Origin of the sequence: Enterobacter cloacae complex sp. P47BA (assembly GCF_014930485.1) — a bacterium.
Classification (GTDB): domain Bacteria; phylum Pseudomonadota; class Gammaproteobacteria; order Enterobacterales; family Enterobacteriaceae; genus Enterobacter; species Enterobacter bugandensis.
This window is the reverse complement of the sequence record NZ_JADBRF010000011.1, coordinates 57,672-114,742: the sequence shown is the minus strand read 5'-3', so window position 1 is coordinate 114,742 and position 57,071 is coordinate 57,672. Positions and strand designations below refer to the sequence as shown.

Genomic DNA, 57,071 nt, shown 5'->3' with positions numbered 1-57,071 from the left:
GCGCACGCGCAGTGGGCCAAACATCACGTTTTCCAGCGCCGTCAGGTGCGGGAACAGGTAGAACTGCTGGAACACCATGCCCGCTTCCTGACGAATCAGACGCTCGTCCACTTTCGGGTCGTTTACCTTCAGACCGTCAACGATCAGATCGCCGCTGGTGATCTCTTCCAGCTTGTTGATGCAGCGCAGCAGGGTCGATTTACCGGAACCGGAAGGCCCGATAATCACCACCACTTCACCCTGCTTGATATTCAGATCGATATTGTGCAGCACCTGGGTTGGGCCAAAGTGCTTGGAGACGTTTTTAAATTCAATCACAGGATTTTCATCCTTCTTTCAAGACGGCGCAGAACGAAGCTCAGTACCAGCGTAATGATCAGATAAACAACGGCGACCGCACTCCAGATTTCCAGCGCGCGGAAGTTGCCTGCAATAATTTCCTGGCCCTGACGGGTCAGTTCGGCTACGCCGATAACGATGAACAGCGATGTATCTTTAATGCTGATGATCCACTGGTTACCCAGCGGCGGCAGCATGCGGCGCAGCGCCAGCGGGAGAATAACGTGACGGATCGTTTCGCGACGAGAAAGACCTAATGCCAGACCGGCTTCGCTGAAACCTTTATGAATCGACAGCACCGCCCCGCGGGTGATTTCCGCGATGTAGGCGCCCGAGTTGATCATAATGGTCACGACGGCCGCGCTGAACGGATCGATGCGCAGGTCGGTAAAGGCCATTGGCAGGGCGAAGTAGATAAACATGACCTGCACGACAATCGGGGTGCCGCGGATCACTTCGATGAAAACCAGTGCGATGTGGTTTGCAATCCAGCCACCGTAGGTGCGGGCGAAACCGGCGACAAGACCGATAATCAACCCACCTACCAGACCCAGGACCGAAATCCACAGGGTCATTTTAGCGCCTTCAAGCAAGAGTGGAATGGCAGGCCAGATGGCGCTCCAGTCAAACTGCATGATGTATTCCTGTATACCGTGGTGAAAAACGAAAAATGTAGGCCCGGCAAGCATGAGCGCCGCCGGGCGCTATAAACCTGAATTCAGGTAAAATTATTTAGGCTCAGTACCGAACCATTTTTTATAGATCTCGTTGTAGGTGCCGTTCTCTTTCAGCGTTTTCAGTGCGCCGTTAACTTTCGTGCGCAGATCGTCGCTGCCTTTCGGGAACGCGATACCGTACTGCTGAGCTTCCAGAGAGTCGCCCACGGCTTTGAACTTGCCGTTACCAGCCGTTTTAATGAAGTACAGGATGTTCGGCGTGTCGTGCAGAACAGCGTCAGCACGGTTGGTGCCGAGTTCCATATACGCGTTGTCAATGTTCGGGAACTGGCGCAGGTCTTTGGTTTTGATGTTCGCTTTCGCGTAATCCACGGAACCGGTGCCGCTTTTCACTGCCACCACTTTACCGTCGAGGTCTTTCACGCTTTTTACGTCGTTATTATCCGCTTTGACCATCACCAGCAGGCCGCTTTTGTAGTAGCCGTCAGAGAAGTCGATCGCTTTTTTACGTTCTTCGGTAATGGTGATGCCCGCCAGCGCCAGATCGACGTTTTTGGTTTGCAGCGCCGGGATGATGCCGCTGAAGTCCATCGGCTTCAGGGTGTAGTCCAGTTTGAGTTCTTTGGCGATAGCGGCCCACAGATCAACATCAAAACCAACGTATTTGTCACCCTGTTTGAATTCAAACGGAACGAACGCCGTGTCGGTCGCCACAACCAGTTTGTCGGCAGCCTGAGAGGACACCGCAAAAGCCAGGGTAAGTGCAGCCAGTGAAACTTTTAATACAGACTTCATAGCATTTCCTTTTATATCCACGGGGCGATCCCCTGCGAGAACGACTGGCACAATGAAAAAATCGTGCCAACTTTACAAGCTGTTGTTTTACAAAGGGGATGAAATCATACATTGCACAAAAAGCGTGGCAATGATGTCGTGTTGCACCAGCATGGAGCACCATTTTGGTGCGCTTCGTTTGGGTCAACTGACGGGGAGATATTAAGCGTAAATTCTGACGAAAAAACAATCTCCCATTAACGGTTGTGTGAGGTGATTATTACAATTTATTCACTTTTGCACCGTCTCAGGCAAAAACTGTGCACCATAAATGTGCAAAACCCTCACCAGAGGCGAGGGTTTGACAGGAAAGTCTTATGGATTACTCGATGTTAGATTCGATAAACCACAGGAACTGATCCAGGTCGCGGGATGCGGCGGTGAAGATGTCTGCGGTATCTTCATCCTTGGCTTCGCTAATCGCTTTGCGCACGTCATTGGCCACAATCGCGTAGCGGTCCGCCAGCTCTTTCAGGTGATCCTGAACGGTGTGGATATCCAGCGGGTAGCTTTTCAGCGGCGTTTTGCTGTTGATCACCTGCGTGGTCCCAAGCGCGACACCACCCAGCTGAACGGCACGTTCAGCCATCGTATCGAGGTGTGTCACCAGTGCTGTGCGGAAGCCATCCAGCATTTCATGGACGGCAATAAAGTTTGCACCGCGCATATTCCAGTGGGCCTGTTTGGTGATCAGCGAAAGATCGATGAACTGGATCACCTGGCGATTCAGCAACTCAATGGTCGCTTTTTTGTCGCTATCCGATACATCGTTACGGGTATAAAGCAGATTAGACGCTTTCGTTTTCACCAGTTTAGCGGTACTCATAATCTCATATCCTCTTGATGTTTATGTCCCAGGTAATTACGGAACTAAGTATAGCACCGGATTTTTTCTCTGCGGTCTGGCTGTGCCTATCGGTTTAATAGCAAGAAGGAGGTTGATAATTTAATTCATTGAAATTAATAGATAATTCTAAAATTGATACAGATCAATCTTAATTCTCCTGGAGGGGAATGGGTGGGGAAGGATATTTCGGTTATATGACAAACTATGTAAGAAATTATAACGGATGGCATTCTGGCCTTTATTCTGCATGGCCGTGAAGCCATGCAGAATATATGGCATTAGCCGATGTCGATTTTCTCAATTTTAGGTTCAGGGCGCATGGTGAGCGTTGACCCCATTGACGCCGCGATAATTGAGCAGAGCGCCAGCGTTTGGGTAAACGTCAGCGTTTCGCCCAGTAACACCATCCCGGAGATCGCCGCAAGGGCGGGCTCCATGCTCATCAGAGTGCCAAATATGCGCGTCGGCAGACGCGTCAGGGCAATCATCTCCAGAGAATAGGGGAGAGCCGTTGAAAGAATAGCGACCGCCAGCCCGATGGGCATGACTGACCATTGCCAGATAGACTCCGTGGCCTGCGCCATACCGATCGGCACAAAAACGATAGCCGCAATCACGGAACCCAGGGCGACCGTTGCCGGGCCATGCTCTTCACCCGCTCGCTGCCCGGTGAGTATATAGACAGCCCAGCAGGCTCCTGCTCCCAGCGCCAGCGCTGCGCCCGTGAGATCTATCTCAGAGACATTCTGGCCGAGCGGCAGCAGGAACCATAAGCCCAGAACGGCCAGCACGACCCAGATAAAATCCACCGGACGACGTGACGAGAAAAGCGCGACCGCCAGCGGGCCGGTAAACTCCAGCGCGACGGCAATCCCCAGCGGGATGGTCTGGATGGAGAGGTAGAACATATAGTTCATTGCCCCGAGGGACAGACCATAAAAAAGCAGGGGGAGACGTTGCTCTTTTTTGAAGCGCAGACGCCAGGGTTTGAAGATGACGACCAGTATCGCCGTTCCCAGCACGATACGCAGGGCTGTTACCCCGGGCGCACCCACCAGTGGAAAAAGCGATTTTGCCAGCGAAGCACCGCTTTGGATGGACAACATGGCAATAAGTATGACGGCTACCGGCAACCAGACCGACGACGTGCGGGATAACCCAGGCATCCTTTCTCCTGTCAGCTAATGTCAAGTGGAGTAAAGGTTGCAGTGTAAAGGAAATATACAGCTACGGTTGAGACTAGGTTGAAAAAAAAGACCCGTGAAATCCGTAAAATGGTTAAGCGCTGGTGGATTTATCACCTGAAAGATTAGGAATAATCTGGATGAATGTAACGGCGCAGACGCGCAATATGGGCGTTTAGTAGGAAAAATCGCATGTGATTTGAAAGAGTTAGCTGAGGTTGGAAACGTTCTGTTACAGGAAAGGCCTCATTAGACATCACGAATCACAAAGAGTTTCGCAAATTTTTTTGATATATTTAAAACTTACGGACTTACTTGAAGCACATTTGAGGTGGTTATGAAAAAAATTGCATGTCTTTCAGCACTGGCCGCTGTACTGGCTGTTTCCGCAGGTACCGCTGTAGCTGCTACTTCTACTGTAACTGGTGGTTACGCTCAGAGCGATATGCAGGGCGTGATGAACAAAACCAACGGTTTCAACCTGAAGTATCGTTACGAGCAGGATAACAACCCGCTGGGCGTGATCGGTTCTTTCACCTACACCGAGAAAGATCGTACTGAAAACGGCGCATACAACAAAGGCCAGTACTACGGTATCACTGCTGGTCCAGCTTACCGTCTGAACGACTGGGCGAGCATCTACGGTGTTGTAGGTGTTGGCTACGGTAAATTCCAGCAGACCGAAAACCAGGGTCTGAACCGCACTGCAAGCAACAGCGACTACGGCTTCTCCTATGGCGCAGGCCTGCAGTTCAACCCAATCCAGGACGTGGCTCTGGACTTCTCCTATGAGCAGAGCCGTATCCGCAACGTTGACGTTGGCACCTGGATCGCGGGCGTAGGTTACCGCTTCTAATCACTTCGGTGAGCTAATAAAAAATCCGCCCAATGTGGCGGATTTTTTTTAGCTTTTTCCCTCTCCTTGTGGGAGAGGGTCAGGGTGAGGGCATCAGACCGCACGAGATCGCACAGCTTACTTACTCTTAATATCAAAAATATCGGTACCCAGATGGTTATAGTCAACTTTCTGTAACTTGAAGTTGGTAACGTACACTGGGGGCGCTTTCTTGTTGGAGATAAACGGGTAATCATTTTTTATCTCTTTGGCCTTAATCCCCGTCCACTGCGAGAAGAACTGCAGGAAATCATTCGCCGAGCGCCGCGCTTTGATAACGCGATGCGTTTTATCATCACTCGACAGCACCATAAATGGCACCTGGAAATTTTGCTGGAACTGGTCGTCGTGCGCCAGATACTGCACTTCTTTGCCACGCTCTTTAAACGCCAGCCCGTGATCAGAGAAATAGACCACAGAGAAGCTTTCGCCCGTATTGCGCAGCTGATCGTAAAGCTTGCTGAGCAGCTCGTCGGTTTGCGTCATGGTATAGAGATAGCAAGAGGTCTCTTTCGACTGCACAAACTCCGCGTATTTACCGCCAGTGCGATCGCAGGCCTGCGGGTGCGATCCCATCAGGTGCAGAACAATCAGCTGCGGCTGGGTGCGCGGGGTAGCAAAGACCTGCGCCGTCATCTTCAGCAGCGCCTCGTCTTTGGTGTTTTTGTCGGCTTCAAAATCGCCGCTCTTCAGGAACTGCACTTCGTCAGCACGCTTAGCAATACTGGCGATGGCGGTGTCGTATTCGCCAATTTGCCCCTGATTGGAGAACCACCAGGTCTGAAAACCGGCGCGGTTGGCCAGCGTGACGAAATTATCCTGAAACTGAGGTTTGCCATCCACCACGCGGTTCAGCGTCAGGCCGAGCGATTTCTGCGTCGAGCCGCTGGCCGCCACATAATCGGTAAACAGGGTGCCGTTGACAGAGCTGGCAAACGGTGTGTTATTCCAGTGCCCGCCGAATGCGCCCAGCGCGTCGCGACGTGCGCTCTCGCCAATCACCACCACATAGGTATGGTATTTCGGCTTAACCGCCAGCACGTTCCAGGTGTCTTTCATATTGGAAAGTTCAGCCATGCGCGCCTGCTCGTCGAGAACCTCTTTATTGTTCACGACGACGTCTTTAACGAAACGGAACACCGGATAGCCCGTATCTTTCAGCTTGAACACGCCGCCCCAGGCCAGGTTTTGCACCGGCGCAACGAAAAACGTCCCCACGCTAAACGCCAGGCACAGAGACTCCATTTTTCCCCATGATCTCTTCGCGTCTGCTTTGCGACGAACCGCGATGACGCCAAGCGCAAAGATAAAGAGGCCGACGACGTAGCTGTACCAGGGGAAGATCGTCAGGATCTCCGTCGACTCTTCCATATTGGTGGAGTGCAGCGCCAGCAGGGTGTTGAAGTTTGGCGCGCCGTAGGCCTGGCCAAACGGGAAATACATCGCAGCAATCAGCGAACAGACCCCTACCAACGCTTTCTGCACGCGCGGGGCCGCTCGCCACAGCACATGCAGGATGCAGGTGAAAGCCACTGCATAAAGCAGGCTGAAGGGATAGCCGAGCGCAAAGTTAATCAGCAGCGACTGCAAAAAGTAAAATCCCGTCCACGGGCTTAAGGCCCGGCTGCGGGTAACGATGGTATCTATCAGGGTTACATTCATAGGTCACTATCACAAAAACGCCATGTGCTCACCCTGGCGCCAAGGGTCAAAGCCTGCCGGACAGTGCGTGGAAAGGGAATGAGAGGTCCGCTTCAGCGAGCCGCAAATTGTGCAGGGCTGCAAGAAGATAGTGCGAGCGTGAATTAAGGTCAACAGTTGCTAAACAGATGTTTTGCGAAGGGGGCTGCAAATCCGCAAAAATTATCGGGAATTGGTCAGTTTACAGCGGAAGTGTGACAGAAAAATGAAGCGGCGTACCGCAACGCCGCTTAGTGGGAAGGTTTGTCGTCCTGATGCGGTTTGTTGTTAAACATATCGCACAGCATGTTCAACAGCATTAAGCGCACTTTAAAAGGAGAGTGGGTAAACACGGTCATGCACCTCTTGAATTCGTTCATGAGACCTCCTGATGTTTGATCCCTTCGATCCGTGAAGGGTGACTGCATTACATACAGATATAGCACAGGCTATATTGTATAGCTATGGCTATTTCGTTAATTTTTTGTGCTTGTGGAGGGATGGTTTACAATGTGCGCTCTCGATACCGGGCGCTGGAAGCGTCACCCCAATGAGGAAGTACAATGAACCGTCGCGCAGGTAAGCCAGCCATTAAAAAAACGACGCAACTGGTGAATGTTGAAGAACATGTCGAAGGTTTTCGCCAGGTACGTGAAGCGCACCGGCGTGAACTGATTGATGATTATGTTGAACTGATTTCCGATCTGATCCGCGAGGTTGGGGAAGCGCGTCAGGTCGATATGGCCGCCAGGCTCGGGGTTTCGCAGCCAACGGTCGCTAAAATGTTAAAACGTCTGGCCTCGGTAGGCCTGATCGAAATGATCCCCTGGCGCGGCGTGTTTCTGACGCCGGAAGGGGAGAAGCTTGCGCAGGAGAGCCGCGAGCGCCATCAGCTTGTCGAGAACTTTTTGCTGGTGCTGGGCGTCAGCCCGGAAATTGCCCGACGGGATGCGGAAGGAATGGAGCACCACGTTAGCGAAGAGACGCTGGTGAAGTTTCGCGAATTTACCCTTAAATATGGTCCCTCCGCTGAATGAAAATCCCTGGACTGCAGGCCCTGTCACGCGATCGTTTCTTCCATCTCTTATTAATCATTGGCGCCGGGTTAAGCCTGTTTGTGCCGTTTGCGCCACAGGCCTGGTCTGCGGCGATTGACTGGCGCACCATCATCACCCTGAGTGGGTTAATGATGCTGACCAAAGGGGTCGAGCTGAGCGGCTATTTTGACGTCCTGGGGCGTAAAATGGTGCGCCATTTTGCCACCGAGCGCAGGCTGGCCCTGTTTATGGTGTTCTCCGCCGCGGTGCTGTCGACGTTTCTGACCAACGATGTGGCGCTGTTTATCATCGTGCCCCTCACGCTCACCCTGCGTAAGCTTTGCGAGATCCCGGTCAGCAGACTGATCATCTTTGAAGCGCTCGCCGTTAACGCCGGTTCTCTGTTGACGCCCATCGGCAACCCGCAAAATATTCTTCTCTGGGGACGTTCCGGTCTGTCATTCGCCGCCTTTACCTGGCAGATGGCGCCTCTGGCGCTGGTGATGATGTTGTCGCTGCTGGCGGTCTGCTGGTTCGCGTTTCCGGATAAAAAGCTGCAATACCATAGCGGGACCACGGGCCCGCAGTGGCAGCCGCGGCTGGTCTGGAGCTGCCTCGGGCTGTATATCGTCTTTCTGTTCGCCCTGGAGCTGAAGTATGAGCTGGCGGGCGTCCTGCTCGTCGCCGCGGGCTTTGTCGTGCTGGCGCGGCGCGTGCTGGTGAGCGTGGACTGGACGCTGTTGCTGGTCTTTATGGCGATGTTCATCGACGTGCATCTGCTTATTCAGCTTCCGGTGCTACAAAACGTTCTGCACAGCGTCAGCACGCTGTCGCAGCCGGGACTGTGGCTGACGGCGATTGGCCTGTCGCAGTTTATCAGCAACGTGCCTGCCACCATTCTACTGCTCAACTACGTTCCGCCGGACACGCTGCTGGCCTGGGCGGTGAACATCGGTGGGTTTGGGCTGCTGCCCGGCTCCCTGGCAAACCTGATCGCCCTGCGCATGGCCAACGACCGTCGCATCTGGTGGCGCTTCCATCTCTGGTCGATCCCGATGCTGCTCTGGGCTGCGGCGATCGGTTTCGGACTATTCCTTCTCATATAGTGCGCAATTTGTCAGTTTTTCCTGGCAAATGTATAGCAACGTCCTAGCTTTAGTGAACGGCATAGTGTGATGCCGCTCACTGACAGGACCGTTGCTGAATTATGGCAGAAGAACAAAATCCACCTGCTGACGAGCAGGATAAAAACAATAACGAGCGTAAACGCCCGGGCAAAAAACCGTTAATTATCCTTGGCATCGTGGTCATCGTGATGGTGATCGTGGCGCTGGTCTGGTGGTTTTTAACCCGCAACGAAGAGACCACCGACGACGCCTTTACCGACGGCGACGTGGTGACCATTGCCCCCAAAACGGCGGGCTACGTTACCGAGCTTCGCGTGCGGGATAACCAGCGCGTGAAGAAAGGGGACGTGCTGGTGGTGATCGATCCTCGCGATACCACCGCCCAGCGCGATCAGGCTCAGGCTCAGCTTGGGCTGGCTATCGCGCAGCTGCATCAGGCCCAGGCGCAGCTGGCGCTCTCAAAAGTGCAGTATCCCGCCCAGCGTGACGAAGCCAAAGCGCAGGTGTTGAAAGCGCAGGCCGATCTGGCGAACGCGCAGGCGGAATACCGGCGCCAGCGCGGCGTTGACCCGCGCGCGACCACCCAGCAAAGTATTGATTCTGCGAACGCTCAGCTGCGCAGCGCCCAGGCTGGCCTTGCCAGCGCACAGGCGCAGCTGGAAGTGGCGGAGCAGGTACAGCTGCAAATCCGCCAGCAGGAGACCAACGTCGAAGCCCGCGAGCGTCAGGTCGAACAGGCCAAAGCGCAGCTGGAAACCGCGAACCTGAACCTCTCTTACACCGAAGTCCGCGCCCCGTTCGACGGCTTTGTCACCAAACGCAACGTGCAGCCCGGCACGCTGGTTCAGGCGGGCACCGCGCTGTTCTCGCTGGTCTCCCCGAACGTATGGGTGGTGGCGAACTTTAAAGAGTCCCAGCTTGAGCGCATGAAGCCCGGCGATAAGGTTAGCGTCTCCGTGGATGCCTGGCCGGATATGGAGCTTGAAGGCCATATCGACAGCATCCAGCAGGGCAGCGGCTCGCGCTTCTCCGCCTTCCCGTCGGAAAACGCCACCGGTAACTTCGTGAAGATTGTTCAGCGCGTACCGGTAAAAATCGTCATTGATAAAGGTCTGGATCCGAACAAGCCGCTGCCGCTGGGGCTGTCGGTTGAACCGAAGGTCACCGTGGAATGACGGATCATAGCCACGATAACTGGAAGCCCGCCAGTAACCCGTGGGCGGTGGCGATTGTCGTCACCCTGGCGGTGTTCATGGAAATTCTGGACACTACCATCGTCAACGTCGCGCTGCCGCACGTGGCGGGGTCGCTCTCGGCCAGCTACGACGAATCCACCTGGGTACTGACAAGCTACCTGGTGGCGAACGGCATCGTGCTGCCCATCTCGGCGTTCCTGAGCCGGCTGTTTGGCCGCAAGCAGTTCTTCCTCATTTGCATCGTGATGTTCACCATCTGCTCGTTCCTGTGCGGCATCGCCACCGAGCTGTGGCAAATCATCCTGTTCCGCGTGATGCAGGGCTTCTTTGGCGGCGGGTTGCAGCCCACCCAGCAGTCGGTGCTGCTTGACTACTTCAAGCCGGAGGACAGGGGCAAAGCGTTTGGGCTTTCCTCCATTGCGATTATCGTCGCGCCGGTGCTCGGCCCGACGCTGGGGGGCTGGATCACCGACAACTACTCCTGGCGCTGGGTGTTCTTTATCAACATCCCGGTAGGGATTGTGACGGTGCTGGCGATCTACCAGCTGCTGGAAGATCCGCCGTGGGAGAGCAAATCAAAAGAGAAGCTGACCATCGACTGGACGGGGATCGGCCTGATCGCCCTCGGTCTGGGTTGTTTGCAGGTCATGCTTGACCGGGGAGAGGATGACGACTGGTTCTACTCGAACTTTATCCGCACCTTCGCGGTGCTGACGCTGGTCGGCATTATCGGCGCAATCTACTGGCTGATGTATGCCAAAAAGCCGGTGGTGGATCTGCACTGCATGAAGGACCGCAACTTCGCGATCTCCAGCCTGCTGATGGCGGGGATGGCGATGATCCTCTACGGCAGCTCGGTGGTGATCCCGCAGCTGGCGCAGCAGGATCTGGGCTATACCGCGACCTGGTCCGGGCTGGTGCTCTCGCCCGGCGCGGTGCTGATCGTGCTGACCATCCCGCTGGTGCTGAAGCTGATGCCGGTGGTGCAGACGCGCTGGATCATCGCCTTTGGCTTTACCTGCCTGGCGGTGTCGTTCTTCTGGTCGCGCACGCTGACGCCGGATATTGACTTCGAAACCCTGGTGCTGTTCCGCAGCGCCCAGTCGATTGGTCTGGGGTTCCTGTTTGTGCCGCTCACCACCATCGCCTTCATCTCGATACCGAGACGGCTCAACGCCGATGCGGCGGCGCTGTTTACCATGTTCCGCAACGTGGCGGGATCCATCGGGATTTCGCTCTCGACGGCGGCCATCACCGAGCGCGCGCAGGCGCACAGCGCGCACCTTGCCTACCACGCCTCGCCGTTTAACGAGCAGTTCCAGCTGGCGATTCGCGAAAGCGCCCAGGCGATCCAGAACTTCACCACCCAGGTGGGCGATCCGACCGGGATTGCCACCGGGCGGATGTACCAGACGATGATCGAGCAGTCCCGCTTTTTGGCCTACATCGACGTCTTCACCATTCTGAGCGCCGTGGCCTTGCTATTGATTCCGTTTTGTTTGTTGCTCTCGCCGGTTAAGAGCGAGGGGAGTGCAGGAGCACACTGATGATACACAGACGTTTACACCCCCTGATGATAATGATGCTGCTGGTGGGCTGCGCCGTCGGGCCGGACTACCAGCAGCCTGCGCCACCCGCCGTTACGCACTGGAACGATAAGGGCGACAGCGCGGTAAAATCGCAAACCACCTCCGCCGCGACCAATCCGCGCTGGTGGAAAACCTTCGGCTCGCCGCAGCTCGACAGTCTGGTTGAACGCGCCATCGCCGGAAACCTGACGCTGCAGCAAACGGTACTGCGCATTGCCGGGGCGCGTGAGCAGATTAACCAGGCGGGCGGGGCATTTTTCCCGTCGGTTAACGGCAATCTGCAGGCGACGCGCCAGCAGCTCGGGCTGGAAGGGGAGCTAAAATCCCACGGCGTGTACGACCAGCTGGATAATGGCGACCCTGAACTCAGAGGCGCGCTGGGACCGCTGACGCAGCCGATTAACCTTTATCAGGGCAGCTTCGACGCCCAGTGGGAAATCGACCTCTGGGGCAAGGTGCGCCGTCAGGTGGAAGCCGCCGAGGCGCAGCAGAAGGCCGCCATCGAACAGCGTAACGATGCGCTGGTGTCGCTGGAAGCGGAAGTGGCGCGCGCGTGGCTCCAGCTGCGCGGGGCACAGAGCATTATCGCTACCCTGAACACCCAGATTAAAAGCGCGCAGCAGACGCTGGACCTGACCGAAAGCCGCCAGCGCGGCGGGCTGTCGCCGCAGATGGACGTGGAAAACGCCCGGGCGCAGCTGGGTAATCTTGAAGCCCAGCTGCCGCAGTATCAGGCCCAGGAACGCCAGGCGATGAACGGGCTGGCTATTCTGCTCGGCAAGCCGCCGGGGGCGCTGGATAGCGAGCTGCAATCCGCACAGCCAATGCCCGCGCTGCCGGATATCGTGCAGACTGGTATACCGTCCACGCTGGCGCGCCGCCGTCCGGACGTGCGCGAAGCGGAGGCCAACCTTCATGCCGCCACGGCGCAGATTGGCGTCTCGGTGGCCCAGCTGTTCCCGAGCTTTACCCTCTCCGGACAGTTTGGCCTGCGCAACAGCGAATCCGGCTGGCTGACCGACTGGAGCAGCCACTTCTACAGCTTCGGCCCGCAGATTTCCATTCCGATTTTCCAGGGGGGTCGACTGGTCTCCAGCGTCAAGGTGGCGCGCGCGCAGCAGGGCGCTGCGGTACTGGACTATCGCCAGACGGTGCTCACCGCGCTCGGCGATGTCGAAAATGCCCTGGTGAGCTATCGCACCGACCAGCAGCGTGAGGCGGGTCTCGCGAAAACCATCGACGCCCTGCAAAACGCCTTTGATCTTGCCAGCGACAGCTACCGGCAGGGGATCGCCAGCTTTATCGACGTGCTGGACGCCCAGCGTCAGCTGGCGCAGGCCGAGCAGCAGCGCGCGCAGGCGCAGGTACAAAGCGCTCTCGATCTGGTGGCGCTCTACAAGGCGCTCGGCGGCGGCTGGGAGCCGTATCAGCAGGTGCAGCTCCCGGACTACAGCATCTTTGGCGACGCCCCGCGCGGATAAATATTCAGAGGATTGGGCAAGAAACGGACAGGAACGCCACATTCGCGATGGCTGAGGGGCGGGTATAACTATCGGGTACCCAATCGACATGCGAGGATTATCTTATGCGTTATCAAAAACTGGGCAACACCGGTCTGTTCGTTTCTGAACTGTGCCTCGGCACCATGACCTTCGGCGGAGAAGGCGGCATGTGGGGCAAGATTGGTCAGCTCCAGCAGAGCGAAGCAGAACAGCTGGTGGGCCGCGCGCTGGACGCGGGTATCAACTTTATCGATACCGCCGACGTCTATTCGGAAGGGCGCTCGGAGGCGATCCTCGGCCAGGCACTGAAAAACCTCAACGTCCCGCGCGAGAATGTGGTGGTTGCCACCAAGGTGTTCGGCGAAACGGGCACCGCCGGGGTGAACTCGCGCGGCAGCTCGCGCTATCACATCATCAGCAGCGTGAAGGAGAGCCTGCGCCGCCTGCAGCTCGATCATATCGATCTCTATCAGCTTCACGGTTTCGATCCGGCCACGCCGATTGAGGAGACGCTGTATGCGCTGGATAACCTGGTGCAGCACGGCCACGTGCGCTACATCGGCGTCTCGAACTGGGCGGCGTGGCAGATAGCCAAAGCGCTGGGCATTTCCGAGCGACTCGGGCTGGCGCGTTTCGCATCCCTCCAGGCGTATTACACCATCGCCGGGCGCGATCTTGAGCGCGAGCTGGTGCCGATGATGCAGAGCGAAGGCGTCGGGCTGATGGTCTGGAGCCCACTGGCGGGCGGCCTGCTGAGTGGAAAATATGGTCGCGACGGGCAGAGCGAAGCCGGTAGCCGCCGTCTGGCGTTCGACTTCCCGCCGGTGGACAAAGATCGCGCCTTTGACTGCGTGGACGTGATGCGCGTGATTGCCGAAAGTAAGGGCGTCTCCGTCGCACAAATCGCGCTGGCGTGGCTGCTGCATCAGAAAGCGGTGACCAGCGTCATCATTGGCGCGAAACGCGTTGAACAGCTGGACGACAACATTGCCGCCACCGGGATCCGTCTCAGCGAAGACGAGCTTCAGCAGCTTGATGCGGTGAGCGCGCTGCCGCGGGAATATCCTGGCTGGATGCTGGAGCGGCAGGGGGAGTATCGCCGCAATCAGCTCGCGCAGCAGTAACCTTTCTTGCCCCGGTCGCGCATCGCTTACCGGGGCTTTTTTCCCCGCATTCCTCACAAAAAACGATCCTCCCCTTTGATCGAAATTTCATCTTCGCCTATATGACTAGTCATGAGATTTTAAATGACTAGTCATATAGGGAGAGAGCATGAACAATTCACTGCCGGCCAACTTTTTATGGGGCAACTCGGTGTCCAGCATGCAGACGGAAGGGGCCTGGAACGAGGGTGGGAAGGGGATGTCGGTGTACGACATTCGTGAAGCCGGAGAAAACGTCTCCGACTGGAAGGTGGCAACCGACTCCTACCATCGCTACCGGGAAGATTTCGACCTGATGCAGGATCTGGGCATGAACTGCTACCGCTTCCAGATCTCCTGGAGCCGCGTCTGCCCGCAGGGCGACGGCGCGTTCAACGACGAGGGCATCGCCTTTTACGACCGCTTTATTGACGATCTCATCGCCCGCGGCATCGAGCCGATGGTCTGCCTCTACCACTTCGACATGCCGCTGGCGCTGGCGCAGGAGTACAACGGCTTCAACGATCGCCGCGTGGTGGAGGCTTTTATCCGCTACGGCAAAAAGATGATCGACTGCTTCGGCGACCGGGTAAAGTACTGGCTGACCTTTAACGAGCAGAACATCTTCCATATGCCGGAAGCGTTCCGCATTTCCGGCTATATGAAAGGCGAGAAAACCCTGCGCGAGCTGTATGAGCTTCAGCACCATGCGATGGTGGCGCACATGTCGCTGACCGAATACCTGCACCAGACTAAGCCAGGCCAGCTAATGGGCGGCATGCTGGCGCACCAGCTGATCTATCCGGCCACCTGCAAGCCGCGCGATATCTTCTGCGCCCAGCAGTATGACGAATTCCTCAACCAGAACCTGCTGCGCGTTTTTGCCGGCCAGGGCTACAGCCCGGCGGTGATGGCGGTGGTGGAGCAGGAGGGCTTTGGTGATATCTATCGCGCCGACGATCTCGCTCTGTTTGCCCGCACGAAAAACGACTTTATGGCCTTCAGCTACTACGCCAGCAAAACGCTGGATAGCGATGCGATCCCGGAAGGCACGCCGGTCAACTATTACCTGCTGCACGGTGAGAAAAATAACCCCTACCTGAAAGCCACCGAGTGGAACTGGCAGATCGACCCGCTCGGTTTTCGCACCATCATCACTCGCTATGCCAACGACTGGCGGATGCCGGTCTTCCCGATAGAAAACGGCATTGGCGTGATTGAGTCCTGGGACGGGGTCAACCCGATTGAGGACACCTACCGCATCGACTACCACCGGGCGCATATCGAGGCCATGAAGGAAGCCATATTCGAGGATGGCGCAGAGGTCATTGGCTATCTCGGCTGGGGGTTAATTGACATTCTCAGCTCGCAGGGGGACATGCGTAAGCGCTACGGTGTGGTCTACGTCAACCGCGAGAATCACGACCTGAAAGACCTTAAGCGCGTGCCGAAGAAGAGCTACGCGTGGTTAAAACAGGTTATCCATACCAACGGACGCGAGATGTAAGCCGTACGCTGCCGGGCCGTTTTTGTGACTGATTGATGGGAACACTCCGCTATGTCTGAAACAAAAATCACACCGCACATGCAGTCCTTTGTCGATAAATTTGTCGAGTTCTCGGCGCGCCTGGCAAACCAGGTGCACCTGCGATCCCTGCGCGACGCCTTCGCCACGGTGATGCCGATTTTCATCCTCGCCGGTCTGGCGGTGCTGGTGAACAACGTGGTGTTCCCGTGGATTTTTGAGGGCGACACGCTCACACAGTTTAAGGTGTGGGGCGAGGCGATTATTAACGGCACGCTGAACATCGCCGCGCTGCTGCTGGCGCCGATGATTGCCTGGTCGCTGGCGCGCAACAAAGATTTCGACAATCCGGTCTCGGCAGTGGTTATCGCCGTCAGCAGCTTTATCATCATGATGCCGATGCGCTTACAGGTTACGCCCGTTGGCAGCGACGCTGCGGTCAGCGTGACGCAGGTGCTGACGTTCGCCAATATCGGCTCCACCGGGATTTTCGCCGGGGTGCTGATTGGGCTGCTCTCCACCGAGCTGTTCATCGCCATTTCGCGGCTGAAGGCGCTGCACATTTCGCTGGGGGAAAACGTGCCCCCGGCGGTGAGCAAATCGTTTACCGCGCTGATCCCGACGATCCTCACGCTCTCCCTGTTCGCCGTGCTGGCGGCGATCCTGGCAAACGTGCTGCATACGGATCTGATCCACCTCATTACGACCTTTATCCAGCAGCCGCTGCGGCTGATCAACACCAGCCTGCCGGGGACGATTTTCATCTACAGTTTCGGCAACTTTCTGTTCACGCTCGGCATTCATCAGTCGGTGGTCAACAGCGTGGTGCTGGAGCCATTCCTGCTGATTAATACCAACGAGAACATGCTGGCCTTCGCCAACGGACAGCCGATCCCGCACATCATCAACAACATCTTTGTGCCGACGTTTGGCATGGTGGGCGGCACGGGCAGCACGATCTCGCTGCTGATCGCCATCTTTATCTTCTCGCGGCAACAATCGGCGAAGCAGGTGGCGCGTCTGTCGCTGGCGCCGGGCCTGTTCAACATCAACGAGCCGGTGATTTTCGGCCTGCCGATCGTCTTTAACCTGCCGCTGATGATCCCGTTTGTGCTGCTGCCCGCCATCGGCATTTACTTCGCCTGGCTCTGCACCACGCTGGGGTTAATGTCCCGCTGCGTGGTGATGATCCCGTGGACCACGCCGCCGATCCTCAGCGCCTGGCTGGCGACGGCGGGGGACTGGCGCGCCGTGGTGGTCCAGTTGGCAATCATCGTATTTGGTGTATTCTTCTACCTGCCTTTCCTCAAAATTGCCGAGCGAGTGGCCTTGAAAAACAGCGGGATAGAAAACTAACAGAAAGGAAGGACGATGGCGGCGAAGTACATCACCATAGCGCGGGAAATTAAGAAACGCATTATCAGCCAGCAGTACGCCGCCAACGAACCCCTGCCGGACCAGTTTGCACTGGCGGCGGAGTTCAGCACCAGCCGGATGACTATTCAGCAGGCGATGCGCCAGCTGATCGTCGAAGGGCTGGTCTACACCCGTCAGGGTCAGGGGACGTTCATCCGCAAAAACTTCCTCCAGCTCTCGCAGTGGGATCTCTCCGGCAGCGACTACTTTGGCGCGACCAAAACCTGGGCGCATCTGGGTACGGTCACGAGCCAGGTGGTGCATTTCGAACTGCGCTTCCCGAACGAAAAAGAGCAGGCGTCGCTGATGATTAACACCGATGCGCCGATCTACGACTTCATTCGCCTGCGTTTACTGAACGGCGAACCGATGTCGCTGGATTCCACGGTGATGCCGATGAATCTGGTGCCGGGCCTGACGAAAAACCACCTTGAAGGGTCAGTGTTTCAGTACGTTCAGGAAACCCTGGGGCTGAAAATTATGGGGTCATACCGGGTCGTGCGGGCGCTAAAGCCCAGCGCGCTGGACAGAGAGCATCTGGTCTGTGAGGAAACCGATCCGGTGCTGGAGGTGGAGCAGGTCATTTATCTGGAAGATGGCACGCCGCTGGAGTATGCCCACTGCCACTATCGCTACGACCACGGCGGGATTGTTATCGTGAATAACGGATAAAAAAAAGCGGGCCTCGAGGCCCGCTTTTTTGATGCGCGTGATTAGTTCAGACGCACCGGCATACCGGAACGGTTCTGAATCGCCTGGTCGACGATGGTGGTTTCCACGTCTGGCTGAGAGGTCACGGACTGCACCGCGCTGTTCAGCGTAATCGGCACGATCTCGTTGTTGTTGATCTGGTCTTCGCTGGTGGAGAGCGGGTTGTGCACTTCGATGTAGCGGCTGCCGTCTGGCTCAGACGTCGCTTTCACCGGTTCGTTGATGAACTGCACGCGCGTACCAACCGGCACGTTCTCGAACAGGAACTTGATGTCGTCGTTACGCAGGCGCACGCAGCCGTGGCTCACGCGCAGGCCGATACCGAAGTTGGCGTTGGTGCCGTGGATGGCGTACAGACGACCAATGTACAGCGCGTACAGGCCCATCGGGTTATCCGGGCCGGCCGGCACAACGGCGGGCAGCGGTTCGCCCGCAGCGATGTATTCCGCGTGCATTTTAGCCGTCGGCGTCCAGGTTGGGCCCGCTTTCTTACGCTCTACTTTGGTGGTCCAGTTCAGCGGGGTGTCTTTGCCCAACTGGCCGATACCGATTGGCAGCACGATAACGGTGTTGGTGCCTTTCGGGTAGTAATACAGACGCATTTCGGCGCTGTTAATCACGATGCCTTCATGAACGGTATCCGGCAGGATCAGCTGCTGAGGAATATTCAGCACGGTACCTGCTTTTGGCAGATACGGGTCAACGCCCGGGTTCGCTTCCAGCATGTTGGACAGGCCCAGCTGGTACTGCGCGGCGAAATACTCCAGCGGCTGAGAGTTACCCTCAGGCACCGTCACCACCTGGTTTTGACCCACCAGACGGCTTCCGTCTGTCGGCAGGGGATACGTCACCGCAGACGCGGTCTTACAAAAACCTACTACGGCTAACGCCGCCGCAAAAAGCGTTGTTAATTTCATGTTCATGTTGTGCGAGGTATCTAAGCCATTCAGGCGATGAGTTGATAAGTCTGAATCTGTGATGGGAGCGCATTATATGTGCATTCCCGCTAACAGGGAATTCAGATGTGTACGAAATCACATTTTTTTCGATTTTGTTAAAGTTTAGTGGATTGCCGCAACACGGGATCTCAATTCGGAATTGTGGCATAATGCCGTGTTTATCACACTTTTCGCAGGAATCTCTCCGTGTTAGTTACCAGCAACGTCACTATGCAGTTTGGCAGTAAGCCGCTGTTCGAAAACATTTCCGTCAAATTTGGCGGCGGCAACCGTTACGGCCTGATTGGTGCCAACGGTAGCGGAAAATCCACCTTTATGAAGATCCTCGGCGGCGATTTAGAGCCGACGCTGGGCAACGTGTCGCTCGATCCGAACGAGCGTATCGGTAAGCTGCGTCAGGATCAGTTCGCCTTCGAAGAGTTCACCGTGCTCGACACAGTGATCATGGGGCACGCGGAGCTGTGGGAAGTGAAGCAGGAGCGCGATCGTATCTACGGTCTCGCCGAAATGAGCGAAGAAGACGGCTATAAAGTGGCCGACCTGGAAACCCAGTACGGCGAAATGGACGGCTACTCCGCGGAAGCGCGTGCGGGCGAACTGCTGCTGGGCGTGGGAATTCCGGTTGAACAGCATTACGGCCCGATGAGCGAAGTCGCGCCAGGCTGGAAGCTGCGCGTGCTGCTGGCGCAGGCGCTGTTCTCTAACCCGGACATCCTGCTGCTCGACGAACCAACGAACAACCTGGACATCGATACCATCCGCTGGCTGGAGCAGACGCTGAACGACCGCGACAGCACCATGATCATCATCTCGCACGACCGTCACTTCCTGAACATGGTCTGTACGCACATGGCGGATCTGGACTACGGTGAGCTGCGCGTATATCCGGGCAACTACGACGAGTACATGACGGCAGCCACCCAGGCGCGTGAACGTCTGCTTGCCGACAACGCCAAGAAGAAAGCGCAGATTGCGGACCTGCAATCCTTCGTGAGCCGCTTCAGCGCCAACGCCTCTAAATCCCGTCAGGCAACATCGCGTGCCCGTCAGATCGACAAAATCAAGCTGGAAGAGGTTAAAGCCTCCAGCCGTCAGAACCCGTTCATTCGCTTTGAGCAGGATAAGAAGCTGTTCCGTAACGCGCTGGAAGTTGAGGCGCTTACCAAAGGCTTTGATGAAGGCCCGCTGTTTAAAAACTTCAACCTGTTGCTGGAAGTGGGTGAGAAGATTGCCATTCTGGGCGCCAACGGCGTGGGTAAATCTACCCTGCTGAAAACCCTGGTGGGTGAACTGCAGCCGGACAACGGCACCGTGAAGTGGTCTGAAAACGCGCAGATTGGCTACTACGCGCAGGATCATGAGTACGAGTTCGAAAATGACCTGACCGTCTTCGACTGGATGAGCCAGTGGAAGCAGGAAGGCGACGACGAGCAGGCGGTGCGCAGCATTCTGGGGCGTCTGCTGTTCAGCCAGGACGACATCAAAAAGCCGGCCAAAGTGCTCTCCGGTGGTGAAAAAGGCCGCATGCTCTTCGGCAAGCTGATGATGGAAAAACCGAACATTCTGGTGATGGACGAACCGACCAACCACCTGGACATGGAATCGATCGAATCGCTGAACATGGCGCTGGAGATGTATCAGGGCACCCTGATCTTCGTCTCTCACGACCGTGAGTTCGTCAGTTCACTGGCGACCCGCGTGATCGAAATTACGCCAGAGCGCGTGGTGGACTTCACCGGTAACTACGAAGATTATCTGCGCAGTAAAGGTATCGACGGCTAATTTCCCGTCGTCTTTCACGCTGCAGATGCGTTGGCTTCACCTGTGCACCCCGGTCACTTACTTATGTAAGCTCCCGGGGATTCACAGGTTTGCCGCCTTCCTGCAGCGCGAAATACTTAGGGAAAGGCGTCGTGCCTTTATTCCCTCTCCCAGTGGGAGAGGGTTAGGGTGAGGGCATCAGGCCGCACTACATCACCCACTCGCCCCCTTCAACCCCGTTCACCCGCAGCGTACGTTTTTCCCCCGCCGGTAACGACACCTTCAGCGCTTTCCACGCCGGACGGTAATCCCCGCGCGCGTCCACCTTCAGGTTGATGGTTGCGCCATCGCACACCATTTCCCATTCCACCCACAGCGCATTGCCCTTCTGATAGCCCCAGCTTTCACCGTCGTCTTCAAACAGCAGCCCCGTGGTTGTGCCGACGCCTTTAACCGGGAACAGCTTCAGCTCGCGGGTCGTATCTTTTTCAGCACTCACATGCGTGATGCGCTCGCTAAGCGGCAGACCGGCCCCGGCGCGCACCAGCAGCGGCAGTTTTTCCAGCGGCGCATCAAGGACGATGGATTGCCCGCCCGCATACCACGCGTGGGTGTAAAAATCGTACCAGCCCGTTTCGTTATCCGGCAGCCAGACGAGGCGCTCGCGCTGCCCGGCTTCGACGACGCTGGCGACCAGCAGGTCGCGGCCCAGCAGGAAGTCATCGCACTCTTCGAAGGTCTGCGCGTCGTGCTCGTGGTCGAGGAAGGTCGGGCGCAGCATCGGCTCGTCGTCGGCGTGCGCCTGCCAGAGCAGGGTGTAGAGATACGGCAGCAGGCGGTAGCGCAGCTCAATCGCGCCGCGAATGGCAGGCGTGACGCCCGGATACATCCACGGCTCGTTCACGGTGCGATCGTCATTCCAGGAATGGATGGTAAAGCGCGGGTGCATTACGCCGTTCTGCACCCAGCGCACGAACAGCTCGGCGTCCGGCTTGTCGCCGGAGAAACCGCCGACGTCGTGCCCGACGTTGAATAATCCGGACAGGCTCATGCCCAGCCCCATGCGGATGTTATAGCGCAGGGTGTCCCAGTTAGTGCGGTTGTCGCCGCTCCAGGTCTGAACGTAGCGCTGCATCCCGGCGCAGCCGGAGCGGGAGATCAGATACGGGCGTTTTTCCGGCGCAAAGCGCTGCTGCGCTTCCAGCGAGGCGCGCATCATCAGCAGCGGCATCACCGGGCGAATATGCTTGATGGCGATCTCCTTGCCGAAGCCAAAGCAGCGGGCTTCCCCGTCCCACACTTCATACTCGTTGTTGTCGTTCCAGGTGGAGTCGATACCCATCTCCAGCAACTGCGTGGTCACGCCGTTCTGCCACCACTGCACCGTCTGCGGGTTGGTAAAGTCGAGGTGCGAGCCTTCGTCATCCCAGAAGCTGGAACGTTCCGGTGCATCGGTTTCTGAATCACGGATGAACAGGCCGCTCTCCGCCACTTCGTTATAGCGGGGATGATCCTGCAGCAGGCACGGCTTGATGTTGGCCGCAAGCTTCAGTCCCGCGTCGTGGAAGGCCTGGCTCATCGCCTTCGGCTGCGGCACCTTGTCGTAGTTCCAGTTGAAGACGTAGCGCTTGCCGTTGATGGAGGTATAGCCGGACGAGAGCTGGAACGAATCGCATGGAATGGCGTGCTCTTCGCACAGGCGGATGAAGTTCATCAGCTGATTCTGCGCGTCCGGTGCGTCGGTGTAGTGCATGGTCGAGCCGCTGTAGCCCAGGCTCCACTTCGGCCCAAACAGCGTTTTCCCGGTCAGGCGCACGAAGGCTTTGGTGACGTCCAGCGCGCGCGCGCCGGTAAAGAGGTAGTAGTCGATGTCGCCCGCTTCTGCCTGCCAGCGGCGATAGGCGGTGTGATAGTTGTCGATCTCGTTGCCCAGATCCAGCCAGCAGCTGCTCAGGTTGTCGTAGAACAGGCCGTAGCTCACGTCATCGCGGCGGGTGAGGGTAAACGGAATGTGCTTGTAGAGCGGGTCGGTGCTGGCGGCGTTATAGCCCATCGCGTCGAGGTTGCGCATCTCGTAACGTTTGCCGTTGCGCTGCAGATCGCCCGCTTTCTCGCCCAGCCCGTAGAAACGCTCGTCCTTGCGGCGGCTGAGATAGTGCGCCACGCCGTCGCCGTGGGCGTTCAGCAGGTAGGCGCTGGTCGGGCGATCCTGGATCAGTGGCTGCCATTCGCCCGCATCATTACGGTAGTGCCACTCCAGCCACAGGGGCTGGTGGACGGTCACGCGTAGCTGCTCGGTTGCCACCGTCACTGCGTCATCCTGCTGCGTCAGGGTCCAGGCTGGGCAGGAGAAACCGCTCAAGTCGTCACGATGGCGGCCTTCCCACGGCACGTCCTGTTCCGGCGCGATGCTCCAGGTGCGGTCCAGCGCCAGCTCGCCTTTGCGCTTAATCAGCACGCGGAACAGGTTTTGTTCCAGCACATACAGGCACAGGCGGTGCTGATTATCCACCAGCAGCTCCAGATGATTCGCAGACTGCTTATCGACGGTCCAGTTTTTCAGGGTTTTCATATGCAATACATCCACTATCAGGCGCGCTTGGCGCGACGTTCAGCAATAAATGCCACCAGGAAGAGAGCGCCAATCAGGTCAAAAAAGCCCATGGCAATGAAGAGCGGGTTAAAGCCGATTTTGTCGGCGGTCACCCCGATTAACAGCGAGAACAGGAAGCTGGCGATCCACGCCGCCGATCCGCGCATGCCGTTGACGGTCGCCATCTGGCCTTTGTCGAACGACTCCACGACCAGGGCACTTAGCATGCAGGAGATGATCTGGTGCCCGAAGCCGCCGATGGAGATCAGCACGATGGTGATATACGGGTCGCGGGTCACGGCCACGATGGCCAGAGAAATCATCAGAAACGCGCCGGTGACGGAGCTTGCCACCACCGAGTTCACGCGGGAGCAGCCGAACCAGCGGGTGTACAGGCGCGTCAGGTAGCCGCTTGCCACGCTGCCGAGGTCGGCGGCGAGGAAGGGCAGCCAGGCAAACATCGCGATCTGCTTCAGGTCCATGCCGTGCTCTTTGGCGAGGTACAGGGGCACCCAGAAGCTCAGTACCGCCCAGGCGGGTTCTGCCATAAAGGCCGGGATGGCGATACCGTAGAATCGTTTGTTTTTCGAGACGGTTTTCAGCGCGGTCAGGAAGGGCAGCTTGACCGGTGCGGGTTCGTTATCCTGTTTGATAAACGCCAGCTCGTCGCGGCTCAGGTTCGGGTGCTGTTCCGGGTTGTGGTAGAACGCCCACCAGAGGAGCACCCACAGCAGCGCCAGCACGCCGGTAAACATAAACGCGCCCTGCCAGCCGAACGAGGCGTGAGCAAAGTAGATGATAGGCGGGGCCAGCATCGCGCCGATGGAGAAGCCCACGCCCGCCCAGCCGGCGGCAACGGGACGCTCTGATTTCGGGAACCATTCGCCGATGGTTTTGGCATTCGCTGGCGTGGCGGCAGCTTCGGAAGCACCCATAAAGAAGCGCAGAATCGCGAGATGTAGCCAGCTTCCGGCGCCCGCGTGGAAGATACACATCAGCGCCCAGATCCCGGCGCAGACCATAAAGCCAATCTTCAGGCCGATAACGTCAATCAGCCAGCCGCACAGGGGCTGGAAAATGGTGTAGGCGATCTGAAACGCGCCGACTATCCAGGAGTACTGCTCGGTGGTGATCCCGAGGCTCTCTTTCAGTTCCGGGGCGAGGATCCCCAGTGAGTTACGGGTGATGTAGTTAACGGTGACGCCAAGTAAAAACAGCACCAGCACGTACCAGCGCAAATTCTTAATGACGCGACGGGTTTTGCTTGTCGCAACGGTGTTATTGATGTCCTGACTCATTTTACTCTCCACAAGACGGACGGTAAGGGGACGGAGGTTCAGGTGTCACGCAGATTGTTATGCCTTTGATTTCTATCCGCTTAGAATGCTTAAGTTGCTATACAACTAGTATGGAAGCTGTGTGACAAGTTCACCTTAGGGAAGAAAATGAGAGGGCAAAAGTGGATTTTGTGCAAAATTTCTCATAACTGACGTAAACCCTCTGGCATGATGGTCTTTATGTCAGTTATTGCCTGATGAACACGCTATGAAAATTTTTTCATTTCGCAAATGGAGCCAGATCACAAAATGGACAAAAGGCTAAAAATCACCGAAATCGCCGCCCGTACCCAGCTCTCCATCAGTACGGTTTCCCGTGTGCTGGCAGGCAAAGCGAATACCAGCGAAAAGGCGCGGGCTAAGGTGCTGGCGTGCGCGCGGGAGCTGGGGGTGATGGACGGCATGGCGGCGGGGCGTCTGCTGCTTAACAGCCTGGTGGTTTTTGCCCCTCAGCGTGCCTTCGACGAGCGGTCCGACATCTTTTACTACCGCGTGATCCAGAGCGTGAGCAAAGGGCTTGCCTCGCACGAGGTTCGGCTGCGCTACTGCGCGCTGGAGGAGAACGACAGCGACGCCCAGATTTTTCTGGCACGCATGAACGAGCCGGATACCCAGGCGGCCATTCTGCTCGGTATCGACGATCCGCATATCCACGATCTGGCGGTGGATGTGGGGAAACCCTGCATGCTGATTAACTGCCGGGACCGCCGCATGCGCCTGCCTGCCGTTGCCCCGGATCACCGTGCTATTGGCGAGCGGGCGGCGGAGTACCTGTTCGAGATGGGGCACCGCGAGGTGATGAACGTGCTGTGCCTGCGCCGGTACACCATGGAGCTGCGCCTGTCGGGGATCCGCGACGCGTGGCAGTCCCACAACCTGGCGTTCAAGGACAAGCGCGATCTGCTGGTGGTGCCAAGCTTCAGCGCCAGAGAGACGGAGCAACTGGTGAGCGAGTGGCTTAACCAACAGAAGGGAAAAGACCTGCCGACGGCGTTCCTGGTAGGCGGGGACTTTATGGCGGCAGGCACCATCAGCGCGCTGCAAAATCACGGTCTGCGCGTGCCGCAGGACGTCTCGGTGATGAGCATTGACGGCTTTAATCTGGCGGCGATTCAGGATGTGCCCTTAACGGCGGTGCATGTTCCCCGCGACGAGTTGGGAACGGAAGCGGTGCATATGCTCCAGCAGCGGCTGATGCGCCCGGACGCGCCGTCAGGAACATTGCTGCTGAACGGCACGCTGGCCGTGCGGGAATCGGTACGGCGGATACGTCAGGGGAAACGACGCACCGCCGTGGAGCGGGAAGGGCTGTACGACAGTTAAGCCATGCCCAGCGCGCGCTTACCGTGGATGTTGAGATCGTTCACGGTAAAACGGTCCTGCCAGCTTTTTTCATAATCCTCGCGCGGGAAGTCTCCCGGCGACGCGCCGGTTTCCAGCGCTTCCTTGACCTTTTTCGCATAGGCGAGGTTCTTCTCGCACATTGGCGCGGCGGGGATGTACATCACGTTGCCCCAGCCCTGCTGATTTTCCACCGGCGCGACGGAGTGGATCACGTCGCAGTGCCACCACACGGAATCACCGGCTTCCAGCGCCGGAATGCTGGTCAATGCTTCGACAAGCAGCGGGTGCCACTTCTCGGAAATCGGCAGCACGCGCCCCGGCGCCACGCCGCACAGTTCGTCCTCTGGCACATCGTCCAGCAGCGGACGCAGCAGAATGTAGGCCATTGCTTCCGGGATCGGCACCACGTGCAGCAGCCCCTGGCCGGGGATCATGTCCGACAGCGCCGTCCAGCCCTGGAAGGTGCGGAACACCGAGCACTTGGTGGTGTTATCCACGGTGTACTCTTCCACTTCAGTACGGTGCGCGGCGTTCCACGGATCGTATTTCTCGACGTTGCCGTCAAACACGCGGGCAAACACCTGCTGGTAAGCCGGCAGCAGCCAGCGCTCCAGCGCGCCGGAATCGGTATGCGCCCCCAGCCCTTTTGAAGTGGTTCCCGGCGGACGACGGCGGATGCGGTCCGGGTAAATCACGCTGACGTCAGGGTCGAACCACTGCTTGCCGTTGCTCTCGAATGTCCATAAACGGTTCAGGAACGACTGCACCTGCGCCATCTCTTCACTCTGGCGCGCCTGCATTTGTGCCTGGGACCAGTAGATCGGGTAAATCTCCGGGCGGGAGGCGGTTAAGGTGCCGAAGAAGTTGTCGCCCGGCCCTTTGTACACCTCGTCAAACTTGTTCAGATCGAGGTAGTCGAGCATCGACCCATCCCACGCCAGCGCCTGCTCGCGGGGGAAGTGACCTTTAATCACCGCGCAGCCGCGGCGCTTAACGGCCTCGCGCTGAGCGTCGGTAATCGTGCCGTTTTTCACATCTGCAAACGGAATCACCGGCCAGACGGGTTCGCCTTTATTTTTCAGGGCGTTGATCTCCGCCACGCGGGTGGCGATTTTATCGCTGAGCTTGTCGAACACCGCCTGCACGTCGCCGATCTGCGCGCGTAACTCACGTTTTAACTGACGGATTGCCGCTTTGTGGTCCGCTGGCAAGGTTTCACTGGTAAAGGTCATAACTGCCTCGCATCTTTCATTCGAAAGCAAAAATGTCTACAAGTGATACTTTAAGTTAAAAATAAGTTAATGCAAGTTTAAAAACTTGACGCAAGCCACAGGACGGAAAAAGAGTGAGAGGCCGGAGCGGGGCTCCGGCGAGGAAAGGATCAGACGTCGAAAGGAGAGTGGTTGTCGAGCACGGCCTGAATGACGTTCAGCGCGCCCTGATGGTTGTTATCGTCGGTGCTGTAGCGGCTAATGTCTTTAATGCTCTGCGCCGCGTTGCCCATCGCAAAAGAGTATTTTACCAGCTTCAGCATCTCGGCATCGTTGCCGCTGTCGCCAATGCCGACGCACTCCTGCGGGGAGATTTTCCAGCGTTTCAGCAGGCGGCTGATGCCGTTGGCTTTGTGCAGGCCGGGGATAATCAAATCGACAAAACCGAAACCGCTGGTGACCGGCTTCATGATGCCGTCCAGGGAGACGTGCAGTTTATCGACCAGGTTCGGGATATCGCTGTCCGGCAGGTTCAGGGAGAACTTAAACAGCACGTCGTCGATTTCGCGGTAATCGCTGATGCGTTTTAAGCGGTGATAGTGCTTTGACATCAGCGCCACGAAGGCGTCCGGGGCTTTGTCGCTGACGTAGGCGCTCTCCAGACCGCAGGCTACAAAGTTCAGCCCTTCGTCTTTCAGCAGTTCGCCAATAACGATCTGCGACTCATGGCGGGTCAGCTCGCCGTGGAAAACCTGTTCGCCGTGGTCAAACACCAGCGCGCCGTTCTCCGCCACGAAGGAGATCTGCTCTTTCAGCTCGGGGAAGAAGGAGATGAGCTGGTAATACTGGTTGCCGCTGGCAACAACGAATTCAATATCGCGGGCTTTAAGCTGCTCAAACTGTGCCTGGAAGCGGTCACGATCGTACTGCTTGGCATCATCAAGGAAAGTTCCGTCCATATCGGTGACGATAACTTTAACGGTCATACTGTGCTCCTGGGTCACTGCGTTTTGAAACATTCTAATAACAAGGTGACGGGGAGCACAAATTTAATTTCGAATGAAAGTCAGAAAGCCGGGTGGCGGCTTCGCCTTACCCGGCCTACGGGGAGACTCTGTAGGCCCGGTAAGCGCAGCGCCACCGGGCGTTTTCTTACAGCGTATGCTCAGTACGGGCGATAATATCGTCCTGCGCATCCGGCGACAGGGCGGTGAAGAACGCCGAGTAACCCGCCACGCGCACTACCAGGTCGCGGTACTGGTCCGGGTGCTTCTTCGCCTCCAGCAGCGTTTCGCGGGAGACAATGTTGTACTGAATATGCCAGCCCTTATGCACCTCGAAGAAGGTGCGCAGCAGCACCATCAGCTTCTGGCGATCGCTGTCGTTTTCCAGCGTCGACGGATTCAGCTTCTGGTTAAGCAGCACGCCGCCGAGAATCGCCTCGGTAGGCAGTTTACCCACGGAACCGATGACCGCCGTTGGACCAAGGTGGTCGGTACCGGAAGCCGGGCTTGCCCCTTCCGCCAGCGGGGTGTGGGCCTTACGTCCGTCCGGCGTCGCCATCGTCGCCGCGCCGAACGGCACGTTAGCGGAGATAGACGACGTGCCCGCGTAATAGTTACCGCCAATCGGGCCGCGGCCGTAGCGCGGGTTGTGGTACTGCTTCAACTCCTCAATGTAGGTTTCGTAAGCACGGGTCAGCAGCATGTCCACGCTGTCGTCGTCGTTGCCGTACTTCGGCGCGCCGTTGATCAGGCGCTGGCGCAGCTGCTCGTGGGTCAGCCCGTCGAAGTCATCCGCCAGCGCCGCCGCCAGCTGCTGCTGGCCGATGACGCCCTGCTCAAAGACCAGCTTTTTCACCGCTGCCAGGCTGTTGCCGAGGTTGGCGATACCCACCTGCAGGCCGGAGACCCAGTCATACTTCGCGCCGCCCTGCTTAATGCTTTTCGCGCGTTCGATGCAGTCGTCCACCAGCGCCGAGCAGAGAATGTCGTGGACGTTCTCCTCCAGCATGGTGTCTACCACGTACTCAATTTCGATAGATTTGCGGGTGTAGTAGCGGATCTGGGTATCCCACGCCGCCATCACCTCCTCGAAGTTATCGAAGTTGCCGGCAGAGAGCGCTTTCTCCTGCGGCAGGAACACCTTGCCGCTGGTGGCGTCGCGGCCGCCTTCCAGCGCGGCGAGCATCACGCGGGCAAAGTTGATAAAGCTCATGCCGGTGCAGCGGTAGCCCCACTTGCCGCCTACCGCGGTTTCGATGCAGCCGATGGCCGCGTAGTCGTAGGCATCATCGCGCTCAACGCCAAGCTTGATAAATTCCGGGATCACGATTTCATCGTTGTTAAATGCCGGCATCCCGAAGCCGCAGCGGATCACCTGCACGCAGGCGTCGAGGAAGTCGTTGCTCATGCCCGCATGGTAGCGCACGCTCAGGTTTGGCTGGGTGGAGCGCAGGCGACCGCAGGACTCCAGGATCGCGTAGGAGAGCGGGTTCACCGCGTCCATCGGCTCGCCGTTAACCAGCTTCTGACCACCAATGGTGACGTTCTGGTACAGCGGGCTACCGGCGGAGGCCTTGGAGTGCGAGCCGGAGCGGATCTTGTTCACTTCCAGCAGCTTCAGCCAGCAGCTGTGCAGCAGCTCGATGGCGTGCTCGCGATCCAGGCTCTGGTCCAGCTCCACGTCGCGGCGGTAGTACGGATAGAGATACTGGTCCATCCGCGCGAAGGAGACGGAGTGGCCGTTGGACTCAATCTGCAGGATCAGCTGAATGAAGTAGCACAGCTGCAGCGCCTGCCAGAATGTTTTTGGCGGCTCGTGGGCAATCACGTCGCAGTTTTCCGCCATCGCCAGCAGCTCGTCGCGGCGGCTTTCGCGGGTTTCCGTAGACGCCATCTCACGCGCCAGGTCGGCGAAGCGTTTGATGTGCAGGCTGACGGCTTCCAGCACGATATCAATTGCCTTCAGGAACTGATCGCCGTGCAGGTCTTCCAGCACCGTCAGGTTGATGCGCGAGCGGCGCTCGTCCACTTTGGCGCGCAGGCCGTCGAGACCTTTCTCCAGCACCAGCGGGAAGTTTACCGCCAGGTGCGCGTCGCCGGAGGTCATGTTGCCTTCGGCTTTGATGATGCCGGTTTCCAGCAGGCCTTTCTGCTCGTCGGTGAACATGCCGTAGCAGCGGTCCTGCACCGTCTGGCCGCGCCACCACGGGCAGATTTCATGCAGCACACGCTTGTTCTCTTCGCTCACCGCGAAGCCCGCACCCGGACGGTCCGCCAGATCGTCAATCTCTTTCTCAATCCAGGAGACGGTATATTCCGGGAAGATCGGCGCGGCGCGCACTTCGCTTGCCTGGTTGCCGATAATCAGCTCGTCGTGCTTGATCCAGATGGTTCGTTCCGCCAGGTGATGTGCCAGCGCCAGGGCGCGGCGCACCGGGATCGGCTTGTCCATGTGCTGCTGGTACATTTCGGTGTAATGCTGCGCGCGCTCGGTACAGACCGGCGGCTTGACGATATGCACCAGCGCCATTTTATGCGCTTTAATACGTTCGCTGAGGGTGTTGAGATTCAGGGTGGTCATAGGTTTATCCTCGTAAGGTCGCGGTTAACCCTTTCTGGCAGGCATACTGCTGCGCGAAATCCAGCAGGGCAGGGTTATCCAGCGGTTTGTCAGGGGCAGAGTAAGGTTGGCTGAGCAGGGTGTATTTGTTCATGCCCAGCGTGTGATACGGCAAAAAATGAATATCATCGACGCCGAGTTCGTCGGCGGCGAAGTTGGTAATGGCTGTGATGGACGCTTCATCGGCGTTAAAGCCCTGGATCAGCGGCACGCGGATGGTGATCTTTTTCCCGGCAGCGGCGAGGCGCTTCAGGTTGTCCAGGATCCGTTTGGCCGAACCGTCGGTCCACTGTTTGAACACCGCTCCGTCGACGTGCTTAAGGTCGGCAAGGAACAGATCGACGTACGGTAATGACGGCTCGATATAATGCCACGGCACGTGAAGGCAGGTTTCGACGGCGGTGTGGATACCCTGTTCGTGGCTGGCCTTGAACAGAGCGTGCGCCAGCTCCGGGTTCATAAACGGCTCGCCGCCGGAGAGGGTGATCCCGCCGCCGCTGCGGTCATAAAAAGGTTTGTCGCGCAGCACGGTGGCCATGATCTCGTCCACCTGCTTCTCTTCACCGCAGACGGTCAGCGCCTGCGTCGGGCAGCAGTCGGTGAGGGCATTAAGCGTCTCTTCACTCAGCTTTTCGCGGTGGATGACCTGGCCATTGAGCGCGCGTTCGATACAGCCCGGTGCCGCCAGCTGACACAGGTCGCAGCCTTCCAGACACAGGCGCGCGTCAAACAGCACGTCCCGGCTGCGCGAGCGGCTTTCCGGGTTCTGGCACCAGCGACAGCCCAGCGAGCAGCCTTTCAGGAACACCACGGTTCGAATACCGGGGCCGTCGTGGGTGGAATAACGCTGAATATTGAAGATCATATTTTTGCCCTCAAGTTGCATATGAAGATTAAATGACTTTCGAATGAAAGTTATCTTGATGCAGGTCAACTCTTGAGCAGGTTTTATCGTGATAGGGTAAGTGCAGGCTAATTTTTGAGGGTGACATCATGGAACTTTATCTCGACACATCTGACGTTGCGGCAGTCAAAAAGCTGGCGCGTATCTTCCCGCTGGCGGGCGTGACCACCAACCCAAGCATTGTGGCGGCAGGAAAAACGCCGCTAGATGAGCTGCTGCCCGCGCTGCACGACGCGTTGGGCGGTAAGGGCCGTCTGTTTGCGCAGGTAATGGCAACCACCGCCGAAGGGATGGTGGAAGACGCGCGCAAGCTGCGCGCTATCATTAACGACCTGGTGGTGAAGGTGCCGGTGACCGCGGAAGGGCTGGCGGCGATCAAAATTCTGAAAGCAGAAGGGATCCCGACGCTGGGTACGGCGGTGTATGGCGCCGCGCAGGGGATGCTGTCCGCCCTGGCCGGAGCAGAGTATGTGGCCCCTTACGTTAACCGCGTGGACGCGCAGGGCGGGGACGGGATCCAGACCGTGATTGAACTGCAGCACCTGTTGGCGCTGCACGCGCCGCAGTCAAAGGTGCTGGCCGCGAGCTTTAAAACCCCGCGTCAGGCGCTGGACTGCCTGCTGGCAGGGTGCGAGTCCATCACGCTGCCGCTGGACGTGGCGCAGCAGTTTATTACTTCCCCTGCGGTGGATGCGGCGATTGTGAAGTTTGAGCAGGACTGGCAGGGAGCGTTTGGACGGACGTCTATCTGACGGGTGCGGCCTGATGCCCTCACCCCAACCCTCTCCCACAGGGAGAGGGAGCAAACACTAAAACGGCAACCTGAAGGTTGCCGTTTGCTTTAACCACCGCACACCTCACACCCCGGATTGCGCATCAGCTTCATCTCGCGGAACTGGCAGGTCATCGCGTCATACATCACGATTTTCCCCGCGGCAGGCGTGCCGTAGTGCGCCAGCACTTTGATCGCTTCCATTGCCTGCAATGAGCCAATCACGCCGACGAGTGGTGCCATCACGCCCGCCTCGACGCAGGTCAGCGCATTCTCGCCAAACAGACGGCTCAGGCAGCGGTAGCAGGGTTCAACATCCGCGTACGTGAAGACGCTGATTTGCCCCTCCATGCGGATTGCCGCGCCGGAGACCAGCGGGATTTTGTGGGCAAAACAGCCCGCGTTCAGCTGGTTACGGACGGCGACGTTATCGGTGCAGTCGAGCACCAGATCGTGCTGCGCAATCTGCGCGAACAGCGCGTCGTCATCCAGCATCGCGTCAATCAGGGTGAACTGAACGTTGGGGTTGATGCGCGCCAGCGCCGTGCGGGCAGAGTCCACTTTCGGCTGGCCAACCGTCGCGTCGCTGTGCAGCGTCTGGCGCTGCAGGTTGGACACCGAGACGGTATCGAAATCCAACAGCGTCATCCTGCCCACGCCCGCCGCCGCAAGATACTGCGCGGCGGCGCAGCCCAGCCCGCCGAGACCGACGACCAGCACATTGGCTGCCTTAAGCGCTTCCTGGCCCTCAAAGTCAAACCCGCGCAGCACGATCTGGCGGTTGTAGCGCATCATCTCCTGGTCGCTCAGCTCCACCGTCATGTCAGCCTCCGAACAGGTGGTTAAAGCTTTCTACCTCAACCCATTCGCCGGCTTCCACGTTGCCGCGCTCGCGCTCCAGCACGATAAAGCAGTTGCCCTGGCTGAAGGAGCTGAAAATGTGCGAGCCCTGATGTCCGGTGGTGCTCACTTCGAGCTCACCGTCCGCGCCGCGTGCCAGAATGCCGCGCTGGAAATCGAGACGACCCGGCGATTTTTTCAGGCGCGTAGCGGCACGCACGCGCAGGCGCTCCGGCAGCGGGCTGGCTTTGTTGCCGGAAAGCTTCGCCAGCAGCGGGATCGCCAGCTGGTAGAAGGTGAGTGCCGCAGAGACCGGGTTACCCGGCAGCCCGCAGAACCAGCTGTGCGGAAGCTTGCCAAACGCGAACGGTTTGCCCGGCTTGATCGCCAGCTTCCAGAAGGCGATTTCGCCCAGCTCTTCAAGAAGGGTTTTGGTGTAATCCGCTTCGCCCACGGAGACGCCACCGGAACTGATGACCACGTCGGCGGATTTGTCCGCCTCGATAAACGCCGCGCGCAGTTTTTCCGGGTCGTCTGGAATAATCCCGAGGTTAATCACCTCGCAGCCCAGCTGTTCCAGCATCAGGTGTACCGCCAGTCGGTTGGTGTCATAAATCTGGCCGTCCTGCAGCGGCTGGCCCGGAAGCTGCAGCTCGTCGCCGGTGGAGAAGACCGCTACGCGCACCTTGCGGACAACGTCAACTTCCGCGATGCCGAGCGACGCCAGCACCGGCAGTTCACCTACCGTCAATTTCTGCCCGGCGGCAAAAACGGTCGCGCCGAGGGTGATGTCTTCGCCCGTGCGGCGGATGTTCTGGCCCGCTTTAACGTTCGCGGTAAAACGCACCCCGTCGTCGGTCTGCTCGGTCTCTTCCTGCATCACCACGGCGTCGCAGCCCTGCGGAACCGGCGCGCCGGTCATGATGCGCACGCAGGTGCCCGCAGGCCATTCGCCGCCAAACGGCTGGCCCGCAAAGGCTTTACCCGCCACCGGCAGGGCGTTACCCGTCTGGAGATCCGCCAGGCGCACCGCGTAACCGTCCATCGCGGAGTTATCGAACCCCGGCACGTTCATCGGCGAGACGATATCGCGCGCGGCAATACGACCAAAACAGCGCACAAGCGGCAGCGTCTCAACGTCATGCAGCGGAGAAATACGGTCAAGCATCTGCGAGAGTGCCGTCTCAAGCGGCATCAGTCCGGCGGTAAAATCCATGGTGGGCTCCTGCGGAGTAACAACGAAAGCGCCCATTATGGCAGAAAAGTGCGGCTAACTGTATGACCCGATGGGTGTACGCTTTACATCACTGTTGCGTCTTTCTATATTCAAAAATCATCTGAAGTTTCATCGACGATAATGATATTTATAGAAAAAGCCGCGAATCAGGCTAACGGGTGATGCGAATGGTTAATGCGGTAATCGCAATTCATGGCGGCGCAGGGGCAATCACCCGTGCACAGCTTAGTCCCGAGCAGGAAAAGCGCTACATTGACGCGCTGTACGCCATTGTGGAAACGGGCCAGAAAATGCTGGAAGCGGGCGAGAGCGCGCTGGATGTGGTCACCGAGGCGGTGCGCCTGCTGGAAGAGTGTCCGCTCTTTAATGCCGGAATAGGTTCGGTTTTTACCCGGGATGAAACCCACGAGCTGGACGCCTGCGTGATGGACGGCGTCACCCTGAAGGCGGGCGCCGTGGCGGGCGTGAGCCATCTGCGAAACCCGGTGCTGGCGGCGCGTCTGGTGATGGAGGAGAGCCCGCACGTTCTGCTGGCGGGCGCTGGGGCGGAAAAATTTGCCTTTGAGCACGGAATGGAACCGGTATCGCCGGATCTGTTTTCCACGGAAGAACGCTATCAGCAGCTGCTGGAAGCCCGTACGGCGGGCATAACGCAGCTTGACCATACTGCGCCGCTGGATGAAACCACCAAAATGGGCACGGTTGGCGCGGTGGCGCTCGATAAAGCCGGTAACCTCGCGGCGGCGACGTCAACGGGCGGCATGACCAACAAGCTGCCGGGACGCGTCGGCGACAGCCCGCTGCCCGGCGCGGGCTGCTATGCCAATAACGCCACGGCGGCGGTGTCGTGTACCGGCACCGGGGAAGTGTTTATTCGCGCCCTCGCGGCCTACGACATCACCGCGCTGATGGATTACGGCGGTTTAAGCCTGAGCGAGGCCTGCGAGCGCGTGGTGATGGAAAAATTACCTGCCCTGGGCGGCGTCGGCGGGCTGATTGCGGTCGATCGTGAGGGCAACGTGGCCCTGCCGTTCAACAGCGAAGGCATGTACCGCGCCTGGGGTTATGCCGGTGATGAGCCGAGCACGGGCATCTATCGTGAATAAGGGGGCAGCGCGTGCCGCACACTGAAGAACTGGACAACCGCGAGGTGCTGGCTGTCCATCAGCTGAATATTGCGTTTCAGGAAGAGCGGCAGTTCATCCCCGCAGTACAGAATTTATCGTTCTCGCTCAGGCGCGGCGAGACGCTGGCTATTGTTGGCGAATCCGGCTCCGGTAAATCGGTCACCGCGCTGGCGCTGATGCGCCTGCTGGAACAGACGGGCGGGCAAATCAGCAGCGAGAAAATGCTCCTGCGCCGCCGTAACCGTCAGGTCATCGATTTAAACGAGCTGAGCGGCGCCCAGATGCAGGGCGTGCGCGGGGCGGATATCGCGATGATCTTCCAGGAGCCGATGACCTCGCTCAACCCGGTGTTCCCGGTCGGGGAACAAATTGCCGAGTCCATCCGACTGCATCAGGGGCTGAGCGGCGATGAGGCGCTCAAAGAGGCCCGACGGATGCTGGAGCTGGTACGCATTCCGGAGGCGCAGGCCATTCTGGGGCGCTACCCGCATCAGCTTTCCGGCGGCATGCGCCAGCGGGTGATGATTGCCATGGCGCTCTCCTGCCGTCCGGCGGTGCTGATTGCCGATGAGCCGACGACGGCGCTGGACGTGACGATTCAGGCGCAGATCCTGCAGCTCATCAAAGTGCTGCAGCAGGAGATGGAGATGGGGGTGATTTTCATCACCCACGATATGGGCGTAGTGGCTGACATCGCCGATCGGGTGCTGGTAATGCACAAGGGCAATGCTGTGGAAACCGGTGCGGTCGAGCAGATTTTCCATGCCCCCGAGCATCCTTACACCAAAGCGCTGCTGGCGGCGGTGCCGCGGCTTGGGGCGATGAACGGCAGCGATTTGCCGCGCCGTTTTCCGCTGATTTCCCTGGAGGCGACAGAGCCGCAGGAGGATGAAGGCGAGCAGGACACTGTGGTGTCGGGCAAACCGATACTCGAAGTGCGCAATCTGGTGACCCGCTTTCCGCTGCGCAGCGGAATTTTCAACCGCCTGAAGCGCGAAGTGCATGCGGTGGAAAACGTCAGTTTTGATCTCTGGCCGGGTGAAACGCTGGCGCTGGTAGGAGAGTCCGGCTGCGGGAAATCCACCACCGGGCGGGCGCTGCTCAGGCTTGTGGAGACCCAGGAGGGGACGATAACCTTTAACGGTGAACGTATCGACACTCTGCCAGATAATAAATTACAGGCGATACGGCGAGATATTCAGTTTATCTTCCAGGATCCGTATGCCTCTCTCGACCCGCGCCATACGGTAGGGTACTCAATTATGGAGCCGCTGCGGGTGCATAACCTGCTCGACGGCGAGGCGGCGCAGCGTCGCGTGGCCTGGCTGCTGGAGCGCGTTGGCCTGAAGCCGGAACACGCCTGGCGTTATCCGCACGAGTTTTCCGGCGGGCAGCGGCAGCGTATCTGCATCGCCCGCGCGCTGGCGCTGAACCCGAAGGTGGTGATTGCGGATGAGTCCGTCTCGGCGCTGGATGTCTCGATCCGGGCGCAAATTATCAACTTACTGCTGGATTTACAGCGGGATATGGGGATTGCCTTCCTGTTTATCTCGCACGATATGGCGGTGGTAGAGCGCATCAGCCATCGCGTGGCGGTGATGTTTATGGGGCAGATCGTGGAGATTGGCCCGCGAAGGGCGGTGTTTGAGAATCCGCAGCACCCCTACACCCGCAAGCTTATTGCGGCGGTCCCGGTTGCCGATCCCGCGCACCGCCACGGCCAGCGCGTGCTGCTGCAGGATGAGATGCCGAGCAACATTCGTAAACGCGGCGAAGCCGTGGAGCGCGTCACGCTGCGTGAGGTTGGTCCGGGCCACTTCGTGGCTCCGCCGCGCCAGGACAATGCCTTCTCACGGTTATAACTTACAACAGGCAGGAGAACACAATGGTTACATTTGTAGCGCGTAAATGGTTGTTAGCCGCGAGCGTGACGGCAGCCCTGGCCGCTGCCCCCGCGTTCGCCGCCAAAGACGTGGTGGTTGCCGTCGGCTCCAACTTCACCACGCTCGATCCGTACGACGCCAACGACACGCTCTCCCAGGCGGTGGCGAAATCGTTCTATCAGGGGCTGTTTGGTCTCGACAGAGAGATGAAGCTGAAAAATGTGCTGGCGGAGGGGTACACCGTATCCGACGACGGGCTGGTCTATACCATCAAGCTCCGTTCCGGCGTGAAGTTCCAGGACGGGACTGATTTCAATGCGGAGGCGGTAAAGGTCAACCTCGACCGTGCCAGCAATCCTCAAAACAGCCTCAAGCGCTATAACCTGTATAAAAATATCGCCAGCACCGAGGTAGTCGACCCGGCAACGGTAAAAATCACCCTGAAAGAGCCATTCTCCGCGTTTATCAATATTCTGGCGCATCCGGCGACGGCGATGATCTCGCCCGCCGCGCTGAAAAAGTACGGTAAAGAGATCGGCTTCCACCCGGTGGGAACCGGGCCGTACGAGCTGCTCACCTGGAACCAGACCGATTTCGTGAAGGTGAAAAAATTCGCGGGATACTGGCAGCAGGGGCTGCCGAAGCTGGACACCATCACCTGGCGCCCGGTGGTGGATAACAACACCCGCGCGGCAATGCTGCAAACCGGCGAGGCGCAGTTTGCCTTCCCCATCCCGTATGAGCAGGCCGCCATTCTGCAGAAAAACAGCAAGCTGGAGCTGGTTGCCAGCCCGTCTATCATGCAGCGCTACATCAGCATGAACGTCACGCAGAAGCCGTTCGATAACCCGAAGGTGCGTGAAGCCATCAACTATGCCATTAACCGTCAGGCGCTGGTGAAGGTCGCTTTTGCGGGTTATGCCACCCCGGCCACCGGCGTGCTGCCGCCGTCTATTGCGTATGCGCAAAGCTATCAGCCGTGGCCGTACGATCCGGCCAAAGCGCGCGAGCTGCTGAAAGAGGCGGGTTTCCCGAACGGCTTCAGCACCACGCTGTGGTCGTCGCATAATCACAGCACCGCCCAGAAGGTGCTGCAGTTCACCCAGCAGCAGCTGGCGCAGGTGGGGATTAAGGCGCAGGTGACCGCGATGGATGCCGGGCAGCGTGCGGCAGAAGTGGAGGGGAAAGGGCAGAAAGAGAGCGGCGTGCGGATGTTCTACACCGGCTGGACGGCCTCGACCGGTGAAGCCGACTGGGCGCTGTCGCCGCTGTTCGCCTCGCAGAACTGGCCGCCAACCCTGTTCAACACCGCGTTTTACAGCAATCCGCAGGTGGACAAAGACCTGGCCGATGCCCTGAAAACCACCAAACCGGAAGAGAAAGCCCGCCTCTACAAGGACGCGCAGGACATTATCTGGAAAGAGTCGCCGTGGGTACCGCTGGTGGTGGAGAAACTGGTCTCAGCCCATAACAAAGCGCTGACCGGGTTCTACATCATGCCGGACACCGGCTTTAGCTTTGACGATGCGGATTTAAAATAAACCTCATGCTGAATTATGTTTGTAAACGTCTGCTGGGGCTTATCCCGACGCTGCTGATAGTGGCGGTGCTGGTGTTTTTGTTTGTCCACATGCTGCCGGGCGATCCGGCGCGTCTGGTAGCCGGGCCCGAAGCGGATGCCACCGTCATTGAGCTGGTGCGTAAACAGCTGGGCCTCGACCAGCCGCTGTATATGCAGTTTCTGCACTATATGTGCAACGTTCTGCAGGGCGACTTTGGTATTTCAATGGTGTCGCGGCGTCCGGTGTCGGAGGAGATTGCCAGCCGCTTTATGCCCACGTTCTGGTTAACGATTGCCAGCATGGGCTGGGCGGTGGCGTTCGGACTTGGCGCCGGGATTGTGGCGGCCGTCTGGCGTAACCGTTGGCCGGACAAGCTCGGCATGGCCCTGGCGGTGACCGGCATCTCCTTCCCGGCGTTCGCGCTGGGGATGCTGCTGATGCAGATCTTCTCCGTTGAACTGGGCTGGCTGCCGACCGTCGGGGCCGAAACCTGGAAGCATTATATTCTGCCCTCCATGACGCTGGGCGCTGCCGTGTCGGCGGTGATGGCCCGCTTTACCCGCGCCTCGTTCGTGGACGTGCTGAGCGAAGATTATATTCGCACCGCGCGGGCGAAAGGAGTCAGCGAGAAGTGGGTCATTCTCAAGCACGGGTTCCGCAATGCGATGATCCCGGTGGTGACGATGATGGGGCTGCAGTTTGGTTTCCTGCTGGGTGGCTCTATCGTCGTGGAAAAAGTCTTCAACTGGCCGGGGCTGGGGCGCCTGCTGGTCGATTCCGTCGAGATGCGCGACTACCCGGTGATTCAGGCAGAAGTCCTGCTTTTCTCGCTGGAGTTTATTCTTATCAACTTAGTGGTGGACGTGCTCTACGCCGCCATTAACCCGGCCATCAGGTATAAGTAAGATGCGATTGTTGAACTGGCGGCGTCAGGCCGTTTTGAACGCGATGCCGGGGCTGAAACCGGAGCATGTCCGCACCCCGTGGTCCGAATTCTGGCGACGTTTTCGCCGTCAGCCGGTCGCAATGGCGGCGGGGCTGTTCGTGCTGGTGCTGATTGCGGTGGCGATCGTTGCGCCGTGGGTAGCGCCGTTTGATGCGGAAAACTACTTTGACTACGACCGCCTGAACGACGGCCCCTCAATGCTGCACTGGTTCGGCGTGGACTCGCTTGGCCGCGATATCTTCAGCCGCGTGCTGGTGGGGGCGCAAATTTCTCTCGCCGCCGGGGTAGTCGCGGTGCTGATCGGCGCGGCTATCGGTACCGTGCTGGGGCTCGTCGCCGGGTATTATGAAGGCTGGTGGGACCGCATCATCATGCGCATCTGCGACGTGCTGTTTGCTTTCCCCGGCATTCTGCTGGCGATTGCCGTTGTCGCCATTATGGGCAGCGGCATGGCGAACGTCATTATCGCGGTCGCGGTGTTTTCGATTCCGGCCTTTGCCCGCCTGGTGCGCGGCAACACGCTGGTGCTGAAACAGCAGACGTTTATTGAATCCGCCCGCAGCATGGGGGCCAGCGATACCACCATTCTGTTCAGCCATATTCTGCCCGGGACGGTGTCGTCCATCGTGGTCTATTTCACCATGCGTATCGGCGTGTCGATTATTTCGGCGGCCAGCCTGTCGTTTCTGGGGTTAGGGGCACAGCCGCCGACACCGGAGTGGGGCGCGATGCTGAACGAGGCGAGGGCCGATATGGTGATTGCGCCACACGTGGCGATCTTCCCGAGCCTGGCGATTTTCCTGACCGTGCTGGCGTTTAACCTGCTGGGGGATGGGCTGCGCGACGCGCTGGATCCGAGGATAAAGGGGTAGTGCAGTGAAATGTGCCGGGTGGCGGCTACGCCTTACCCGGCCTGTAAAAGATGTGCAGTGAGATTAAACCCGGCTACCCCACAGGTCATACTCGTCGGCGTTTTCAACTTTGACGCGAATAATATCACCCGGCTTAACGTTGGTTTCGCCGTTCAGGTACACCGCGCCGTCGATTTCAGGGGCGTCCGCCATGCTGCGACCAATCGCGCCTTCTTCGTCCACTTCGTCGATGATAACCATGATCTCGCGGCCCACTTTTTCCTGCAGACGCTCGGCAGAAATCTGCTGCTGCAGCTGCATGAAGCGGTTCCAGCGCTCTTCTTTCACCTCTTCCGGCACCTGGTCTGCCAGCTCGTTGGCGGTTGCGCCTTCCACCGGGCTGTATTTGAAGCAGCCTACGCGGTCCAGACGGGCTTCTTTCAGGAAGTCGAGCAGCATCTGGAAATCTTCTTCGGTTTCGCCCGGGAAGCCGACGATAAAGGTGGAGCGCAGGGTCAGATCCGGACAGATTTCACGCCACTGCTTGATGCGCGCCAGCTGGCGGTCAACGGAGCCAGGGCGTTTCATCAGCTTCAGGATACGCGGGCTGGCGTGCTGCAGCGGGATATCCAGGTACGGCAGAATTTTGCCTTCCGCCATCAGCGGGATCACGTCGTCAACGTGCGGGTACGGGTAGACGTAGTGCAGACGCGTCCAGATACCGAGCTTAGCCAGCTGCTCGCACAGGCCCACCATGCTGGTTTTCACCGGCTCGCCGTTGTGGAAACCGGAGCGGTGTTTGACGTCCACGCCATAAGCTGAGGTGTCCTGGGAGATGACCAGCAGCTCCTTCACGCCCGCATCGGCCAGACGTTTCGCTTCCGCCAGCACTTCGCCAATCGGACGGCTCACCAGATCGCCACGCATGGACGGGATGATGCAGAAGGTGCAGCGATGGTTGCAGCCTTCAGAAATTTTCAGGTAGGCGTAGTGACGCGGCGTCAGCTTCACGCCCTGTTCCGGCACCAGGCTCAGGAACGGGTTGTGCTTTGGTTTTGGCACGTAGTGATGAACATGTTCCAGCACCTGCTCGTAGCTGTGCGGGCCGGTGATCTCCAGCACCTTCGGGTGCACCTCGCGGATTTGGTCCACTTTCGCGCCCAGGCAGCCGGTAACAATCACTTTGCCGTTTTCGGTCAGCGCTTCACCGATGGCTTCCAGTGACTCCTGGACCGCGCTGTCGATAAACCCGCAGGTGTTAACGATCACCATATCGGCGTTGTCGTAGCTTGGCACCACGTCATAGCCCTCGGTGCGCAGTTCGGTCAGGATGCGTTCGGAATCCACCAGGTTTTTCGGGCAGCCCAGGGAGACGAAGCCGATTTTCGGCTGGTGCGTAACATTGCTCATAGGTTAAAAATTCATCAATTATGGAGTTATCAGGGCGGGATTTTACAGCGTATCGCGGGGGATTTATACACTCTTTGCAAGGCGGATGCGCCAGGCCGAGGTTGTAACATTGTAAATAATGTTAATCAGTTAAGAATAATTGATCTCAGGCATTAAACTGTACAAAAAATGACCTTATTCTGAATGTGCAACATAGCTGACAGAGGAGGAAATAGCATGTCCGTTGACAGACTGAAACGCGATCTGCTTAACAAGCTGATCAACGCCCGAATCGACCTGGCCGCCTATCTGCAGCTCAGGAAGGCAAAGGGCTATATGTCAGTCAGCGAAAGCGAACATCTGCGTGATAATCTGTTTGAACTGTGTAATTTCATGCGTGAAAAAGCACCGACCCTGAAGGCGGAATACGATGAATGCGAGCTGATGGCGCTGTGTCGCGCCGCTGAGGTGCTCTCCATTGCAGGGGTATGTTTGATGAACGGACGCCACGACTGCCCGACTTTTATCGCTGTTAACGCGGAGAAGCTTGAAAACTGCCTGACAACGCTCTCTCTTTGCATCATGTGTCTTAACAAGCACGAGACGCTTGCACAGCACTGAGTTCGGGGGGAGGCAACTCCCCCCATCTGATTAAGCTTTTGTAAAAGTGGTAACGCGCCCGGAGGTAATGGCTAATCTTTATGCCATATGCCGAAAAAGGAGCGCTTTATGCCTCGATCCTCGTTGATTTTCCTGCCTGCATTGTTTATTCCGTTTTCGCTTCTTGCTGCGCCAGAGGCGGTAAAGGTTGAGGTGCTGCAAAACCGACTCGATCACCCCTGGTCGATGGCGTTCCTGCCGGGTAATGACGGTTTACTGGTCACTCTTAAGGGCGGGCAGCTCAAGCGCTGGCAGGCCGGGAAAGGACTTTCCGATCCCATTGTCGGCGTGCCGAAGGTGTGGGCGAACGGCCAGGGAGGACTGCTGGACGTGGTGCTGGCGCCTGATTTTGAAAAGTCGCGCCGCGTCTGGCTGAGCTACGCCGAAGCCGGGCGTGACGGCAAGGCCGGAACGGCGGTGGGCTATGGCCGCCTGAGCGACGATCTTTCCCGCATCGAGGGATTTCAGGTAGTGTTCCGCCAGATGCCGAAGCTCTCAACCGGTAACCATTTTGGTGGGCGACTGGTGTTCGACGGCAAAGGGTATCTCTTTATTGGACTCGGTGAGAACAATCAGCGCCCGACGGCGCAGGATCTGGACAAGCTGCAGGGTAAAGTGGTGCGCCTCACCGAAGACGGTAAAGTGCCGCCGGATAACCCCTTTGTGAACACCTCCGGCGCGCGGCCGGAAATTTGGTCCTACGGCATTCGTAACCCGCAGGGGATGGCGATGAACCCATGGAGCGACACGCTGTGGCTGAACGAGCACGGCCCGCGCGGCGGGGATGAAATTAACATCCCGGAGAAGGGCAAAAATTACGGCTGGCCGCTGGCGACGCACGGCATTAACTACAGCGGGCTGAAAATCCCGGAAGCCAAAGGCGAGCACGTTGAGGGAGCCGAAAAGCCGCTGTTTGTCTGGAAAGTGTCACCCGCGGTCAGCGGCATGGCGTTTTATAACAGCGACGTGTTCCCGCAGTGGAAAAACAAGCTGTTTATCGGGGCGCTAAAGGAAAAGGACGTTATCGTGCTGAGCGTGGACGGCAATAAGGTGACGGAGGACGGGCGGATCCTGGGCGACCGGGAGCAGCGTATTCGCGATGTGCGGGTGGGGCCGGATGGCTATCTGTATGTCCTGACCGACGAAACGGACGGGCAGCTGTTAAAAGTCAGCCCGTCCGGTGCGTAATCAGGTGACCGGGATCATCACCACGTTACGGTACGCCGGGCGCTCGCCAAGCTGCTTAAGCCAGCGGTCAAGGTTCGGGCGCGGCGTCCATTTCAGACCGAGGTTAGTCAGGTTCCAGACGAACGGCGCTACGGCAATGTCCCCCACGCCGAACGTATCGCCGGAGAACCAGGCGTGCATCGCCAGCTCATCGTCCATCATCGCAAACAGGTTTTCGCAGGCATCCTGCGCGGCATGAATGGCGGGATAGTCACGCTCGGCTTCAGGGGTTCTCACCAGCCCCATCAGGATCACGCGGTGAACGGGAGAGAGCGTCTGATTTGCCCAGTCCATCCACTTCTCACCCTGCGCGCGCTGCGCCGGGTTTTCAACCCACAGGCGGCCAAGACCGTACTGGGCGGCGAGGTAACGCACAATGGTGTTGGACTCCCAAAGGGTTGCGTCTGTTTCGTCATCCCGCAGCAGCGGCACCAGGCCGTTCGGGTTCATCGCCAGATAGTCGGCCTCTTTGTTCACGCCGAACGACATGCCAGCCATGATTTGGTTAAACGGTAAATCCAGTTCCTCCAGCGTCCAGAGCACTTTCTTAACGTTGGTCGAATTATTCCTGCCCCACAGCGTAATCATATTTACTCCTGATGAGTGTGAATCCGGGTCGGCTTTTTGCCATGGTGAGATAAACCTAACAATTACGCAACAGAAGACAAAAAAATCGCCTGAATCAAAGCGTAAATGAATGTTATTGCATAAACTTTAATAACTTTACCCTCGTTGGGTTTCTTTAACCGTTTTAGTGCGCTATTACTCATCGCTTCTTGCGACACGGTGATGTGACGTAATTTTTGAATGGACACTCGGGTGGCATTTATGACGCGAAAAATGACTTCTCTGCGCAGCCTGGCGGCAGGCTCTGCGCTCCTTTTCCTGTTTGCACCAACACTCTACGCGGCTGAACAGGCTGCGCCCGAAGCGCCGCCTGTGGACGCGCGCGCCTGGATCCTGATGGACTATTCCAGCGGTAAGGTGCTGGCGGAAGGCAATGCGGATGAGAAACTCGATCCGGCCAGCCTGACCAAAATCATGACCAGCTATGTGGTCGGGCAGGCGTTAAAAGCGGGCAAGATCAAGCTGGACGATATGGTCACCATCGGGAAGGATGCCTGGGCTACCGGCAACCCGGCGCTGCGGGGCTCGTCGGTGATGTTCCTGAAGCCAGGCGATCAGGTCTCCGTCTCCGATCTGAACAAAGGGGTAATCATTCAGTCGGGAAATGATGCGTGTATCGCGCTGGCCGACTACGTTGCCGGCAGTCAGGATTCTTTCATTGGTTTGATGAATGGCTATGCGCAAAAGCTCGGCTTAACCAACACCACCTTCAAAACGGTCCACGGCCTGGATGCGCCGGGACAGTTCAGTACCGCGCGCGACATGGCGCTGCTGGGAAAAGCGCTGATCCACGACGTGCCGGATGAATACGCCATCCACAAAGAGAAAGAGTTTACCTTCAACAAAATTCGCCAGCCGAACCGCAACCGCCTGCTGTGGAGCAGCAACGTTAACGTGGACGGAATGAAGACCGGCACCACGGCCGGCGCGGGCTACAACCTGGTGGCCTCCGCGACGCAGGGCGACATGCGCCTGATCTCGGTGGTGCTGGGCACCAAAACCGACCGCATCCGCTTTAACGAGTCAGAAAAACTGCTGACCTGGGGCTTCCGCTTCTATGAAACCGTGACGCCGATTAAACCGGATGCCACGTTCGTCAGCCAGCGCGTCTGGTTTGGTGACAAGAGCGAGGTGAATCTGGGGGCGGGTGAGGCCGGTTCCGTGACCATTCCACGCGGTCAGCTGAAAAACCTGAAAGCAAGCTATACCCTGACCGACCCGCAGCTCACCGCGCCGCTGAAAAAAGGCCAGGTGGTCGGGACGATTGATTTTCAGCTAAACGGCAAGTCGATTGAACAGCGTCCGCTGATTGTGATGGAAGCGGTGGAAGAGGGCGGCTTCTTCAGCCGGATGTGGGATTTCGTGTTGATGAAATTCCATAGCTGGTTTGGCAGCTGGTTTAGCTAAGTTTTTTGCCGGGTGGCGCTGCGCTTACCCGGCCTACGTTCGAGCCGTTGTAGGCCGGGTAAGGCGAAGCCGCCACCCGGCATAACCTCAATACATCAACTTCACCTGCTGCGCCTTCGCGTGGGCCACAATCTCGTCGTCCGGGCGGCAATCGCTGACGATGGCATCGAACTGCGCCAGCTCGCCCATTCTTGCCGGACGCACCTTACCAAACTTACTGTGATCGACCACCAGCACATGGTACTGCGCGGCGCTCAACGCCCAGTGCTTCACCGGCAGCTCTTCCAGATTAAAGCAGGTTGCCCCCTGACGCACATTGACCCCGGCGGCGGAATAAAACGCGATATCCGGGCAGAGATTGCTGAGCGTGTCCTGCAGGTTGAGCGGCTTAAAAATCGCGTTGCTGGCGTGAAACTCACCGCCGCAGAGGATCACCCGGCACTCGGGTTTCTCCTGAAGCGCCAGAAAGGTGTTCAGGGAATAACAGACGGCGGTAAACGGAATGCTGCTGTCGATGGCTTCAATAATCCACGGCGTGGTGGTACCGCAGTCAAAAAACAGCGTCTGGTGCGGCTGTACCAGGGAAGCCGCAAGCCGCGCGGCTTTGCGTTTCTCTTCCACCAGGCGCGTCTTCTGATCGCTGATCAGATAATGGCTGGCGCTACGCGGCTCAAGCACAATGTATCCGCCCAGCAGCACGACGGGCGCGCTCTCGCTGTTCAGATCCCGACGAATGGTCATCTCCGAGACGCCGAGGAGGTTGGCGGCTTCCTTAAGATGCAGCTTATCGCTGCGCTTCAGCGCCTGTAGCAGCTGAGCAATGCGGTCATCGCGACGTGTTTCCATAGTTCCTCGGGATAAAAAAGTGAACCCCCGCAGGGCGGGGGTTCAAGTGTAACCTGTCAGGTCGGGGTTAGTCACGTATCCAGCCTTTGCGGATCGGGATGGCGAAAATGGCGCGATAGAGTGAAGAAAGCCCACGGTAGAGCGCTTCCCCGATGAGGCTCCACAGGATAGCCGCGCTCACGCAGCCAATCAGCCCCACAAGGAAGCCGCCCACCATATCGAGCGGCCAGTGAACGCCCAGATACACGCGAGACCAGGCAATCGCTGCGGCAACCACCATCAGCACCGCACCCGACCACAGGCGATGCCAGAACAGGAAGGCCAGCGCGAAGGTGAAGATCACCGTCCCGTGATCGCTCGGGAAAGAGTCATCCGGCGCATGGTGCAGGAAGGTGTAGCCAATGCGATCGACAAAAGGACGATCGTGCGGGAACGCGTGGCCGAGAAGATAGCTGACCAGCACGCTTACCCCGAGCGCCATCGCGACTTTGATCACCAGCTGGCGCTGAGCCTTAACCTGGCTGCGCGGCCCCCACAGCCAGAGAATGGCAGCCAGCGCAGGCACGATGCTGATAAGGTCTTTCGCCAGAAAGGTGGCAAAATCAATCATCCACTCTGGCGAGGCCGGGGTGGCGTTGATCAGATAAAACAGCTGATAATTCAGATTCTCTAGCATAGCGTAATCACTCTTTTGCAAACCGGGTGGAAACCAGCCCGTAGACCGCCACCTGGGAAAACCAGACCCACCACCCGGCCCACAGGTTGTGAGAGAAAAAATGTGCCCCGCGCATCACCTGGCCGAAGCCCATCGCCAGACCCAGAACCGCGCCAAGGACCACAAAGCTCCAGGCGAGACGCGGACGCTCGCGCCAGAAGGCAAAAAACAGCCCCATCACCATAAAGCCGCTGGAAGAATGGCCACCCGGGAAGCAGCGGCCCGGACCGCTGTCTGCCGGAACGGCGCTGAACAGGGGGTAAGACACGGCCTTACCGCCATATTCCACCAGATCCCACGGGCAGCTGTGGTGGCTGATGCTTTTCAGCACGCCAACCACCAGCGCGCCAAGCCCCATCAGCAGCGCGGCTGTGACAAGCCTTGCGTTACGTTTGTAAGCGCCGTAAAGCAGCGCCACGGCGCCTAAGGCAATCGCAATGTACTTCGCCAGACGATGGTTCAGCAGATCCAGCAGGTGGTCTTTTTGCAGCGGGAAAGTCTGTGTCGCCGCGTCATACCAAAAACCGGTGATCCATCTGTCGAGCGCTTCATCGCGCGATAGCCACGTAAACACCACGGCAAGCGCTACTAGCACCAAAAGCTGATAACCATAAAAGCGGGACGGTAAGCGGTAAAGCTGTTTTGTCTTATTAGTCTGTAAGTTAGACAATTCTGAACGGCTGGAAGTGAGTGCCATAATTAGGGATCATTGACGAGTAATCGCGCTATCATAAATCTGTCAACTTAAGGAAACCTTAAACGAAGACGATATGTGCTTTATTTCTGTTTCTCCTCGATAAATCACTATCTCGGATTACGGCATTTCATTAAACTCGTCGCGATTTTGTCATTATAAAGAGATTGCATGTTAAACCGTTCTTCTTCTGGTTCACGTCTGGGTCGTCAGGCGTTGCTTTTCCCTCTGTGTCTGGTGCTCTACGAATTCTCTACCTATATCGGCAACGATATGATCCAGCCCGGTATGCTGGCCGTTGTGGAGCAGTACAACGCGGGAATCGAGTGGGTGCCGACCTCCATGACCGCCTATCTGGCTGGCGGCATGTTTTTGCAGTGGCTGTTAGGCCCGCTGTCGGATCGTATTGGCCGCCGTCCGGTGATGCTGACGGGCGTGGTGTGGTTTATCGTTACCTGCCTCGCCACGCTGCTGGCGCAAAACATTGAACAATTTACCCTGCTGCGTTTCCTGCAGGGGGTGAGCCTGTGCTTTATCGGCGCCGTGGGCTATGCCGCCATTCAGGAGTCGTTTGAGGAGGCGGTGTGTATCAAAATTACCGCGCTGATGGCGAACGTGGCGCTGATCGCCCCCTTACTCGGGCCGCTGGTGGGGGCCGCGTGGGTGCACGTTGCGCCGTGGGAAGGGATGTTTGTGCTCTTTGCTGTTCTCGCCGCCATCGCGTTCTTCGGCCTGCACCGCGCGATGCCGGAAACGGCTACCCGTCTGGGCGAAAAACTCTCGCTGAAAGAGCTGGGCCGGGATTACAAAGCAGTGTTGCAAAATGGCCGCTTTGTGGCGGGGGCGCTGGCGACCGGATTCGTTAGCCTGCCTCTGCTGGCGTGGATCGCGCAGTCACCGGTTATTATCATCAGCGGTGAAAAGCTCAGCAGCTACGAGTACGGCCTGCTGCAGGTGCCGATCTTTGGCGCGTTGATTATTGGTAACCTGGTGCTGGCCCGTCTGACGTCTCGCCGCACCGTGCGTTCACTGATTATCATGGGCGGCTGGCCGATTGCGGCAGGGCTGATTCTGGCTGCGGTAGCGACCGTCGCGTCATCCCACGCCTACCTGTGGATGACGGCGGGGCTGAGCATTTATGCCTTCGGAATTGGCGTGGCGAACGCTGGCCTGGTGCGCCTGACCCTGTTTGCGAGCGAGATGAGTAAAGGTACGGTCTCTGCGGCGATGGGCATGCTGCAGATGCTGATTTTTACCGTCGGTATCGAGGTGAGCAAGCACGCTTACGCGCTGGGCGGCAACGGGTTGTTCAGCCTGTTTAACCTCGCCAACGGCGCGCTGTGGGTTGGCCTGATGGTGGTGTTCCTGAAGGACAAACGCGTCGGAAACGCCCTGCAACCATAATCTTTTTTCCCTCTCCCCATTGGGGAGAGGGCCTGGGTGAGGGGCGAGGCCGCCAGACCGCACGCGGTCAATTAAACGGTGTCTCCCCGTTCAATACCTTCTCAATCACGTTTAAAACGCCTTCCTCGTTATTATGCGGTGCTTCAAAGCGCGCCTCCGCTTTAATATGCGGCTTGGCATTTGCCATCGCAAAGCTGAACCCGGACTGACGCAGCATCTCCACGTCGTTGCCGCTGTCACCAAAGGCCACCACTTCGCTGTCCTCGATGCCCCAGCGCGTTTGCAGGATGCGCAGGCCGTTGGCTTTATGCACGCCGGGGATAATCAGGTCAATGCTGCCGTGACCGGTGGTGACGGGCACCATAATGTCACTTAGCTTTTCATGCAGCAGCGCCTGAATGCGCGGAATTTCGTCATCGGAAACGTTGAGCCCGAACTTGAAGAAGATGTCGTTCAGGCTGTTGAAATCCTGCACCCTTTCGAGGCGGTGATAATATTTTGACGCGATATCAATGAAGGCATCGTCATAGGCCTTAAGCGTGTAGGCGCTGCCTTTCCCGCAGGCGATAATCTCAATGCCGGGGACGTCGTTTAAGACGGCGGCCACGGTGCTGAAATGCGCTTTTGTCAGCTCGCCGTTGAACACATCTTCCCCGGCATCGACCACCCAGCCGCCGTTTTCGGCAACAAAGGCAATTTCATGCGCGATCTCCGGGAAGAACGAGATCAGCTGGTAATACTGGTTGCCGCTGGCGACCACAAAGCGAATGCCTTGCTCCTTCATGCGCGCATACTGCGCCAGAAAGCGCGGGCGGTTATAGGTCTTGGCATCACTCAGGAATGTGCCATCCATGTCGACGGCGATCAGTTTAACGCTCATATCCCTTCTCCATTGACGTTTGTTCCGTTTCCGGCTTTGCCACCGCGCGCGCCACCAGCGCCGCGATAATCACCAACCCTAACACCACCAGCATGGCGCTGCGCAACCCGTAGTGCTCACCGAGGAAACCGAGCAGCGGCGGCCCGACCAGGAAGGCGAGGTAGCCCGTGGTCGCCACCACGCTGACGCGGGTCGGGGCATCCGGGCCGGTGTCGCTGGCGGCCGAAATAGTCAGCGGGAAGCCGAGCGACGCGCCCAGACCCCAGAGGATCACCGAGACCCCGGCAATCCAGTCCACGTCCACAAAGACGATCATCGCGATACCCAGGCCGCCGAGCAGGGCGCTGGCGCGCACTACCGCGACGCGGCTGTAGCGGTCGATAAACCAGCCGCCGGTGAAGCGCCCTACGGTCATCCCCAGCGTAAACCCTGCGTAAATCAGCGAGCCGGAGGTCGGACTAAAGCCGTGGCCGTCCACCATCAGCAGCGGCAGCCAGTCGTTGGCGGAGCCTTCCGCGAACGCCATCGCCAGCACCACCACGCCGATGAGCATCAGCTGGAAATCGCGGTAGAAGGGCAGCCCTTTTTCCGTCGAATGCTGTTCTTCAGCGGAATTCTTGCCGGTACCGTTCGGGATCGCCCGAATGCCGGTCAGGATCGGAATGATGCATACCAGCGCCGCCAGCAGGATATGCAGATTCGCGCTCATGCCAAAGGCCGTCAGCGCCATGCCGACGCCCGCGCCGGCGAGCGTGCCGAGGCTGTAAAAGCCGTGCATCATGGGCAGCACGGTTTTGTTCATCTCGCGCTCGACCGCCGCCCCTTCAACGTTAATCGCAACCTCTGCCGAGCCGAAGCTGCCGCCAAATACCGTCAGCCCCAGGGCAAACAGCACCGGCGAGGCAAACCACAGCGCGACGCTTAGCACGATCATCCCAATTACCGCGAAGCACATGGTGGTGCGGATCACCGCCCGCGTGCCAAAGCGCTTCACCAGCCACGCGGAGCAGAGAATGCCGCTCATGGAGCCTATCGACAGGCCGAACAGCACGATGCCCATCTCCGCGGTAGAGACGGACAAAATGTCGCGTATGGCGGGCGTGCGTGTGGCCCAGGAGGCCATCAGCAGACCGGGAATAAAGAAGAACATAAACAATGCCCACATGCGTAGTCGCAGGGCGTTGCGGGAAGAGGTCAGCGTCATTGGGGTAGCACCAGAAGTACAACAGTAGCGACAACACTAGCAAGTTTGTGTACATTTGTACACAAACCAGGTGAGGGATTTATGAGCAGACCACCGAACGATCCGCATCGACGTGAAAAAATTCTCCAGGCGACGCTGGACACCATTGCCGAACACGGTATTCACGCCGTCACGCACCGCAAAATCGCCACCTGCGCGGGCGTGCCGCTGGGGTCAATGACCTACTATTTCGACGGCATGGAGCCGCTGCTGGAGGAGGCCTTCACGTGGTTTACCCGCCAGATGTCGCAGCAGTACCGGGATTTCTTCGCGGGCGTCACCGGGCCGGAAATGGCGTGTGAATCCATCACCACCCTGATCCACAGCTCGCAGGTGACCACGCCGCACAACATGGCGCTGATGTACCAGCTTTACGCCTTTATGCACCGCAGCGCGGCGCTCAAAACGGTGATGCAGGACTGGATGAAGATGAGCCAGACCACGCTGGAGCAGTGGTTCGACCCGGTCACCACCCGCGCGCTGGATGCCTTCATCGAAGGGATGACGCTGCACTATGTGACTGACCGAGAGCCATTAAGCCGGGAGGAAATTCGGGCGATGGTGGGGAGAATTGCGGGCGAGGGAAACCCTTAGGCATCACTCGCCCTGCCTGTTTTACCTGTGTTCGATTTTTTTCCCGCTGGCGTCCACGACGGCTTCGCCATCCTCTTTCGTAAACGCTCCTTTCTGCGCGTCCGGCAGAATGTCGAGGACAACTTCAGACGGGCGGCACAGGCGGGTGCCCAGCGGCGTGACCACGATCGGACGGTTAATCAGGATCGGGTGTTGCAGCATAAACTCGATAAGCTGGTCGTCGGTGAAGATATCTTCGGCCAGGCCGAGCTGTTCATAGGGCTCCACGTTTTTGCGCAGCAGATCCCGCACCGAAATCCCCATATCGGCAATCAGGGTGGCCAGCGTATCGCGCGACGGCGGGGTTTCCAGATAGAGGATAATCTCCGGCTCCGTGCCGCTGTTGCGGATCATCTCCAGCGTATTGCGCGAGGTGCCGCAGGCTGGGTTGTGGTAAATGGTGATGTGGCTCATATCAGTGGCTCATTACAGTGTGAAGGAGAGACGTAGCGCCAGCGCGGCGAGCGTCACAAACAGGACCGGCAGCGTCATGATGATGCCCGTCCGGAAATAGTAGCCCCAGGTAATCGTCATGTTTTTCTGCGCCAGCACGTGGAGCCAGAGCAGGGTGGCGAGGCTACCGATAGGCGTGATTTTCGGCCCCAGATCGCAGCCAATCACGTTGGCGTAAATCATCGCGTCCTTGAGCAATCCCGTCGCCATGCTGCCCTCAATGGAGAGCGCGCCAATCAGCACCGTGGGCATATTGTTCATTATGGATGACAGGAACGCGGTGATGAACCCGGTTCCCAGCGTGGTGGCCCACAGTCCGTGTCCGGCCAGGCTATTCAGCACGCCAGTGAGATAATCTGTCAGCCCGGCATTGCGCAGGCCATACACCACCAGATACATCCCGAGCGAGAAAATAACAATTTGCCAGGGTGCGCCACGCAGCACTTTCCCGGTGTTTATTGCATGTCCGCGCTTTGCGACGGTGAATAAAATCAGCGCGCCGACGGTCGCAATGGCGCTGACCGGAATGCCGAGAGGTTCAAGCACAAAGAAGCCAACGAGCAGAAGCAGTAGCACGATCCAGCCCGTTCTGAACGTCGGGAGATCGTGAATGGCCCGCGCGGGCTCCTGAAGTTTCGCCAGGTCATATTCTGGGGGAATTTCCTTGCGGAAGAAAAGATGCAGCATCACCAGCGTTGCAACAATCGCGGCGATATCAACGGGGATCATCACCGAGGCGTATTCGCTGAACCCCAGCTTAAAGAAGTCTGCCGACACGATGTTGACCAGGTTGGAGACAATCAGCGGCAGGCTGGCGGTATCGGCGATAAAACCTGCCGCCATCACAAACGCCAGCGTGGCCTGCTTGCTGAACCCCAGCGCCAGCAGCATTGCGATGACGATAGGCGTCAGGATCAGCGCCGCGCCGTCATTGGCAAACAGCGCCGCCACAGCCGCACCCAGCAGCACGATATAAGTAAACAGCAATCGCCCGCGACCGTTTCCCCAGCGGGCAACGTGCAGCGCCGCCCACTCGAAAAAGCCGGACTCATCCAGCAGCAGGCTGATAATGATGACGGCGATAAACGTCGCCGTGGCGTTCCAGACGATATTCCAGACCACAGGTATATCGTTAATGTGAATTACCCCGCTGGCCAGCGCCAGCAGGGCGCCAATGGTTGCGCTCCAGCCGATACTGAGCCCTTTGGGCTGCCAGATGACCAGTACCAGCGTAAACAGAAAAATTGCCCCTGCCAGAAACATCGCTTACTCCGTTATATCTGATTTCATGAATATGTTTTGATTAGCATGAGCCCGGGAGTCGCTTTTTCAGCTTCATGCGCGTCTCTTCCCGCAGGCAGTTCCAGCTGGTGTCGATGACGGCTGCCGCCCACGCGGGCATGTTGGGAGAGAGACGGTAATGGACCCACTTACCCTCGCGGCGGTCGATAACCAGCCCGGACTCGCGCAGCAAGGCCATGTGGCGGGAGACTTTCGGCTGCGGTTCGCTGGTGGCGGAGCAGAGATCGCAGACACACAGCTCGCCCGCTTCACGGAGCAGCATGACGATGGCGAGTCGCGTTTCGTCGGAGAGGATTTTGAAGAGCTGGAGCGGGTGGATCATGGGTGTTCCTGAGGGTAGATTAAATCATATTCGTTTAATCATATATGTTTTGGTGGGAAGAGAGAAGGTCAGATTACAGGAAGGGGAATTTCAGGCAACAAAAAACCCATCAACCTTGAACCAAAACGGCGGGGTTGATGGGCTCCACAAATTGGGGACATCAAAGAAAAGCAGTGGCACTAGTTATGACTGCCCCCTGCTAAAAAAGTTCTGCGCGTTACAAAAATTTTTTCATTACGCGCAAACTTAGGAGTTATCCGAGTCCCGGCCAGATGATGATAATCAGCGTACCCGCCAGCGTCAGCAGTACGTTCGCGATAGCATAGGTGCCTGCATACCCCAGCGCCGGGATGTTGCTGCGCGCTGTATCGCTGATGATTTCCATCGCCGGGGCACAGGTACGCGCCCCCATCATTGCCCCGAACAGCAGGGCGCGGTTCATACGCAGCACGTAGGCGCCGAACAGGAAGCAGATCACCACCGGCACCAGGCTGACGATAAGGCCGGAAACCAACATCTGCCAGCCGACGGCGCCGAGGCTGTGGCCGATGCCGCTGCCCGCGCTCAGGCCGACGCCCGCCATAAACACCATCAGACCGAACTCTTTCACCATGTTCAGCGCGCCCTGCGGAATGTAGCCGAAGGTCGGATGGTTGGCTCGCAGGAAGCCCAGCATGATCCCGGCGAACAGCAGACCGGCGGCGTTACCGATGCCGAAGCTGAAGTTGCTGAACTGAAAGGTAATCATCCCGATCATCAGGCCAACGATGAAGAAGGCGCAGAAGGCCAGCAGGTCGGTGACCTGGCTGTGAATGGAGATAAAGCCGATGCGGTCGGCAACGGTTTTTACGCGTCGCGCGTCGCCGCTGACCTGCAGCACGTCGCCTTTGTTGAGCACGACGTTATCGTCGATGGGCATCTCAATCTGGCTGCGGATCACCCGGTTGAGGAAGCAGCCGTGGTCGGTCAGCTTCAGCTGCGCCAGGCGGCGGCCCACGGCGTTATGGTTTTTCACCACGATCTCTTCGGTGACGATGCGCATGTCGAGCAGGTCGCGGTCGAACACCTCTTTGCCGTTACGGAAGCTCGGGTCGAGACGGGCGTGGGCGTCCGGGTAACCCACCAGCGCGATGTCGTCGCCCATCTGCAGCACCGCGTCGCCGTCCGGGTTCGCCAGAATGCCGTTGCGGCGGATACGTTCGATGTAGCAGCCGGTCTGGCGGTAAATCCCCAGTTCGCGAAGATTTTTGCCGTCTGCCCATGCCACCAGCTCCGGCCCGACGCGGTAGGCGCGGATAACCGGGAGATAGACTTTACGTTTGGAGTCGGTATCCAGACCGCGCTCGCGGGCGATTTGCTGGGCGCTGGTCTGCAGATCCTGGTGCTGCAGTTTTGGCAGGTAGCGCGCGCCAACGATTAGGCTCACCAGACCAATCAGATAGGTCAGGGCATAGCCCAGGCTCAGATGGTCGAGGGCGGTAGAGAGCTTCGCGCCCGCCATGCCGGAATGGCGCAGGGTATCACCGGCGCCCACGAGCACGGGGGTTGACGTCATAGAGCCGGCCAGCATACCGGCCGTAAGCCCGATATCCCAGCCAAACAGTTTGCCCAGTCCTAACGCGATCAGCAGCGCGCTGCCGACCATCACCAGCGCCAGCATCAGATAATTTTTGCCGTCGCGGAAGAAAATTGAAAAAAAGTTAGGTCCCGCTTCTACGCCAACGCAAAAAATAAACAGCATAAAACCTAAGTTCAGCGCGTCCGTGTTAATGCTGAAGTGCTGCTGGCCTAATAATAAGGAGACGACTAAAACGCCAATGGAATTACCGAGTTGAACCGAACCCAGGCGCAATTTACCCAGGCAAAGACCCAGCGCCAGTACCACAAATAATAACAGGATGTAATTCCCATTTAACAAGTCTGCGACGTTTATATTCACGGAGGCTAACTTCTTGTTTACCAGTAAGTTGTTGAATGAAAGGACTTTTTGGGCTACTGTTTTCTGGATCAGGGAAAAGCGCTAACGCTCCCTGTTTCCTGCTTTATTCCCTAAAACATTAGCTGGCGTGTAGTTTAATCGCATTAGCTACTGACAGCTACTGATTATCGCATCACCCTGTGCGTACTTTGGCATGGATTGCCGCACTGCTTTATCTGACTGGGCGTCTACCCGACGAATGTGTATTTGATAGAGATAAGTCAGGAGGATAGTTTGAATATGAAACGAAACTGGGCGGGGGTGATCAGCTGTTTTTTGCTGTTCACGGTCGTGTGCATGTCGCTCGCATTTAATGTAAAGGGCGCGTTCAGGGCGTCCGGGCATCCTGAGCTGGGGTTGCTCTTCTTCACGTTGCCGGGGGCTGCCGCCAGTTTTCTCTCCCGTAAAGGGGAGGTGGTGAAGCCGCTGCTCGGCGCCATGCTCGCTGCACCACTGTGTCTGCTGATGATGCGCCTGATGTATATTTCAACGCGGAGTTTCTGGCAGGAGCTGGCGTGGTTGCTGAGCGGCGTATTCTGGTGCGCGCTTGGCGCGCTGTGCTACCTGTTTGTGCGCAGCCTGGTTCAGCACCGACGGCACCGCAAATAAAAACGCCCTCAGGGTGAGGGCGTCTCTTCA

Annotated in this window: 51 protein-coding genes (1 of these 51 only partly in view); 24 read left to right on the top strand and 27 right to left on the bottom strand. The window is 58.1% G+C overall.

Features of this window, described 5'->3' with window-relative positions:
* From glnQ to rhtA, 5 genes are all read right to left on the bottom strand, one after another.
* A protein-coding gene (gene glnQ / locus IM299_RS12985; protein ID WP_028012446.1) for a glutamine ABC transporter ATP-binding protein GlnQ crosses the window boundary here: on the bottom strand, positions 1-318 show its start. 405 nt of this gene lie to the left of the window's left edge; 318 of the gene's 723 nt are visible here — the first part of the coding sequence; the start codon lies at positions 316-318; the stop codon falls past the left edge of the window.
* Positions 315-974, bottom strand: a complete 660-nt coding sequence (gene glnP, locus IM299_RS12980; protein WP_003858462.1) for a glutamine ABC transporter permease GlnP — start codon at positions 972-974, stop codon at positions 315-317. The genes glnQ and glnP overlap by 4 nt, the downstream gene beginning before the upstream one ends.
* Before the next feature lie 93 nt (positions 975-1,067).
* Positions 1,068-1,811 (bottom strand): glutamine ABC transporter substrate-binding protein GlnH, encoded by a 744-nt coding sequence (gene glnH / locus IM299_RS12975; protein WP_014831177.1) that lies wholly within the window; start codon positions 1,809-1,811, stop codon positions 1,068-1,070.
* Between the two features lie 361 nt (positions 1,812-2,172).
* Entirely contained in the window at positions 2,173-2,676 is a 504-nt protein-coding gene (gene dps, locus IM299_RS12970) for a DNA starvation/stationary phase protection protein Dps (protein WP_008501171.1), read from the bottom strand.
* Positions 2,677-2,975: 299 nt separating this feature from the next.
* The gene (gene rhtA / locus IM299_RS12965) at positions 2,976-3,863 is read right to left on the bottom strand and encodes a threonine/homoserine exporter RhtA (protein ID WP_193357606.1); all 888 of its coding nucleotides are present in this window, start codon (positions 3,861-3,863) and stop codon (positions 2,976-2,978) included.
* 355 nt (positions 3,864-4,218) lie between these two features.
* Here rhtA and ompX point away from each other — a divergent pair, with 355 nt between their 5' ends.
* The gene (gene ompX / locus IM299_RS12960) at positions 4,219-4,737 is read left to right on the top strand and encodes an outer membrane protein OmpX (RefSeq protein ID WP_028012448.1); all 519 of its coding nucleotides are present in this window, start codon (positions 4,219-4,221) and stop codon (positions 4,735-4,737) included.
* A 117-nt stretch (positions 4,738-4,854) separates the two neighbouring features.
* Here the strand turns inward: ompX and IM299_RS12955 are convergent, their stop codons facing one another.
* Both IM299_RS12955 and mntS read right to left on the bottom strand, forming a co-directional pair.
* On the bottom strand, positions 4,855-6,438 hold the full coding sequence (locus IM299_RS12955; RefSeq protein ID WP_028012449.1) for a phosphoethanolamine transferase: 1,584 nt from the start codon (positions 6,436-6,438) through the stop codon (positions 4,855-4,857).
* Positions 6,439-6,707: 269 nt separating this feature from the next.
* Positions 6,708-6,836: a manganase accumulation protein MntS gene (gene mntS, locus IM299_RS12950; protein WP_014831181.1), complete on the bottom strand. Its 129-nt coding sequence runs from the start codon at positions 6,834-6,836 to the stop codon at positions 6,708-6,710.
* 183 nt (positions 6,837-7,019) lie between these two features.
* On the opposite strand from mntS, the gene mntR reads away from it, so the two are divergent.
* From mntR to IM299_RS12905, 9 genes are all read left to right on the top strand, one after another.
* Positions 7,020-7,493, top strand: a complete 474-nt coding sequence (gene mntR / locus IM299_RS12945; RefSeq protein WP_028012450.1) for a manganese-binding transcriptional regulator MntR — start codon at positions 7,020-7,022, stop codon at positions 7,491-7,493.
* The gene (locus IM299_RS12940) at positions 7,490-8,599 is read left to right on the top strand and encodes an anion transporter (RefSeq protein ID WP_193357605.1); all 1,110 of its coding nucleotides are present in this window, start codon (positions 7,490-7,492) and stop codon (positions 8,597-8,599) included. Before mntR ends, IM299_RS12940 begins: the two co-directional genes overlap by 4 nt.
* Before the next feature lie 101 nt (positions 8,600-8,700).
* On the top strand, positions 8,701-9,795 hold the full coding sequence (locus IM299_RS12935; RefSeq protein ID WP_041910714.1) for an HlyD family secretion protein: 1,095 nt from the start codon (positions 8,701-8,703) through the stop codon (positions 9,793-9,795).
* On the top strand, positions 9,792-11,363 hold the full coding sequence (locus IM299_RS12930) for a DHA2 family efflux MFS transporter permease subunit (protein ID WP_028012453.1): 1,572 nt from the start codon (positions 9,792-9,794) through the stop codon (positions 11,361-11,363). Before IM299_RS12935 ends, IM299_RS12930 begins: the two co-directional genes overlap by 4 nt.
* Positions 11,363-12,886 carry an efflux transporter outer membrane subunit gene (locus tag IM299_RS12925; RefSeq protein WP_193357604.1) on the top strand — a complete coding sequence of 508 codons (1,524 nt, stop codon included), beginning with the start codon at positions 11,363-11,365 and terminating at the stop codon, positions 12,884-12,886. Before IM299_RS12930 ends, IM299_RS12925 begins: the two co-directional genes overlap by 1 nt.
* A 104-nt stretch (positions 12,887-12,990) precedes the next feature.
* Positions 12,991-14,031: an aldo/keto reductase gene (locus tag IM299_RS12920; protein ID WP_193357603.1), complete on the top strand. Its 1,041-nt coding sequence runs from the start codon at positions 12,991-12,993 to the stop codon at positions 14,029-14,031.
* A 148-nt stretch (positions 14,032-14,179) separates the two neighbouring features.
* Positions 14,180-15,556, top strand: a complete 1,377-nt coding sequence (locus IM299_RS12915) for a glycoside hydrolase family 1 protein (RefSeq protein ID WP_088204902.1) — start codon at positions 14,180-14,182, stop codon at positions 15,554-15,556.
* 51 nt (positions 15,557-15,607) lie between these two features.
* Entirely contained in the window at positions 15,608-16,930 is a 1,323-nt protein-coding gene (locus tag IM299_RS12910; protein ID WP_193357602.1) for a PTS sugar transporter subunit IIC, read from the top strand.
* A 15-nt stretch (positions 16,931-16,945) separates the two neighbouring features.
* Positions 16,946-17,662, top strand: coding sequence for a GntR family transcriptional regulator (locus IM299_RS12905; protein WP_193357601.1), 717 nt, complete (start codon positions 16,946-16,948; stop codon positions 17,660-17,662).
* A 41-nt stretch (positions 17,663-17,703) separates the two neighbouring features.
* On the opposite strand, the gene ldtB is transcribed toward IM299_RS12905, so the two are convergent.
* A complete protein-coding gene (gene ldtB, locus IM299_RS12900) occupies positions 17,704-18,624 on the bottom strand; it encodes a L,D-transpeptidase (protein WP_008501186.1) in 921 nt (306 codons plus the stop codon).
* A 222-nt stretch (positions 18,625-18,846) separates the two neighbouring features.
* Between ldtB and IM299_RS12895 the strand changes: the two genes are divergently transcribed.
* Positions 18,847-20,442 (top strand): ABC-F family ATPase, encoded by a 1,596-nt coding sequence (locus tag IM299_RS12895; RefSeq protein ID WP_041910703.1) that lies wholly within the window; start codon positions 18,847-18,849, stop codon positions 20,440-20,442.
* A gap of 187 nt (positions 20,443-20,629) precedes the next feature.
* Here the strand turns inward: IM299_RS12895 and IM299_RS12890 are convergent, their stop codons facing one another.
* The gene (locus IM299_RS12890; RefSeq protein ID WP_193357600.1) at positions 20,630-22,993 is read right to left on the bottom strand and encodes a TIM-barrel domain-containing protein; all 2,364 of its coding nucleotides are present in this window, start codon (positions 22,991-22,993) and stop codon (positions 20,630-20,632) included.
* Positions 22,994-23,010: 17 nt separating this feature from the next.
* A complete protein-coding gene (locus IM299_RS12885; RefSeq protein ID WP_059357997.1) occupies positions 23,011-24,312 on the bottom strand; it encodes an MFS transporter in 1,302 nt (433 codons plus the stop codon).
* A 288-nt stretch (positions 24,313-24,600) separates the two neighbouring features.
* On the opposite strand from IM299_RS12885, the gene IM299_RS12880 reads away from it, so the two are divergent.
* A complete protein-coding gene (locus IM299_RS12880) occupies positions 24,601-25,674 on the top strand; it encodes a LacI family DNA-binding transcriptional regulator (RefSeq protein WP_193357599.1) in 1,074 nt (357 codons plus the stop codon).
* Here IM299_RS12880 and IM299_RS12875 read toward each other — a convergent pair.
* From IM299_RS12875 to IM299_RS12860, 4 genes are all read right to left on the bottom strand, one after another.
* Entirely contained in the window at positions 25,671-26,927 is a 1,257-nt protein-coding gene (locus tag IM299_RS12875; protein WP_193357598.1) for a DUF1479 domain-containing protein, read from the bottom strand. The genes IM299_RS12880 and IM299_RS12875 overlap by 4 nt on opposite strands.
* A gap of 149 nt (positions 26,928-27,076) precedes the next feature.
* Positions 27,077-27,892 carry a Cof-type HAD-IIB family hydrolase gene (locus IM299_RS12870; RefSeq protein WP_028012470.1) on the bottom strand — a complete coding sequence of 272 codons (816 nt, stop codon included), beginning with the start codon at positions 27,890-27,892 and terminating at the stop codon, positions 27,077-27,079.
* 166 nt (positions 27,893-28,058) lie between these two features.
* Positions 28,059-30,491: a formate C-acetyltransferase/glycerol dehydratase family glycyl radical enzyme gene (locus IM299_RS12865; RefSeq protein ID WP_163332971.1), complete on the bottom strand. Its 2,433-nt coding sequence runs from the start codon at positions 30,489-30,491 to the stop codon at positions 28,059-28,061.
* 4 nt (positions 30,492-30,495) lie between these two features.
* On the bottom strand, positions 30,496-31,395 hold the full coding sequence (locus IM299_RS12860) for a glycyl-radical enzyme activating protein (protein WP_193357597.1): 900 nt from the start codon (positions 31,393-31,395) through the stop codon (positions 30,496-30,498).
* A gap of 128 nt (positions 31,396-31,523) precedes the next feature.
* Here IM299_RS12860 and fsa point away from each other — a divergent pair, with 128 nt between their 5' ends.
* Positions 31,524-32,186: a fructose-6-phosphate aldolase gene (gene fsa / locus IM299_RS12855; RefSeq protein ID WP_193357596.1), complete on the top strand. Its 663-nt coding sequence runs from the start codon at positions 31,524-31,526 to the stop codon at positions 32,184-32,186.
* Positions 32,187-32,275: 89 nt separating this feature from the next.
* Here the strand turns inward: fsa and moeB are convergent, their stop codons facing one another.
* Both moeB and moeA read right to left on the bottom strand, forming a co-directional pair.
* Positions 32,276-33,028 carry a molybdopterin-synthase adenylyltransferase MoeB gene (gene moeB, locus IM299_RS12850; RefSeq protein WP_193357595.1) on the bottom strand — a complete coding sequence of 251 codons (753 nt, stop codon included), beginning with the start codon at positions 33,026-33,028 and terminating at the stop codon, positions 32,276-32,278.
* A 1-nt stretch (position 33,029) separates the two neighbouring features.
* A complete protein-coding gene (moeA, locus tag IM299_RS12845; RefSeq protein ID WP_045630940.1) occupies positions 33,030-34,262 on the bottom strand; it encodes a molybdopterin molybdotransferase MoeA in 1,233 nt (410 codons plus the stop codon).
* A 188-nt stretch (positions 34,263-34,450) separates the two neighbouring features.
* On the opposite strand from moeA, the gene iaaA reads away from it, so the two are divergent.
* The 5 genes from iaaA to gsiD are packed head-to-tail and all read left to right on the top strand — an operon-like array spanning position 34,451 to position 40,673.
* Entirely contained in the window at positions 34,451-35,389 is a 939-nt protein-coding gene (gene iaaA / locus IM299_RS12840; RefSeq protein ID WP_045260003.1) for a beta-aspartyl-peptidase, read from the top strand.
* A gap of 11 nt (positions 35,390-35,400) precedes the next feature.
* Positions 35,401-37,272, top strand: coding sequence for a glutathione ABC transporter ATP-binding protein GsiA (gene gsiA / locus IM299_RS12835; RefSeq protein WP_045630941.1), 1,872 nt, complete (start codon positions 35,401-35,403; stop codon positions 37,270-37,272).
* Between the two features lie 23 nt (positions 37,273-37,295).
* Complete coding sequence (gene gsiB, locus IM299_RS12830) at positions 37,296-38,834, top strand: glutathione ABC transporter substrate-binding protein GsiB (RefSeq protein WP_047362754.1); 1,539 nt, start codon at positions 37,296-37,298, stop codon at positions 38,832-38,834.
* A gap of 5 nt (positions 38,835-38,839) precedes the next feature.
* Positions 38,840-39,760, top strand: a complete 921-nt coding sequence (gene gsiC / locus IM299_RS12825; RefSeq protein ID WP_193357594.1) for a glutathione ABC transporter permease GsiC — start codon at positions 38,840-38,842, stop codon at positions 39,758-39,760.
* Position 39,761: 1 nt separating this feature from the next.
* Positions 39,762-40,673 (top strand): glutathione ABC transporter permease GsiD, encoded by a 912-nt coding sequence (gsiD, locus tag IM299_RS12820; protein WP_028012480.1) that lies wholly within the window; start codon positions 39,762-39,764, stop codon positions 40,671-40,673.
* Positions 40,674-40,736: 63 nt separating this feature from the next.
* On the opposite strand, the gene rimO is transcribed toward gsiD, so the two are convergent.
* Positions 40,737-42,062: a 30S ribosomal protein S12 methylthiotransferase RimO gene (rimO, locus tag IM299_RS12815; protein ID WP_041910688.1), complete on the bottom strand. Its 1,326-nt coding sequence runs from the start codon at positions 42,060-42,062 to the stop codon at positions 40,737-40,739.
* Between the two features lie 216 nt (positions 42,063-42,278).
* Here rimO and bssR point away from each other — a divergent pair, with 216 nt between their 5' ends.
* Together bssR and IM299_RS12805 are read left to right on the top strand one after the other, a co-directional pair.
* Complete coding sequence (gene bssR, locus IM299_RS12810; RefSeq protein ID WP_048957048.1) at positions 42,279-42,662, top strand: biofilm formation regulator BssR; 384 nt, start codon at positions 42,279-42,281, stop codon at positions 42,660-42,662.
* Positions 42,663-42,770: 108 nt separating this feature from the next.
* A complete protein-coding gene (locus IM299_RS12805) occupies positions 42,771-43,889 on the top strand; it encodes a PQQ-dependent sugar dehydrogenase (RefSeq protein ID WP_048957049.1) in 1,119 nt (372 codons plus the stop codon).
* Here IM299_RS12805 and IM299_RS12800 read toward each other — a convergent pair whose 3' ends face one another.
* The gene (locus IM299_RS12800) at positions 43,890-44,516 is read right to left on the bottom strand and encodes a glutathione S-transferase family protein (protein WP_048957052.1); all 627 of its coding nucleotides are present in this window, start codon (positions 44,514-44,516) and stop codon (positions 43,890-43,892) included.
* A gap of 240 nt (positions 44,517-44,756) precedes the next feature.
* On the opposite strand from IM299_RS12800, the gene dacC reads away from it, so the two are divergent.
* Positions 44,757-45,962 carry a serine-type D-Ala-D-Ala carboxypeptidase gene (gene dacC, locus IM299_RS12795; protein WP_045260004.1) on the top strand — a complete coding sequence of 402 codons (1,206 nt, stop codon included), beginning with the start codon at positions 44,757-44,759 and terminating at the stop codon, positions 45,960-45,962.
* An 87-nt stretch (positions 45,963-46,049) separates the two neighbouring features.
* Here dacC and deoR read toward each other — a convergent pair whose 3' ends face one another.
* The 3 genes from deoR to IM299_RS12780 form a co-directional block, all read right to left on the bottom strand.
* On the bottom strand, positions 46,050-46,808 hold the full coding sequence (gene deoR, locus IM299_RS12790; protein WP_023292922.1) for a DNA-binding transcriptional repressor DeoR: 759 nt from the start codon (positions 46,806-46,808) through the stop codon (positions 46,050-46,052).
* Between the two features lie 67 nt (positions 46,809-46,875).
* Positions 46,876-47,484 (bottom strand): undecaprenyl-diphosphate phosphatase, encoded by a 609-nt coding sequence (gene ybjG / locus IM299_RS12785; RefSeq protein WP_193357593.1) that lies wholly within the window; start codon positions 47,482-47,484, stop codon positions 46,876-46,878.
* Positions 47,485-47,491: 7 nt separating this feature from the next.
* On the bottom strand, positions 47,492-48,220 hold the full coding sequence (locus IM299_RS12780; protein ID WP_047368172.1) for a phosphatase PAP2 family protein: 729 nt from the start codon (positions 48,218-48,220) through the stop codon (positions 47,492-47,494).
* Positions 48,221-48,388: 168 nt separating this feature from the next.
* Here IM299_RS12780 and IM299_RS12775 point away from each other — a divergent pair, with 168 nt between their 5' ends.
* Positions 48,389-49,621, top strand: a complete 1,233-nt coding sequence (locus tag IM299_RS12775; protein ID WP_047362755.1) for an MFS transporter — start codon at positions 48,389-48,391, stop codon at positions 49,619-49,621.
* Positions 49,622-49,688: 67 nt separating this feature from the next.
* On the opposite strand, the gene IM299_RS12770 is transcribed toward IM299_RS12775, so the two are convergent.
* Together IM299_RS12770 and IM299_RS12765 are read right to left on the bottom strand one after the other, a co-directional pair.
* On the bottom strand, positions 49,689-50,501 hold the full coding sequence (locus tag IM299_RS12770) for a Cof-type HAD-IIB family hydrolase (protein ID WP_193357592.1): 813 nt from the start codon (positions 50,499-50,501) through the stop codon (positions 49,689-49,691).
* Positions 50,491-51,705 carry an MFS transporter gene (locus IM299_RS12765; RefSeq protein ID WP_041910681.1) on the bottom strand — a complete coding sequence of 405 codons (1,215 nt, stop codon included), beginning with the start codon at positions 51,703-51,705 and terminating at the stop codon, positions 50,491-50,493. The genes IM299_RS12770 and IM299_RS12765 overlap by 11 nt, the downstream gene beginning before the upstream one ends.
* Before the next feature lie 81 nt (positions 51,706-51,786).
* Between IM299_RS12765 and IM299_RS12760 the strand changes: the two genes are divergently transcribed.
* Positions 51,787-52,338, top strand: a complete 552-nt coding sequence (locus tag IM299_RS12760; protein ID WP_028012492.1) for a TetR/AcrR family transcriptional regulator — start codon at positions 51,787-51,789, stop codon at positions 52,336-52,338.
* Positions 52,339-52,359: 21 nt separating this feature from the next.
* Here IM299_RS12760 and arsC read toward each other — a convergent pair whose 3' ends face one another.
* The 4 genes from arsC to IM299_RS12740 all read right to left on the bottom strand — a co-directional run bounded on the left by arsC (position 52,360) and on the right by IM299_RS12740 (position 56,393).
* Positions 52,360-52,791 carry a glutaredoxin-dependent arsenate reductase gene (arsC, locus tag IM299_RS12755; protein WP_048957060.1) on the bottom strand — a complete coding sequence of 144 codons (432 nt, stop codon included), beginning with the start codon at positions 52,789-52,791 and terminating at the stop codon, positions 52,360-52,362.
* Positions 52,792-52,803: 12 nt separating this feature from the next.
* Positions 52,804-54,093: an arsenic transporter gene (locus IM299_RS12750; RefSeq protein WP_193357591.1), complete on the bottom strand. Its 1,290-nt coding sequence runs from the start codon at positions 54,091-54,093 to the stop codon at positions 52,804-52,806.
* A 40-nt stretch (positions 54,094-54,133) separates the two neighbouring features.
* Positions 54,134-54,454: a metalloregulator ArsR/SmtB family transcription factor gene (locus IM299_RS12745; RefSeq protein WP_193357590.1), complete on the bottom strand. Its 321-nt coding sequence runs from the start codon at positions 54,452-54,454 to the stop codon at positions 54,134-54,136.
* 253 nt (positions 54,455-54,707) lie between these two features.
* Positions 54,708-56,393, bottom strand: a complete 1,686-nt coding sequence (locus tag IM299_RS12740; protein WP_193357589.1) for an aspartate:alanine antiporter — start codon at positions 56,391-56,393, stop codon at positions 54,708-54,710.
* Positions 56,394-56,672: 279 nt separating this feature from the next.
* On the opposite strand from IM299_RS12740, the gene IM299_RS12735 reads away from it, so the two are divergent.
* The gene (locus IM299_RS12735) at positions 56,673-57,041 is read left to right on the top strand and encodes an inner membrane protein YbjM (protein WP_088204913.1); all 369 of its coding nucleotides are present in this window, start codon (positions 56,673-56,675) and stop codon (positions 57,039-57,041) included.
* Positions 57,042-57,071: the final 30 nt, after the last annotated feature.

What these genes read in the sequence shown, in the direction of transcription:
- glnP (WP_003858462.1), bottom strand. Translation starts at nt 974, where the DNA reads ATGCAGTTTGACTGGAGCGCCATCTGGCCTGCCATTCCACTCTTGCTT.
- glnH (WP_014831177.1), bottom strand. Translation starts at nt 1,811, where the DNA reads ATGAAGTCTGTATTAAAAGTTTCACTGGCTGCACTTACCCTGGCTTTT.
- dps (WP_008501171.1), bottom strand. Translation starts at nt 2,676, where the DNA reads ATGAGTACCGCTAAACTGGTGAAAACGAAAGCGTCTAATCTGCTTTAT.
- rhtA (WP_193357606.1), bottom strand. Translation starts at nt 3,863, where the DNA reads ATGCCTGGGTTATCCCGCACGTCGTCGGTCTGGTTGCCGGTAGCCGTC.
- ompX (WP_028012448.1), top strand. Translation starts at nt 4,219, where the DNA reads ATGAAAAAAATTGCATGTCTTTCAGCACTGGCCGCTGTACTGGCTGTT.
- IM299_RS12955 (WP_028012449.1), bottom strand. Translation starts at nt 6,438, where the DNA reads ATGAATGTAACCCTGATAGATACCATCGTTACCCGCAGCCGGGCCTTA.
- mntS (WP_014831181.1), bottom strand. Translation starts at nt 6,836, where the DNA reads ATGAACGAATTCAAGAGGTGCATGACCGTGTTTACCCACTCTCCTTTT.
- mntR (WP_028012450.1), top strand. Translation starts at nt 7,020, where the DNA reads ATGAACCGTCGCGCAGGTAAGCCAGCCATTAAAAAAACGACGCAACTG.
- IM299_RS12940 (WP_193357605.1), top strand. Translation starts at nt 7,490, where the DNA reads ATGAAAATCCCTGGACTGCAGGCCCTGTCACGCGATCGTTTCTTCCAT.
- IM299_RS12935 (WP_041910714.1), top strand. Translation starts at nt 8,701, where the DNA reads ATGGCAGAAGAACAAAATCCACCTGCTGACGAGCAGGATAAAAACAAT.
- IM299_RS12930 (WP_028012453.1), top strand. Translation starts at nt 9,792, where the DNA reads ATGACGGATCATAGCCACGATAACTGGAAGCCCGCCAGTAACCCGTGG.
- IM299_RS12925 (WP_193357604.1), top strand. Translation starts at nt 11,363, where the DNA reads ATGATACACAGACGTTTACACCCCCTGATGATAATGATGCTGCTGGTG.
- IM299_RS12920 (WP_193357603.1), top strand. Translation starts at nt 12,991, where the DNA reads ATGCGTTATCAAAAACTGGGCAACACCGGTCTGTTCGTTTCTGAACTG.
- IM299_RS12915 (WP_088204902.1), top strand. Translation starts at nt 14,180, where the DNA reads ATGAACAATTCACTGCCGGCCAACTTTTTATGGGGCAACTCGGTGTCC.
- IM299_RS12910 (WP_193357602.1), top strand. Translation starts at nt 15,608, where the DNA reads ATGTCTGAAACAAAAATCACACCGCACATGCAGTCCTTTGTCGATAAA.
- IM299_RS12905 (WP_193357601.1), top strand. Translation starts at nt 16,946, where the DNA reads ATGGCGGCGAAGTACATCACCATAGCGCGGGAAATTAAGAAACGCATT.
- ldtB (WP_008501186.1), bottom strand. Translation starts at nt 18,624, where the DNA reads ATGAACATGAAATTAACAACGCTTTTTGCGGCGGCGTTAGCCGTAGTA.
- IM299_RS12890 (WP_193357600.1), bottom strand. Translation starts at nt 22,993, where the DNA reads ATGAAAACCCTGAAAAACTGGACCGTCGATAAGCAGTCTGCGAATCAT.
- IM299_RS12885 (WP_059357997.1), bottom strand. Translation starts at nt 24,312, where the DNA reads ATGAGTCAGGACATCAATAACACCGTTGCGACAAGCAAAACCCGTCGC.
- IM299_RS12880 (WP_193357599.1), top strand. Translation starts at nt 24,601, where the DNA reads ATGGACAAAAGGCTAAAAATCACCGAAATCGCCGCCCGTACCCAGCTC.
- IM299_RS12875 (WP_193357598.1), bottom strand. Translation starts at nt 26,927, where the DNA reads ATGACCTTTACCAGTGAAACCTTGCCAGCGGACCACAAAGCGGCAATC.
- IM299_RS12870 (WP_028012470.1), bottom strand. Translation starts at nt 27,892, where the DNA reads ATGACCGTTAAAGTTATCGTCACCGATATGGACGGAACTTTCCTTGAT.
- IM299_RS12865 (WP_163332971.1), bottom strand. Translation starts at nt 30,491, where the DNA reads ATGACCACCCTGAATCTCAACACCCTCAGCGAACGTATTAAAGCGCAT.
- IM299_RS12860 (WP_193357597.1), bottom strand. Translation starts at nt 31,395, where the DNA reads ATGATCTTCAATATTCAGCGTTATTCCACCCACGACGGCCCCGGTATT.
- fsa (WP_193357596.1), top strand. Translation starts at nt 31,524, where the DNA reads ATGGAACTTTATCTCGACACATCTGACGTTGCGGCAGTCAAAAAGCTG.
- moeB (WP_193357595.1), bottom strand. Translation starts at nt 33,028, where the DNA reads ATGACGGTGGAGCTGAGCGACCAGGAGATGATGCGCTACAACCGCCAG.
- moeA (WP_045630940.1), bottom strand. Translation starts at nt 34,262, where the DNA reads ATGGATTTTACCGCCGGACTGATGCCGCTTGAGACGGCACTCTCGCAG.
- iaaA (WP_045260003.1), top strand. Translation starts at nt 34,451, where the DNA reads ATGGTTAATGCGGTAATCGCAATTCATGGCGGCGCAGGGGCAATCACC.
- gsiB (WP_047362754.1), top strand. Translation starts at nt 37,296, where the DNA reads ATGGTTACATTTGTAGCGCGTAAATGGTTGTTAGCCGCGAGCGTGACG.
- gsiC (WP_193357594.1), top strand. Translation starts at nt 38,840, where the DNA reads ATGCTGAATTATGTTTGTAAACGTCTGCTGGGGCTTATCCCGACGCTG.
- gsiD (WP_028012480.1), top strand. Translation starts at nt 39,762, where the DNA reads ATGCGATTGTTGAACTGGCGGCGTCAGGCCGTTTTGAACGCGATGCCG.
- rimO (WP_041910688.1), bottom strand. Translation starts at nt 42,062, where the DNA reads ATGAGCAATGTTACGCACCAGCCGAAAATCGGCTTCGTCTCCCTGGGC.
- bssR (WP_048957048.1), top strand. Translation starts at nt 42,279, where the DNA reads ATGTCCGTTGACAGACTGAAACGCGATCTGCTTAACAAGCTGATCAAC.
- IM299_RS12805 (WP_048957049.1), top strand. Translation starts at nt 42,771, where the DNA reads ATGCCTCGATCCTCGTTGATTTTCCTGCCTGCATTGTTTATTCCGTTT.
- IM299_RS12800 (WP_048957052.1), bottom strand. Translation starts at nt 44,516, where the DNA reads ATGATTACGCTGTGGGGCAGGAATAATTCGACCAACGTTAAGAAAGTG.
- dacC (WP_045260004.1), top strand. Translation starts at nt 44,757, where the DNA reads ATGACGCGAAAAATGACTTCTCTGCGCAGCCTGGCGGCAGGCTCTGCG.
- deoR (WP_023292922.1), bottom strand. Translation starts at nt 46,808, where the DNA reads ATGGAAACACGTCGCGATGACCGCATTGCTCAGCTGCTACAGGCGCTG.
- ybjG (WP_193357593.1), bottom strand. Translation starts at nt 47,484, where the DNA reads ATGCTAGAGAATCTGAATTATCAGCTGTTTTATCTGATCAACGCCACC.
- IM299_RS12780 (WP_047368172.1), bottom strand. Translation starts at nt 48,220, where the DNA reads ATGGCACTCACTTCCAGCCGTTCAGAATTGTCTAACTTACAGACTAAT.
- IM299_RS12775 (WP_047362755.1), top strand. Translation starts at nt 48,389, where the DNA reads ATGTTAAACCGTTCTTCTTCTGGTTCACGTCTGGGTCGTCAGGCGTTG.
- IM299_RS12770 (WP_193357592.1), bottom strand. Translation starts at nt 50,501, where the DNA reads ATGAGCGTTAAACTGATCGCCGTCGACATGGATGGCACATTCCTGAGT.
- IM299_RS12765 (WP_041910681.1), bottom strand. Translation starts at nt 51,705, where the DNA reads ATGACGCTGACCTCTTCCCGCAACGCCCTGCGACTACGCATGTGGGCA.
- IM299_RS12760 (WP_028012492.1), top strand. Translation starts at nt 51,787, where the DNA reads ATGAGCAGACCACCGAACGATCCGCATCGACGTGAAAAAATTCTCCAG.
- arsC (WP_048957060.1), bottom strand. Translation starts at nt 52,791, where the DNA reads ATGAGCCACATCACCATTTACCACAACCCAGCCTGCGGCACCTCGCGC.
- IM299_RS12750 (WP_193357591.1), bottom strand. Translation starts at nt 54,093, where the DNA reads ATGTTTCTGGCAGGGGCAATTTTTCTGTTTACGCTGGTACTGGTCATC.
- IM299_RS12745 (WP_193357590.1), bottom strand. Translation starts at nt 54,454, where the DNA reads ATGATCCACCCGCTCCAGCTCTTCAAAATCCTCTCCGACGAAACGCGA.
- IM299_RS12735 (WP_088204913.1), top strand. Translation starts at nt 56,673, where the DNA reads ATGAAACGAAACTGGGCGGGGGTGATCAGCTGTTTTTTGCTGTTCACG.